At 54.6% G+C, this 40,437-nt stretch carries 34 protein-coding genes, 1 pseudogene and 1 riboswitch; of the genes and pseudogenes, 6 read left to right on the top strand and 29 right to left on the bottom strand.

The window, feature by feature from the left end:
• Positions 1-173 precede the first annotated feature (173 nt).
• The 22 genes from ACK8P7_RS09725 to ACK8P7_RS09620 all read right to left on the bottom strand — a co-directional run bounded on the left by ACK8P7_RS09725 (position 174) and on the right by ACK8P7_RS09620 (position 25,347).
• Complete coding sequence (locus ACK8P7_RS09725; protein ID WP_410044013.1) at positions 174-782, bottom strand: YhcH/YjgK/YiaL family protein; 609 nt, start codon at positions 780-782, stop codon at positions 174-176.
• 73 nt (positions 783-855) lie between these two features.
• Positions 856-1,527, bottom strand: coding sequence for a cyclase family protein (locus tag ACK8P7_RS09720; protein WP_410044016.1), 672 nt, complete (start codon positions 1,525-1,527; stop codon positions 856-858).
• Positions 1,528-1,866: 339 nt separating this feature from the next.
• Positions 1,867-2,784, bottom strand: a complete 918-nt coding sequence (locus ACK8P7_RS09715; protein WP_410044012.1) for a ketopantoate reductase family protein — start codon at positions 2,782-2,784, stop codon at positions 1,867-1,869.
• Positions 2,785-2,905: 121 nt separating this feature from the next.
• Positions 2,906-3,367 carry a threonine/serine exporter family protein gene (locus ACK8P7_RS09710; protein ID WP_410044011.1) on the bottom strand — a complete coding sequence of 154 codons (462 nt, stop codon included), beginning with the start codon at positions 3,365-3,367 and terminating at the stop codon, positions 2,906-2,908.
• Between the two features lie 2 nt (positions 3,368-3,369).
• Positions 3,370-4,149, bottom strand: a complete 780-nt coding sequence (locus ACK8P7_RS09705) for a threonine/serine exporter family protein (RefSeq protein ID WP_410044010.1) — start codon at positions 4,147-4,149, stop codon at positions 3,370-3,372.
• A 112-nt stretch (positions 4,150-4,261) separates the two neighbouring features.
• Positions 4,262-5,218, bottom strand: a complete 957-nt coding sequence (locus tag ACK8P7_RS09700) for a DNA-directed RNA polymerase subunit alpha (RefSeq protein ID WP_410044009.1) — start codon at positions 5,216-5,218, stop codon at positions 4,262-4,264.
• Positions 5,219-5,402: 184 nt separating this feature from the next.
• Positions 5,403-6,254 (bottom strand): replication initiation protein, encoded by an 852-nt coding sequence (locus ACK8P7_RS09695; protein WP_410044008.1) that lies wholly within the window; start codon positions 6,252-6,254, stop codon positions 5,403-5,405.
• 985 nt (positions 6,255-7,239) lie between these two features.
• Positions 7,240-8,739, bottom strand: coding sequence for a hypothetical protein (locus ACK8P7_RS09690; protein ID WP_410044007.1), 1,500 nt, complete (start codon positions 8,737-8,739; stop codon positions 7,240-7,242).
• 39 nt (positions 8,740-8,778) lie between these two features.
• The gene (locus ACK8P7_RS09685) at positions 8,779-9,171 is read right to left on the bottom strand and encodes a hypothetical protein (RefSeq protein ID WP_410044006.1); all 393 of its coding nucleotides are present in this window, start codon (positions 9,169-9,171) and stop codon (positions 8,779-8,781) included.
• 264 nt (positions 9,172-9,435) lie between these two features.
• Positions 9,436-10,578 (bottom strand): RNA polymerase sigma factor RpoD/SigA, encoded by a 1,143-nt coding sequence (locus tag ACK8P7_RS09680; protein WP_410044005.1) that lies wholly within the window; start codon positions 10,576-10,578, stop codon positions 9,436-9,438.
• 388 nt (positions 10,579-10,966) lie between these two features.
• The gene (locus ACK8P7_RS09675) at positions 10,967-11,644 is read right to left on the bottom strand and encodes an MBL fold metallo-hydrolase (protein ID WP_410044004.1); all 678 of its coding nucleotides are present in this window, start codon (positions 11,642-11,644) and stop codon (positions 10,967-10,969) included.
• Positions 11,645-11,793: 149 nt separating this feature from the next.
• Positions 11,794-12,321 (bottom strand): hypothetical protein, encoded by a 528-nt coding sequence (locus tag ACK8P7_RS09670; RefSeq protein ID WP_410044003.1) that lies wholly within the window; start codon positions 12,319-12,321, stop codon positions 11,794-11,796.
• Between the two features lie 165 nt (positions 12,322-12,486).
• Positions 12,487-13,050 carry a hypothetical protein gene (locus ACK8P7_RS09665; RefSeq protein ID WP_410044002.1) on the bottom strand — a complete coding sequence of 188 codons (564 nt, stop codon included), beginning with the start codon at positions 13,048-13,050 and terminating at the stop codon, positions 12,487-12,489.
• A gap of 157 nt (positions 13,051-13,207) precedes the next feature.
• Positions 13,208-15,367: an ATP-dependent helicase gene (locus tag ACK8P7_RS09660; RefSeq protein ID WP_410044001.1), complete on the bottom strand. Its 2,160-nt coding sequence runs from the start codon at positions 15,365-15,367 to the stop codon at positions 13,208-13,210.
• 392 nt (positions 15,368-15,759) lie between these two features.
• Positions 15,760-17,796, bottom strand: a complete 2,037-nt coding sequence (locus tag ACK8P7_RS09655; RefSeq protein ID WP_410044000.1) for a HelD family protein — start codon at positions 17,794-17,796, stop codon at positions 15,760-15,762.
• Positions 17,797-17,917: 121 nt separating this feature from the next.
• Complete coding sequence (locus tag ACK8P7_RS09650; RefSeq protein ID WP_410043999.1) at positions 17,918-19,387, bottom strand: C69 family dipeptidase; 1,470 nt, start codon at positions 19,385-19,387, stop codon at positions 17,918-17,920.
• A 117-nt stretch (positions 19,388-19,504) separates the two neighbouring features.
• Positions 19,505-20,584 carry a GTP-binding protein gene (locus ACK8P7_RS09645; protein ID WP_410043998.1) on the bottom strand — a complete coding sequence of 360 codons (1,080 nt, stop codon included), beginning with the start codon at positions 20,582-20,584 and terminating at the stop codon, positions 19,505-19,507.
• A 26-nt stretch (positions 20,585-20,610) separates the two neighbouring features.
• Positions 20,611-21,534: a sigma-70 family RNA polymerase sigma factor gene (locus tag ACK8P7_RS09640; RefSeq protein WP_410043997.1), complete on the bottom strand. Its 924-nt coding sequence runs from the start codon at positions 21,532-21,534 to the stop codon at positions 20,611-20,613.
• Positions 21,535-21,549: 15 nt separating this feature from the next.
• On the bottom strand, positions 21,550-22,098 hold the full coding sequence (locus tag ACK8P7_RS09635; RefSeq protein WP_410043996.1) for a histidine phosphatase family protein: 549 nt from the start codon (positions 22,096-22,098) through the stop codon (positions 21,550-21,552).
• A 135-nt stretch (positions 22,099-22,233) separates the two neighbouring features.
• Entirely contained in the window at positions 22,234-23,685 is a 1,452-nt protein-coding gene (locus ACK8P7_RS09630) for an SseB family protein (RefSeq protein WP_410043995.1), read from the bottom strand.
• Between the two features lie 240 nt (positions 23,686-23,925).
• Positions 23,926-24,747 (bottom strand): HAD-IIB family hydrolase, encoded by an 822-nt coding sequence (locus tag ACK8P7_RS09625; protein ID WP_410043994.1) that lies wholly within the window; start codon positions 24,745-24,747, stop codon positions 23,926-23,928.
• A gap of 9 nt (positions 24,748-24,756) precedes the next feature.
• Positions 24,757-25,347, bottom strand: coding sequence for an ECF transporter S component (locus ACK8P7_RS09620; RefSeq protein ID WP_410043993.1), 591 nt, complete (start codon positions 25,345-25,347; stop codon positions 24,757-24,759).
• A gap of 209 nt (positions 25,348-25,556) precedes the next feature.
• Positions 25,557-25,680, bottom strand: a riboswitch (FMN riboswitch).
• A gap of 315 nt (positions 25,681-25,995) precedes the next feature.
• On the opposite strand from ACK8P7_RS09620, the gene ACK8P7_RS09615 reads away from it, so the two are divergent.
• The gene (locus tag ACK8P7_RS09615; RefSeq protein ID WP_410043992.1) at positions 25,996-27,981 is read left to right on the top strand and encodes a flavocytochrome c; all 1,986 of its coding nucleotides are present in this window, start codon (positions 25,996-25,998) and stop codon (positions 27,979-27,981) included.
• A 1,459-nt stretch (positions 27,982-29,440) separates the two neighbouring features.
• On the opposite strand, the gene ACK8P7_RS09610 is transcribed toward ACK8P7_RS09615, so the two are convergent.
• Genes ACK8P7_RS09610 through ACK8P7_RS09595 form a run of 4 tightly spaced genes read right to left on the bottom strand, consistent with a single transcriptional unit; the run spans position 29,441 to position 32,384 of the window.
• On the bottom strand, positions 29,441-29,716 hold the full coding sequence (locus ACK8P7_RS09610; protein WP_410043991.1) for an acylphosphatase: 276 nt from the start codon (positions 29,714-29,716) through the stop codon (positions 29,441-29,443).
• 10 nt (positions 29,717-29,726) lie between these two features.
• Complete coding sequence (gene iadA, locus ACK8P7_RS09605; RefSeq protein ID WP_410043990.1) at positions 29,727-30,884, bottom strand: beta-aspartyl-peptidase; 1,158 nt, start codon at positions 30,882-30,884, stop codon at positions 29,727-29,729.
• Complete coding sequence (locus tag ACK8P7_RS09600) at positions 30,881-31,006, bottom strand: hypothetical protein (RefSeq protein ID WP_410043989.1); 126 nt, start codon at positions 31,004-31,006, stop codon at positions 30,881-30,883. The genes iadA and ACK8P7_RS09600 overlap by 4 nt, the downstream gene beginning before the upstream one ends.
• A gap of 10 nt (positions 31,007-31,016) precedes the next feature.
• On the bottom strand, positions 31,017-32,384 hold the full coding sequence (locus ACK8P7_RS09595; protein ID WP_410043988.1) for an MATE family efflux transporter: 1,368 nt from the start codon (positions 32,382-32,384) through the stop codon (positions 31,017-31,019).
• Positions 32,385-32,717: 333 nt separating this feature from the next.
• Between ACK8P7_RS09595 and ACK8P7_RS09590 the strand changes: the two genes are divergently transcribed.
• From ACK8P7_RS09590 to ACK8P7_RS09570, 5 genes are all read left to right on the top strand, one after another.
• A complete protein-coding gene (locus ACK8P7_RS09590; RefSeq protein WP_410043987.1) occupies positions 32,718-34,550 on the top strand; it encodes an NAD(P)-binding protein in 1,833 nt (610 codons plus the stop codon).
• Entirely contained in the window at positions 34,544-36,280 is a 1,737-nt protein-coding gene (locus ACK8P7_RS09585) for a [FeFe] hydrogenase, group A (protein WP_410043986.1), read from the top strand. The genes ACK8P7_RS09590 and ACK8P7_RS09585 overlap by 7 nt, the downstream gene beginning before the upstream one ends.
• A gap of 289 nt (positions 36,281-36,569) precedes the next feature.
• Positions 36,570-37,322 carry a copper homeostasis protein CutC gene (locus tag ACK8P7_RS09580; RefSeq protein ID WP_410043985.1) on the top strand — a complete coding sequence of 251 codons (753 nt, stop codon included), beginning with the start codon at positions 36,570-36,572 and terminating at the stop codon, positions 37,320-37,322.
• Positions 37,323-37,399: 77 nt separating this feature from the next.
• Positions 37,400-37,741, top strand: a complete 342-nt coding sequence (locus ACK8P7_RS09575; protein WP_410043984.1) for an arsenate reductase family protein — start codon at positions 37,400-37,402, stop codon at positions 37,739-37,741.
• A 91-nt stretch (positions 37,742-37,832) separates the two neighbouring features.
• A complete protein-coding gene (locus tag ACK8P7_RS09570) occupies positions 37,833-38,204 on the top strand; it encodes a RidA family protein (protein WP_410043983.1) in 372 nt (123 codons plus the stop codon).
• A gap of 205 nt (positions 38,205-38,409) precedes the next feature.
• Here the strand turns inward: ACK8P7_RS09570 and ACK8P7_RS09565 are convergent, their stop codons facing one another.
• The 3 genes and pseudogenes from ACK8P7_RS09565 to bilS form a co-directional block, all read right to left on the bottom strand.
• Positions 38,410-38,826 (bottom strand): Hsp20/alpha crystallin family protein, encoded by a 417-nt coding sequence (locus tag ACK8P7_RS09565; RefSeq protein WP_410044015.1) that lies wholly within the window; start codon positions 38,824-38,826, stop codon positions 38,410-38,412.
• Between the two features lie 264 nt (positions 38,827-39,090).
• A complete protein-coding gene (locus ACK8P7_RS09560; protein ID WP_410044014.1) occupies positions 39,091-39,531 on the bottom strand; it encodes an Hsp20/alpha crystallin family protein in 441 nt (146 codons plus the stop codon).
• Positions 39,532-39,865: 334 nt separating this feature from the next.
• Positions 39,866-40,368: pseudogene (bilS, locus tag ACK8P7_RS09555) on the bottom strand (flavodoxin family protein BilS).
• Between the last annotated feature and the right edge of the window lie 69 nt (positions 40,369-40,437).

Raw genomic sequence — 40,437 nt, 5'->3', positions numbered from 1 at the left:
TTATTTGTAAAAAAAGACCTACGCTTTCGCGTGAGTCTAAATGTTAAGTTGACGACATTGGGGTCTGACCCCATAAACTGCGGTTTAGATTCTGTTTAGAAAAATTTAATGGGGTCAGACCCCCTTACGAAATTCTTAAGGTGATGACCGGATGCCCGCGACCCCCCCTCCGCTCAGAGGCAGGTGTCGAAAGCCACCTTGATGACGATCTTCCGGATATGCGCCGGTGCGTCGACCTGGATGGCTGGTACGTGCACATCCCATGGGAAGAACATCGCGTAGCTGCCCGGCTGCATCTCGATGATGCCTTCACGGGCATGCGCGTTGTTCTTATAGAAGCAGATGTCACGCGGGGTATCGAGCAGATTCTCGTCGGTCTCACTATCGCCGAGGTCCGGATACCAGCCGATGCGCTCCGGACCGCCGGCTGCGAGGAACTGTACATCGACATACTTGCGATGGCACTCCGGACGCAGCTGCTCGCGTGGAGCGGTGTCCTGGTCGATGACCTGGAGGATCATCTTATCACCGTCAAGCTCGAACTTTCCCGGCTCGTGCGCCGCGAGGTCGTTCTCCTTCAGGAACTGCACGGCACGCTGTAACGCCGCCGGCAGAAAACGCAGATTTTCGTTTTCATGAATAATTCGGATATCATGATGTTCTCCTTTTGTTAATATTACATAACCGTTCGTGTAGCGGGTCCCCGGCTTATAGTTCACCGGTCTCGGAGTACTGTGCCTCCGTTGACGCTCCTCCGGGTCCCCCATTCTGAATAAACCCATTTCACAAAAAGGCCTCCCGGAAGGGGAAGCCTTTTCGATTATCTTAGATTGTGATGCCTCATCGCACCCGCGATCAACGAGTGAAGCCCGGCATACCCTCGATCGCGTACACACGTGTCGGGCAGGAGTCGAGGCCGATGATGTTCATCGGAGCATAGCTGATGAAGAACGTATCCGTCTTCAGAAGCTCCAGGTTGCACAGAACCTCGAGGAAGGTAACGTTCTGCGCCATCAGAATATCATGGAACGGCTTTACGTTGCGAACATCGCCCTCGATCGCTACACCATCACCGAAGCCCACGCACTGTACCTTGTGATCTGCGAGCCACTGCGCCATGTCTGCACCTACCTGAAGACGATGGTCGGTCGGGCCGCCGGTCAGCTTCGTGAATGGCGGGATCTTGTGCGGGCTGTCGAGGATGACGGTGTCGCCCTCCTGGACCCAGCCACCGAGTGCCTTCTCGAGATCCTCAGCGGTGATCTGGTGATCCTCCGGAAGATCCAGTGTGCAGTAGATACCACGACCCATGAACTGATCGAGTGGAAGCTCTGCAACGCTCGGCCAGCTGCTGTCATGATGGTACGGACACTCACAGTGCGTACCGAGGTGGCTTCCGATATCTACATTCGTATGGAAATCAGGTACGACACCACCGGTGTTGAAACGCCATAAGTTGCAACGACGGCTCTCGGTGCTCGGATCGATGCACTTGCTCAGGTCGACGATATGAAGACCACCCTTCATGTACTCCTTTGGTGGAAGCTGATCTGCAGCGACGGTCTTCGGCTTTCCAGCCTCCCAGTCATAGGTTACGAACTCTTCGGACATAAAATATTCTCCTTACATAAATTTGTCGTTCTGCGCTGGCCGCCCTTCATCGAAACGCAGATCCCGCGCTGAACAGAAACTTGATTTATCTCACGATGCACCCGAGGTGCATGATGATTCATATGATTTTATCTGCCGGTGTACACCTGCACTTCCGTGCCGCCCTCGATCCCTTCACGAGGGCAATGCTGCCATGAAAGTGCCGCCCTCCGTACATCTTCACGAGGACAATGCCTCCATCCGGCACCCGCCCGCTTATGCTCTCGGACGGTTCTCCATCGCATGGATGAGGCCCACCAGGAAGCGGTGGCTCGGGGTCGGTACGCCGGCCTTGACACCCGCGCGGACGATGCTACCGCTGATGGTATCCACCTCGCTGCGGCGGCCATCCCGAAGATCGGCATAGATGCTGGTGAGACCATTCGGGCTCTTATCGCATACCGCCTTGACCTCCGCGACCTTCTCATCATAATCGAAGTCCATGCCGAGCGCCGCTGCGACATCCACCGCCTCGCGGATCAGCTGACAGCAGAGCTTCCATGCATGCTCATCTGCGGAAATGAAGCCCAGCGGAACCTGCAGGGCACCCGTCAGCGCACTGGCAGAGACATTAGTAAACATCTTGTTCCAGATCATCTTCTGCACGCCGTCGGATACATCCGCATCGAGACCGCACGCCGTGAACGCATCTGCGAACTTCTGAAGCCGCTTGACATCACCGGTCACACAGCCCATGTGGGTCATACCGCTGCCACCATGCTTCGTCACACCGAAGCCGGCGACGCTTGCGTTATGCTGTGTCGTACCGATGATGATGTGCTCCTGCGGTACGAACTTCCCGAGCATATCCTCGTGGCCGCTTCCGTTCTGCAGGGTCATAAGATAGGTCTCCGGACCGATGATGCTACGGTTGTTATTCAGCGCGCTCTCGCTGAACATCGCCTTCACGAACACGACGATCAGATCGACCGGCGCCATCCCCTCGGTGGACAGCACCGCATGTGGATGATACACCTGAGACGTACCATCCGGCTCCTGCACCTCGAGGCCATCTGCATTGATCTTCTCTACGACCTGTGCGTTGACGTCGATAACCGTCACCTCGTTGTGCCGGCTCAGGTACGCACTGTACAGACCGCCCATGGCGCCTGCACCTAAAACTGCAATTTTCATATATCCTCTACTCCTTTCGGGTTTTCAAAATACTGTGGATACTACTGCTGACACAGCGTGATAGTCTCCTTTATTATAAGCGAAAATGCATCCAAACTCCACCGCAGATTATGAAGACAGCTCAGCGGTTTCTGCTCACTTTATAGGCCTTCCGAAGATTTGTCAGAAAGCCTGCCACGTAGGCAGCGATGATGATGCCGAGGGCGATCGCGCCCGCCTCGGCCAGCACGAGCTTCAGTGTCGCACCGAACTGTGCCGTATCCCCCTCGATCAGACTGTACATCGCATAGTAAAGACCGCCGCCCGGGAATTCCGGAATCAACATCGGTCCCAGCATCACAACCACTGGAGTCTTGATGATCCGCGCAAGGATCTCACTCCACGCCGCGATCGTCAGCCCAGAGGCCAGCATGCCGAAGGTTTTTCCGTAACCGGCGTACTGACAGACGATATAAGCTGCCCAGCCGATCGCGCTGCCGATCACGATAGAGATCAGCGCTTTTCGATTTCGTACACCAAATAAAATGGCGAAGGCGAGCGAGCTGATCGCCCCCATCAGCGTCTGTATGATATCTGCCTGCATCCCTAACCTCCTGCCAGAAGCACGATGGCAAATCCGAGGGCCACCGATACGGCCTTCAGAATCGCTTCACTCAGATTCAGCACACCACTGACGGTGTCTCCATTGATCATGTCACGAAGAGAGTTCGTCAGCTGCATCCCTGGAATCACCAGCATGATGTTTCCGATCATGATTTTATCCGGGTGCACACCGATCCCGAGACGAACGAGAAGCAGCACCGCGATCGCCGTGACCGCACTGCAGATGGAGGTCTGGATCAGGCTGTTCATCTGAAGATGTGCACTCATACAGATCATCCCATACAGTACCATACCGGAAAGAGCGGATGCGATGCCATCTGGAAAAGTTCCGCCGAGAAAAATCGAAAGCGAGAACGAAATGACCATATACATCAGAAGATCGAGCCACCACGGGCTGGTCTTTTCTTCCCGGACACGCCTGAGTTCGTCGCGGAACTCCTCCAGGGATATCTCACCATGGCAGAAGTGGCGGGACAGTGCATTGACCTCCTCGACCTTTCCGAGACCCGTGACACGGGCTTTTATACGACGACTTTCGGTCATCGTCGTCCCATCCGGAAGAAACGCTGTAGCGGCGATATACGAGGTGATCGTAAACACATCCACGCGCTCAAATCCACATGCCCGTCCGATGCGCTGGACGGTATCCTCCACGCGGCTGACCTCTGCGCCGTGGGTCAAGAGAAGCTCGCCCGCATTCAGCGCACTGCTGAGACAGCTGCTGAGCTCCGCTTTCTGCGCAGTTACCTGCTCTTCCATCATGCTTTCCTCCTTTCGTTTTTCTATAACAAAAATGGCTGCTTCCCGGAGGAAGCAACCATACAGTATGCTATTACTCTATATCGGTCTCACTTTTCAGGTCAACATCAGACGATTACTCTGCCTCTCTCGTCGCAAGAGAAAGTCCCAGAGAATCCATCTTTGCGAGGATCTCATCGATCGACTTGCGGCCCATGTTACGAACCTTGCTGAGGTCCTCCATAGTCTTCGCACGGAGATCACCGACGGTGTTGATGCCGGCTCTCTTTAAGCAGTTGTACGAACGAACGCTGAGCTCGAGCTCGTCGATGCTCATGTTATCGATATCACCTGCATCGGTCTCCGTCTCACTGCCACCCTCGGTATCGATGCTGGTCGACTGTGCAGTATCCATGTTTGCAAACAGCTGAAGGTGAGACTCGAAGATACGTGCGGAAAGGGATACGGCATCCTCCGGTGACATCGCACCGTTGGTCGCTACATCGAGGGTCAGCTTATCCTCCTGACCGCCTTCCAGCGGATCGATGGTCAAGTTGACCTTCGTCACCGGGCAGAAAATAGAGTCTACAGCGATCACACCGATCGGCAGATCACTGCGATCACGTGTATTGGCACCGTCATAGCCACGGCCCTTTACGATCTTGATCTCCATGTAGAGTCTGGTTTCCTTACCGGAAAGGGTAGCGATCACCTGATCCGGGTTGATGATCTCGACCTCGGAGCTTACCTTGATATCCGAACCACGTACGATCCCCTCACCGGCATAATCGATGTATGCCATGACTGGATCATCGCTGGTTGCGGTGTTTCTGATCGCAAGCTTTTTTAAATTAAGGATGATATCGCCGACATCCTCCTTCACACCAGGGATGGATGAGAACTCATGATAAACGCCGTCGATTTTCACCTCGCTGACTGCAGCACCCGGCATGGATGAAAGAAGAATACGTCTTAAAGAGTTACCGATGACGGTACCCTCACCCTTCGCAAGTGGTGAACATACGAAACGGCCAAACTTCTTATCATCTGAGAGCTGCTCGACTTCGAGAACCGGTTTGATATCTACTGCCATTACCCTACCTCTTTATATAAATCTATGAACGAATTGACAACAGCAGATCCTAGAAGCACCCATGCACATATCAAAGCACATAGTGATGCTATTTTTAGAATCAAGCTATTCTATTATAGCGTTAATTTTTTTCTTGTCCAGCTTTTTCACAGAATTTGTTAAAAAAGCGTGGTTCCGAGTGGAATCACGCTATATCTACCAGTGTGCCGGTGCTGTCGAAGTTCAGACTCAGCTGGCCGCGGAACTGCTGATTCCGCTTTTCGATCTTTCCGACCGTCTTGTTATAGGTCGCGAAGCGATCGAGTGTATCCTTGTTTTCGATGTATAAACGTATATATGTTATACGTTTGCCCTGCAGGCGGCCCTTGACGAGCTCACCCTTATCGGTGATGCAGTCGTAAGAGACGGTGATGTCGGTGTATTCATTGATCTCCTTAATCGCCGGGGCGAGCACACGTTGCTTGAAGTTTCCGAAAGCAGTATAGACATCCGCCATCAGATTCTCCCGGAGGGCATCGACCGAGATGTCAACCCAGCCCTTATAGGCATAAGACTTCGCAAGCTCATACAGGCGCGGGGAGTACTTACTGGTCATCGCGAGGATGTTATACAGCTCATATTCCGTGAAGTTGTTCTGGATTCCGAGAAGGTAGGTCTTGATACGGCTGTCGAGGATCAGGCTGATCGTGCCCTTGCGTTCGTTATACTCCGGTTCGTTAAACCAGCGGAGCTTGATAACACGGTTATCGAGGTTTACCCAGAAGGCCTTCTCATCGATGGAATCGATCATGTTTCGGAAATCACGGTATACGTTCTTCGGATCGATGCCACAGAGACGTGCGAAATCCAGGGCACGAATCTCATATTTTTTAAACTCTTCTTCGCCCGGCTTGATCATCGTGATCACGTAGTTCACAAGCTTCTGTTCGTTGGCGGTGAGATTATACTTCGCCTTCTGGATCAGTGCGTTATCCTTTACGACCAGATAGCTACGCTGATCGTCCATCTTCTCTTTCTGTGTTTTAAAAGCTGCCATACGTCTCCGTCTCCGCGCACGAGCCCCATGATAAGTACCGGCGTTATATGCCTGCGTGTGAAATTCAGCACACAATAGCATAACTACACGATTCTTACCCTTTAGGTCGGTGCAATGATATGTCAATATAGTAAAACGCTGCGGGGTAAAAATCAATGACCGTAATTTTGTTATAATTCAGACCTCGATTTGTCGTCCATAATGACCGTAATTATGTTATATCTCCTGCGGGTGGCGTTTCTGAACCTGCGATTCCCACCCACGCGCGCGCCTTGCTATTTGATTTTCGTTTAATTTTTTATTTTGCTTATTTAATATTTAATATATTTATATATATACAAGGGGTGAAAGCACAGAATTGCGTCGTTTTTTATCCACAAAGATAACATTTTGATGGTAAGGCATAACGAATTTACGGTGAGCTGTAACAGAAAGACGGCAGCTTCTAACAGATTTACGGTATGCGCCGAAGCGCCTGCGAGGGGGTTTTTCCAGCCGGATCCGGGGGCTGTGTTATCCCTTTTTCGCGCTGAAAGCCGGACTGAAAAGCGAAATTTCTACTGCAGGTCCGCCGTGGTCTGTTTCTTTTCAGACATTTTCCGGTAAAAAATCAGCAGTTTCACGATTTTCACGCGATTCTTTTGGCGTTTTTACCGTATAACAAAATTACGGTACCTGCTTCGCTTATAACGCGATGACGGTCGAAAGATAACAGATTTACGGTCGATACGCACGGTCCAGTTGTAGGCACTTTTCTACCGTAATTATGTTATAAGCGATGAAAAGATAACAAAAAGACGGTATGAATACAATCCATACCGTCTTTTTGTTATCTTTTATGACCGTAAATTTGTTATCTTTTCAGATCTGGCTGGTTCTGTCTCTGCATTCTCCGATATGCATCAGAACGTTCATCAGTACTTCAATGCTTCGAGTTGTGCTACGATGTCGTCTCTGTATTCTCCGATATGCATCAGCGTTTTCATCAGTACTTCAGTGCTTCGAGCTGTGCCCGGATGTCGTCGCATGGCTCGGAGGCGAGGAGCTCCTGCAGTGCGGCGCGCATCGCGTCTCCCGGCTCATAGCCGTCCTTACACCAGCTTTCGAGGACGTTCAGAGCCATCTGTCGGTTGGCATTGACCGGGCAGCGGAGAGCGCTGATGACGAGGTCCTCGCCCTCTCCTGTGCTGTCAGCGAGGTTCTGTACGAGGTAGCTCAGCTGATGGTACGGGCGGTAGGCTTCGCCGATGCCCAGCTGGTCACGCGGACCGGAGGCCATCATCGCGAGTGGCAGGTGGCGGCGGTAGATGTCGAGCAGCTTTCGGAGTGTATCACTGTCCTTCGGGAGGACATCGACGAGATCGGCGTAAGCATTGAACTCCGTGTCCATCGCGTGCAGCATCTCATCGGTGCACTGGATGCCCATGCGGCAGGCGGTACGGAATCCCTGTCCCTTTGCGAGGAGCTCCTGGACGAAGCTGCGGATGTCGTCGGTATGTAGGATCTCCTCGGCACGCTCGTGGAGCTTACCGCTGCCCTGGAAGATGTTCTGATCGAGGTAATCGCGCACGCTCAGCACGGTGTTCAGCGTCTGCTCGCTCATGCGGCAGCGTCTCGCCTGGTGAAGATAGCCATCGAGGAGCTGTGTGCGGTCCGGCATGGCGGTGATGCCCTGCATGCTCGATTCATCGAGGAGACCGTCCAGGATGGCGCTGGCGAGCACGAAATCGTCGTCGTTAAAGGCCGGGTTCGTGAGGACGGTTGCGAGGTGGATCTTATCGGCCACGGTGCGCGCGGAGTAGGCGGCACCGATCGTGTTGTGCACGCCCTCATGGAAGAGCCAGTCCTTCACGCGGCCGCTCTTCGCCTCCAGATGCTCGACGGCGTGGATGCGGCCCCAGCCGTGCACCTGCTGTCCGAAGCGGAGGATCTCCTCTTCGGCGTCCTGCCAGGTCTCCGCGACATGAATCGCGAAGAGCGTGAATTCGTCGGAGAGCGCCAGTGTGCGGACCGCGTCCTTCACCGCGTCGTTGTCGTCGGTGTCGAGCATCGAGAACAGCACGAGGGCGAGCTTCACACACTCACAGCTTTCCGTCGTCACGAGGAGATTTGCGGCCAATGCAAACAGCCCGTCTGCATTGACCGCGTCCGTATGGTCGCTTGTCCACTGAAGAAGCGGGGCTTCGAGCGGAAGCATACGGTGGCCCGTGGACGGCGCGAAATACGCCTCGATGGCCGCCTGAATGCTCTCGGTGTCGCCCATGGAGGTCGAGCTTATGAGATCCGCGAGCGGCGTACAGTCGGCCTCCTCGGACGGGCCGTGGAACAGCGCGATGCCGTCCAGCGCACCATCGACGAGCTGCATGTCGGAGAGTGCGCTGTGGGAGCTGCTCGCCTCCGCCGGTGTGCGGCCCGGCAGCTTGAAATCCGCCGGCAGCGTGCCGGACGGCGTCAGATGATCACAGATATATTCGTAAATAGACATGATTTCCTTCCTTTAGCAATAGGAGACGATGCTCATGGATTAGTACCCAAAGTGTTCGCGCTGCGTGTCGGCGTCGAAGACCTTATGGTAGGCTTCGCTGCCCTGGTAGAGGATGCGGACGAGCGTCCACTCGACGGCCTTGATGGTGACGCGGTCGCCGACCTTCTTCTTACAGAACGGGTGGCTCGCGAGGTTCACACGGGTCGTGATCTCCTGCTTTCCGTCTGAGATGATGACGTAGTCGCCCGGCTGCGCACCTGTGCGGCCCTGGAGCTTCGTCTGGTAATAAGGCTTCGTGCTCGCTGCGCCACTGCTCTTTCGCGGGCTGCTGAAGCCGTTTGCGGAAGCGGTTCTGCCGTTCTTTCCCTGTCCGCGCTTCGCTGCTGCGCCTGACTTTTTCGGCTGACCGGAGCGTTTTCTGAAATCGTTCATATCGTACCTTTCTTTCTCTATATGCTGGTTCATGTTTTATGAGCCAATGTTTCCATCGCATACGCATATCGCCGCAGCGAATGCTATGCGTTCCCGTGATGGGTCCGCTGTTTCCATCGCATATCGCAGATCCGCAGGCCATCCGGCGGGTGCACGAGTGTATGCATTGGATACCGTAAATCTGTTATCTGTTTCGGGCGTTTGATCGCCTGGTGTGAAAAAACCGGCCTTTCTGCCATTATAACAGAAAGTCCGGTTCGTGAATCAGTTATTCTCCAGGAAGCCTTCCAGCTCGCGCTTGTACTTCGGATTCTGCAGCTTACGAAGTGCCTTGTTCTCGATCTGACGGATACGCTCACGTGTGACATGGTACATGGTACCGATCTCCTCGAGGGTACGCTCACGTCCATCGACGAGACCGTAACGCATCTCCAGGACCTCACGCTCACGCTCTGAAAGGTTACAGAGGATCTTCTCGACCTGTTCCTTCATCATCACGTTCGTCACGTTCTGCTCCGGGGAGATGATCTTCTCGTCGGCGATGAAGGAGCCGAGATCAGAATCCTCATCCTCACCGACCTTACTGTCGAGGGAAGCAGGACCGGCATCGTAGTTGACGACCTCCTGTACACGCTCCTCCGGGATGTTCAGGTACTCGGCGATGTCGGCCGTGGTCGGCTCGTGACCGAGGGTCAGCGCCAGCTGACGGGAGGTCTTCTTGATCTTATTGATGAGCTCAACCATATGTACCGGCACACGGATGGTTCTCGACTGATCGGCGAGCGCACGCGCGATCGCCTGACGGATCCACCAGGTCGCATAGGTGGAAAGCTTGAAGCCACGCTCCGGCTCGAACTTCTCGACACCACGCATGAGACCCATGTTGCCCTCCTGGATGAGATCCAGGAAGCTCATGCCACGTCCGGTGAAGCGCTTCGCGATGGAAACAACCAGACGGAGGTTGCACTCGATGAGGCGCTGACGCGCATACAGGTCGCCGTTCTTGCAGCGATTCGCGAGGTCGAGCTCCTCCTCCGGTGTCAGCAGCGGGTAGCTTCCGATTTCCTTCAGATAGATACGAACCGGATCATCAGCGGATACATTCTCGAGGTTTGCGAGTGCTTCCATATCGAGGGTTCGTGCTTCGCGGTCCTCATCGGAAAGCTCCTCTTCCTCGAGGTCCTCATCGCTCACATCTTCGTCCTCGTCGACGGCCACCTGCGTCAGCTCATCGGAAAGCTCCAGCTCGTTCTCCATGTCTGCTTCGTTTTCGAGCTCGTCGCTGTATGCATCCTCCAGCAGCTGTTCCGTCTCCTGCTTAATCACCGTACTGGAGCCATCGCGTCCATTGATTTTGATGATGAGATTCTTGTTACCTTTTGTGTTCTGTGTATTAATTTTAGCCATTGAATAACCTGAAACGATAAAGACGACCTGAGTCGTGTGAATTATATTGCTACAGATCATCTGCAGCGCAGATGAACATGCTGATATTTTTAGACAGCCTTGCTATTTTATGAGGAAAGAGAAATCTTTACAAGACAGTTTGGAAGAAAGAACATAAAAATTATTTTATATATATGATAATATTTTTTATGTCCAAATTTTCGTAGAAAATTTGGACATAAAAAATCCCGGGAAGCAACCGGGATTAATTATAAAGGATTTAGTTTTAAAAAAGGATTGTGCCTGATGTCTTTCTCAAGCATCTTTATCATAACGGAATCTGTTCCGAAGTGCTTGAAGAAAAGCGAAATGTCTCATTATGAAATTCTTAAGATGATTCTTAACTTTTTTACGCGTAGCGCTCCATACGGATCTCGACATGCACCATCGGTGCGGATTTTCCGACGGCCTGACGGAAGACCTCCTCGTCCTCCGGCTCTCCGGCGACGGAGCCGTAGTGTGTCGGGATGACCAGCTGCGGGCGCAGGATGACGGCCAGTGTCGCCGCTTCATGTGCGTTCATGGTATAGGTACCGCCGATCGGAAGCAGCGCGACATCGCAGCGTACCGCCTCGGCTTCCGGCGTGATGTCGGTATCGCCGGCGATATAGATGCGACGTGTACCATCATCGAGCAGATAGCCGATCCACTGCTGTGCCGCCGGGTGGAAGCGCTTCTCCGGATTATAGGCCGGGATAGCGGTGATCTTTATGCCACGGAAATCCAGGCTCTCGTTCCATGCGAGAAAATGCTCCTGCGCATCGTCGATACCGGAATCCCCGGTCTCCCCGCGCATCGAGGCCGGGTAGATCGCTTCACTGCCACTCTTCCGTACCTTCGCGATGTCCTCGACCGAATAGTGGTCATAGTGCGCATGCGTTACGAGGATGAGATCGGCATCGGCTGTGGTTTCCACGAGGTGAAACGGGTCACAGTAGATCACGACATCCTCATGATGCTCGTCCTTCAGCACGAGCCGGATCGCGGCATGGGTTAACACACGAATGTCTTCACGTAACTGCTTCATACATACTCCTTCCCGGATGGTAATAGCACCATCCATCCTGGAACGCCCCTTTATATTCTGTTTTTCTATCCCCTTTGTCTGCTTCTGTGAAGCGCCATAAACAGAAGCAGACTCGATACGTGCCCGGCACGCATTGATTTACTTCTATTTTATGCGTTTTCGCGCAGTGTCGCAAGTAAAAGCAGGCTCGAAACGTGCACCGCGCGGATGCCGGCGAGCTGCAGCTTATCGAGGACGCCTGCGCTGTCATCGATGAACAGATGCGGTGTCTCGAGTCCCTGATGGTTCTTTTCCAGCGCTTCCCGCACAGCCTCCGCCTTCACATCGCTCCGTGTAAACAGGATATGGTCCTCCGGGAACAGGCCAGGATAGCAGCGCTTGAGAAACGCGAGCTTCTGCTGGTCCTGCGCCTCGGTGCCGGACTGACTCACCACATAGTTCAGCGTCGGCGTCGTATACTGCTCGATGTACTCTTTTATAAAGACCGGCGCAGCTGCGTACTGATAGAGGTCATGGGTTTCCATGAAGGCATCGAACGCCTCGTCGCGTACCGCGTTGATACCATCTGCTCCATAGGCATACACCGACAGCACCCCGTCGATATCGAAAAAACGAACCAGATCCCGCTGCTTCAGAAGCGCGGTGTCAAGGCCCAGCTGATAATCTGGATTAAACATGCGTACTCTCTCCATTCTGATAAGAGCAAGCCCGGAATCAGCGATTTTCCGGGCTTGCAAAACATACCGTTATTTTGTTATATGTCCGCAGCGACCCATCTGGATCCGCCGCATCCTCGCACCCAGGGCGCGGATAAACGAGCTGCTCGACGAACGCCGGACAGATCAGTCCTTCGGCTCTCGTGCAGCGTCGATCTCCTCCTCCGTCATATGGTCGAGCATCGCATAATCCATATTAAAGGTCAGAAAATCGTCGTAGTCATACATATCCTCGAAGCTGGCGAGCCGGACATCCGGGTCCATCTCATCCTTCTCCTCGTCGGTGAGGTACTCGTTTTTCAGTACATTTATAACATATTGACGGGCTTCCTGCGGCATCGGACGCGCCGGGCTCAGTCCCTTATCCTCGCAGTTATGGATGTAGCTGTGGATCGCCGCGTGGAGCGCATACTCCTCGTAGATGTTCGGGATGAACGGATCCTTCGACTTCACACCCTTCAGCAGATTCAGAAACGCCGTTGCGCCATCCTCTCGATCATAGTGATCCGGGAAGTAGAAGTGGATGTTCTCCTGGTATTCCTCATCGTCCGGCCGCACCTTGAGATAGCTTTGGCCCGCCGCCCACTCGATATCGTTGATCAGAAGGGACATCACCCGATCGTTGATGAAGTCACGGATGTAGGCATCCGCCTGCGGATCCCTCGTAAATGCTGTATTGATCTGGAGCATGGATTTTCCTCCTGTAGATAGAATTACTCTAGTATAGCATATCTTGATTTCGAAGCACAGCTTAGGAAGGGGACCGGAGGGGCGGCAAACGGAGTATTGTGCTTCGTTTGCCGCCTCTCCGGATCCCCTGCCTTGACTTATAACAAATTTACGGCACTCACTCTTCCACCTTCTCCATCTTCACGCGGAGACTCAGCCGGCGCTCCGTCGGGAGGTCGTCGAAGCGGATCGTGTAGGCCGACTGGTCGAGGTCCACCTCCTGGATCGTACCGAGTCCGAAGGCGCGGTGTCGTATGCGGTCACCAATGTGAAAGACCGCGGCATCGTCACTGCGCCGGAAGTGGCTGTCGACCAGCTGGATATAGCTCTCCGCCTCCTTCAGAAGCCCTGCCTTCGGTGCCTCGGTGAAGTGCAGGAGGTCCCGGTCGATGTCCAGGATGAAGCGCGACGGATAGCGCGGCGAACCATCGAAATTCCGGCCGGCAGCTTCGGAGAGATAGAGTCCCTTTTCGGCACGTGTGATCGCGACGAACGCGAGGCGCCGCTCCTCTTCCATGCCTTCGAGGGTGTTCACCTTCTTCGACGGGAAGATACCCTCACTCATGCTGCAGAGAAAGACGTATGGAAACTCCAGGCCCTTCGCGGTATGAACCGTCATGAGCTTCACGCGGTCGTGGCTGTCCGCGATATCCATATTGCTGAGCATCGCGACGCTCTTCAGGTACGCTTCGAGATCCGTCTCCTCGCCGGCGCTCGTCTCGAAGGAGAACACCGCCTGCTTGAGCTCCGCGAGATTATCGAGACGGTCCTGCGCGCCCTCCGTGCGCAGCAGCTTCTCGTAGCCGGACTCATGCAGGATGCTCGTCAGCACCTCGGAGATCGTCCGCTCTGCATAGATCGTCGCATATTTCTCGATGAGTGCGACGAATTCCCGCGCCTTCGTGCCCCGGAAGATCTCATGCTCCAGGTTCTTCACGAGGGCGTCATACAGTGTGCCTCCGTGGTGCTCCGTGTACTCCTCGAGGAACTTCATACGGCGCACACCGAGATTCCGCTTCGGGACATTCGCGATGCGTCGGAAGCTGAGATCATCCTTATAGACGATCATGCGCAGATAGCACAGTGCGTCCTTGATCTCCATGCGCCCGAAAAACTGCACACCGGAGTAGATCGTGTACGGAATCTTCGATCGAAGAAGCACCTCCTCGATCGTCCGCGTGACATAGTGCGCCCGGTACATGACCGTCATTTCGTTATAAGCGACGCCCATCTGATGCAGGGTTTCGATGTTTTTCACCATCCACTCGGCTTCCTTCGTGCTGTCCTCTGCGAGATGACAGACGACCGGTACGCCATCGGGAAGCATCGGGAGCAGCTCCTTCTCGATCCGCTTCCTGTTCTTCCGGATCAGAGCATTGGCCACCCGGAGGATCTGCGGCGTCGAACGGTAATTCTCCATCATCATGATCGTCTGCGTGCTCGGATGATGCTGATCAAAGTCCAGCAGGTACTTCACGTTCGCACCGCGCCAGGTGTAGATGGTCTGGTCCGGATCGCCCACGATGAAGAGGTTATGGTGGTAGGCGCACAGCACCTCCATGAGCCGGTACTGCAGCGGATCGATGTCCTGGAACTCGTCGATCTGGATGTACATGAGCCGCTTCTGCCACTTCTCCGCGATGTCCGGATGCTCCTGGAAGATATAGAGACTCAGGATGATGAGATCGTTGTAGTCGACCGCAAAGGTTTTCCGCTCCTGGTAGAGATAACCGTAAAAGAGGATGTCATTCACCTCGGTCGCCTGGAGATACTTCTCATGCAGCTCATCGATCGGGAGCGCGATCATGTCGAGGAAGTAGCCCGGCTCCGTGAGACACTTCCGCATCTCAAACATATCCCGTGCGCTCGCGAAGGTCTTATCCCGGAGCGTGAGCCCCCGCTCCTCATAGATGATCTTCAGCATCTCATCGATGTCGCTGTTATCGAGCACCATGAAGCTCTTCGGATAGCCGATCGCATGGCTGTCCTCCTGCAGGATGTTCACACAGAAACCATGGAAGGTGCTGATATAGCCCGTATCATTATCGCCCGTCAGCTGATGGATCCGCTGCCGCATCTCGTTGGCCGCCTTGTTCGTGAAGGTCACACAGAGGATGTTTCCCGGCAGCACCCCGAGCTCCGTCACGAGATACGCGAAACGATGCGTCAGCGCCCGCGTCTTCCCGGATCCCGCCCCCGCGATCACACGCACGAAGCCCTCCGTCGACGTCACCGCCTCCAGCTGCGCTTTATTTAGTCCTTCCAGAATCTCTTCCATTTCTCGCTCCGTTTTCGCATAATAGTTCAGTTAATAAAAATATAATAGCACAGACGTTTGCTGAATACAATATATGATTCGACGTGTATATGCCGGAGGGGGAATTATCGAAAACAGTTCAGGCAGGATCCGAAGGACCGGCAGCTGAAGCCATACGAAGAGATCGTGAATAAATCCAAATCGGGCCCTTAGAACCAGTTGGAGTAATTTTTCCTTAGCACTCTCTGCAACACTGAGTTTTCATAAAGAAAACTCAGTCGTTTGCAGAGAGCCTACTGGTTCTTAGGGCCCGATTTGTGATTTTTCCGATCTCGTAGTACTGTGCTTCAGCTGCCGGCCCTTCGAGTCCGTCATTGAATTATACTGTGATTTCGATGTCTCCCCTCCGGTGATTATACATGAACCAGCGGCGACAGCTCCCCATCCGCCAGGATGATCAGCTTCTCCGTCGCACGCGACTCCGCGGTATACAGCCGGTGCCGGTACAGCGCCCGGTCCGGATAATCCCGCACCGACACATCCGGCAGGATGACGGTATCGAATTCGAGCCCCTTCGCGAGCTTCAGCTCCATCATCACCACACCACTCTTCGGCAGTGCCTCATAGGAGCAGATGATGTGCGGCGTGTCGTCCCCGAGTGTCCGACGCATCATATTGATGCCGGTCCAGTCGCAGCATACGATCGCCGTGAGCCCCTCCGTGCGGTCGTTCTCCCGGATCACACGACGCAGCTCCTCCACGTAAGTCTCGTGGTCTTCGCAGGCCAGCACCGTCGGCTCCACACCCTCCCGCTGTACGGAATTCGTCTGGATCCGGATTTCCTGCGGCAGCAGGCTCGTGAAGAGCTTCGTGATCTCCGGGGAGGAACGATAGCTCGTCATCAGCGAGAGCTCCGTCACCTCCTTACCCTGCTCCGTAAACATCCGGCGGATATCCGCGAAGCTCGCCGTACCACTGTGGATCGACTGGAACTCATCGCCGAGGAACATGAAGTGCGCGTTACGGAAGTAGCGTGCGAGCAACATGAGCTGCGCCTCCGTATAATCCTGCACCTCATCGACGATCACGTAACGAGTGTTGCGATCCGAGGTGCCGGTCAGCGTCATCTTGAGGTAGCTGAACTCCGCCGGTGTCAGATCATCCTTTCCGAGAATCGACTGACCGATGGCCTCCATATCGAGCCAGTCGAGGTTTCGGATCTTCTCATAGACACCACCCATCTGGCTCTCATCCGGCTCCTCGTCATAGAGATCGTCGAGGCCCTGATCGTGCTTCTTCTTTTCCTGCTTCTGTGCGTTGCTGCGTGCGAGCTCCTCGAGCTCCTCCACCGCAGTCTGGATCAGCCAGGTCGTGGATGAGGTTCCCTTATGGCGGCGAAGCACACCGAGAATCTGCTGCTTATCGAGCACACGTGCACGCTTCAGATTGATATTGTGGAGATGCTTCGCCTCGATAGAGAAGCCCACCAGGCCCTCATCGATCTGGTGCAGCGCATCCGCTTCCGTGATATCCGCCTCGCCGAGGCTCTTCACCCCGAGATCATCGAGGAAGTCGGACCAGGTCATGGTCACCGGATTCGCCTCGCCCATCTCCGGCAGCACGTGGTCTATGTACTGCTGGAAGACCGGATTCAGTGTGATGAGCGCCACCTGGTTCGGCCGCAGGGTATGCCGGCGACGGTAGAACAGATACGCGATGCGCTGCAGCAGCACGGAGGTCTTACCAGAGCCTGCGATGCCCTGCACGAGCAGCACCGGCACGTCCGGATAGCGGATGATGAGGTTCTGCTCCTTCTGAATCGTCTCCGTGATGGACTGCATCTTATCGCTTCGCTTCTTCGTGAGCGAGTGGATCAGCAGCGGATCCTCCAGCGCGATCTTCGTGTCGAAGTAGGCCTTCAGCACATCGCGCTCCAGATCGAACTGCCGGCGAAGCTTCAGGTCCACCGGGATCTTACGTCCATCGACCATATAGGAGGTCTCGCCCAGCGCCTGGTTGTAGTACACCTCCGCGATCGGGCTTCGCCAGTCGATGATCTCCGGCTCATGATGCTCGTTTGACACCGAGGAAGAGCCGATATAGAAGCTCTCCTCTTCCGTCTCCTCCGGGAACTGCACGGTGATGCGCGCGAAGTACGGACGCGGCAGCAGGCGGTTCACGCGCTGCAGCCCCATCGATACCGTCCGGCTCGAGATATTGAGCTCCTCGACGGCACGGCTCATGGTCTCAAACTCGATCAGCGTCTCCTGTGACTCCTCGATGCCGACGAAGTCGTACTGGAGGTCATCCGCGACCGTGTTCTTCTCCTCCTGTGCCTGTCGCTGGAGATCGACGAGCTCGGCCTCCATCTGCTCCTTCATCCGCGCGAGCTTTCCGTACTGCTCCGTCAGATGCGCCTGTTCTTCTCTGAAAATTCTATCTTCGTTCATTCCTTACCTATTACTTAAATCCATGTTTTTCAGGCCAATGCTTCCTGCGTTACATCGTCACATCACCTGAGATACCACTGCCGGAGAAATCGCTCTCTCCGGCAGTCTGTATCGTATACGTTTATGCATCCGAGCGCGCGAACGCGTTCTTCATATGCATGCTGGCCTCATACAGTACCTTGTCCAGCACGTCGTCCGTCTCTCTCCGAAGCATCTCGGCGATGGCCTCATTGGCCTCCTCGAGCGTTGTGTCCTTCGTGTCCATGAAGCGCTGGTCATACTGCCGGATCAGGCGGTGACCTGCGATGGCTACCTTATTCTGGTAGCGCTCGATGTGGGAGGAGGTGTAGCTGTAGGCAGCGTCCGACAGGGCCGCGATCATCCGGCTCGCCCAGTAGAAGCTGTCGGTGGACACCTGTGCGGTGGTGCTGTTCATATACGCCGGGGTTTTGTCAACATTGGCATAAAATGGTACAAACGCGTTAAATGCGTTGGAGCCGTAGCAGATCCACTCGAGCGCCTGAAGCTCGGCCGGTACGTATGGGCGGAGCTGGAGACAGGCCATGAAGCTCGTACGGTTGATGCCGATGGTCCGGTAGGTGCCGCAGAGTGACTTGTCCCCGTGCTTCCGATACGGATCATACGGGGTGCCCTGATAGTGGTTTGAAAGCGCCCACTTCACCTCTTCCACCGTGATCTTATGCTCCGGCACGAGGGACCATGGGAGGTCGTCGCTCACCGGGGTGAAGTCTGCGTCCGGGCCATCCCAGCGGTACGTGCGCGGGTTGAAGTAACGGAACAGCGCCCAGGCACGTGGGGTGTTGTAGGTGTGGTCAGAATCGTCGTGGCTGCCGAAGGCGAGTCGTGGATTGAAGGCGTCGCCCTGATTCAGATTCAGATGATTCTTCTCCACGAACGCACGGAGATCCGCGGAGCACATGAACTCCTTCTGCGCACCGAGGGCATCCTCGAAATCGAAGTGATCGATGCCGAGCTGGTTCGGCATGATGACATACTGGTCATCCGGTACGCGACGTGCCATCCAGTGGTGTCCGCCGATGGTCTCGAGCCACCAGATCTCATTCACATCCTGGAAGCCGATGCCGTTCATCTCATAGGTGCCGTACTGCGCGAGCAGGCTGCCGAGACGCTCGACGCCCTCGCGAGCAGAGTGGATATACGGAAGGACCAGGAGGACGATATCCTCCTCGCCGATCCCGCCGGCCTTCTCCGGTGTATGCTCATCGCCCGGCTCGAAGGTGACGAGCGGATCAGCACCGAGTACACGTGCATTCGAGGTGATGGTCTCAGTGGCGGTCATCGCGACGTTCTCACTGTTCACGCCGGCAGCCGCCCAGATGCCCTCCCCCTTCACGGCGTTCGGCATCGCGGTATAGCGGAGCGGATTCTCCGGCAGCGGAATCTCCACATGGCTCAGCACCGAGCGGTATACCCGCGGCTGCTGGGACGGCTCCATCACAACCCACTTCTTCGCTGTGAACTTTCCCGCACCGGAATCATCGTTCCGGGCGATCATCGTCGAGCCATCATAGCTCGCGTTTTTACCTACTAAAATCGTCGTACAAGCCATCGTACGTTCCTCCCTCACATATATTAAGATGCCTGTGTTGCACTGCATCAAAAAAAGTACTAACTATTTTAACATAGTTCGTACTTTCCTCAAATAGTCAGTTTTCAGCTTTCGGTATCAGACGGTGACGGCACCCGGGAAGTAGCCGGCGACGATGTCCTTTCGGAGGCCTTCTCCGATGACGATGATGACGTCCTCGGTCGGCACAGAAAGTGGGCGGAAATGCCGCTCGTCCTTCGTGACATTCAGCTCGAGGCCGCTGGAGAAGCCCTTGATGCGGAGGACGTGGCCGGCAGCGGGATCCGCGAGGAGCTTCAGCACACGCGCCTGCAGGTCCTCCGGCGTGGTTTCATAATGCATATAGAAGAGCGACTGGTACGCATCCTCTTCGGCGACGGCCTTCTTCAGGAAGCTGACATGCCGGTAACCGGCGGCCTCCAGCATCTGAAAATCGCTATCCTCGAGCTGATCCCATGGCTTCGCGAGCACATCGTCCGGATACGCGAAGCGGCGCGTACACTGCAGCTCTTCCATCGCCTGATTCAGGATCGCGAGTGTCTGTGCGACGGCATCGTTCTTCGCATCCGTCGGGGGCTGGTCAATGTCGACGACCGCAGCGGTCATCGCGCCCTGTCGGCGGTCATTTCTGCGACCAGTGTCGATACCCGCAGTGCGGTTCGCCTCTGGCCGCACTTTGTCGTGTTTCGGTGTCGACAATGTGACGGGCAGCTTACTGAGGATGATTTTTCCAGCACCTGCGGCCTCCGAGGCGAGCAGATAGCGGGACGCAGGTGAGAGGCCCGGATCGAGCCGGGCGTCGACGATGGTGAGCACCGAGCCCACCTCGTACCAGCGGTCGAGCGGCTCCTCATAGAGCGAGTCGAAGAACTCATCGATATCATAGATCCCGCTCGGTTCCACGAGGACGCGGGTATAGCCGAGCATCGCCATGCTGATAAGCTTCGTGCGGAAACGTCGCTGATGCGCTTCGGCCCCATCGCCGCCCACCACCATCTCGAGCTCGCAGTTTGGCCCGAGGAGGTCCTGCAGCAGGACGCGGTCGATATTGATTGCCCCGTAGTCATTCTCGAGGATGCAGACACGCTCGCCCTTCGCGACGAGCCAGCGCGCGTACTTTTCGATAAAGGTCGTTTTACCGGAACCTAAGAAACCGGTGATGAGATCGATCGTAATCATAGAAGCCCTCCTGATGAAATATCGGATTACTCGCCGCTCATCGCGTTTCGGATCGTTTTGATCGCGTGCTGCTCCCGCTGCCGGATCGCCTCCGGGCTCACATGGTAGAGCTCGGCGATCTCCCGCAGGGTGTGGCGCTTCCCGTTAAAGAGACCGTAGCGGAGCACGAGGGTGTTTCGGTCCTCCTCGCTGAGCTGATCCAGTGAATCATAAAGCTCCTGAATCTGCTGCTCATCGAGCACCTGGTCCTCGACATTGTCCGGCGATACGGCGATATCGCCGAGCTCCGTCGCTTCGCCATCATCGTTTCCGACCTTCGTGTTCAGTGAGGTCTGGCGCAGTACCTCCTGATCGAGCTGCAGACAGCGCTCCACCTCCTCGCGGCTCAGCCCGGAATCGCGCACGATGGCGTCGATCATGGCATCCCCCTCGAGGTGCTCGAGATCGTAGCGCTTCTTGATGGCCTGCACCTTCATGATCCGCTCGAACTGATGATTCGAGACCCGGATGTTGAAGCCGGTGTTGTAGATCTCCTTCAGGATGCTGTCGCGGATCCAGTAGGTCGCGTAGGTCGAGAACTTCGCGCCCTTCGCCGGGTCGTAGCTGCGTGCGGCCGTCATCAGGCCAATGCTTCCGGAATTTACGAGATCATCGAGCCCGAGGGTGTGGTTGAAGAGCTTTTCGTACTTCTGTGCGGCGTGAATCACGAGTCCGCGGTTGCGCTCGAAGAGTTCCGTCTCCTCTGCCTGGGCGGACTGACCTGCCGCGGCCTTCGCCTGAATCTCGGATACGAGGCGTAGATTCTGCTGCTCCTGTTCGTCCATGGGCGGAGAGCCTGCCGGCTGTTCGGTCATATCGTTTACCTGTACGTCAGAAACAGGCAGCGACTTCGGTGCTTCTGCTGTACCGGCGGCTGTATTCTTTTTATTTTCTTCAGATAATTCAGTCAATGGCGTCCTTTCTTTCTATGGCATGATGAAGATCTGCTCTTCTGCATTGCCCTGAGTGAAGGTTTCGAAGCCTTCGTTTGACATCGGCTGGAAATAGCTCGTGATCATACGGCAGATCCCGTTATGTGTCACGAGGAGGATGGTTTCGCCATCGTGCTCGCGACGCAGCTTCTCGAGATACGGGTAGATGCGGGCAGCGATGTCGAGGAAGGATTCCCCCTCCGGATAGCGAGCGAAGTAGCGATGCTTTTCGACCCGGTACGCCTCAGAATCCCGCAGCAGTCCCTCACAGGTACCGAAGTTCATCTCGATGAGCTCGGCAGCCTCCACCGGTGCCGGTGTACCCGTGCCCTTCTGTGCGGCGACGATCTGTGCCGCCGTCTCCTTCGCCCGGCTGAGCGGTGAGCAGTAGACATGATCGAAGTGCACGTCGGCAAGCTTCGTACCGAGTGCCTGTGCCTGCGCGATGCCGCGTTCGTTCAGCGGGATGTCGGTCCGGCCCAGTACCCTGTTTTCCTGATTCCACAGCGTTTCGCCATGGCGTACGAGATAGAGTTTCAGCATCCTGCCCTCCTCTTCTGCAGCACATCGTCAGATCGACCCGTGTCTGCGATCACATATCTTTTAGAATCAAAGATCGGAGCCGGCTTCGCTTCCGGGGCATGCTGCCCCTCGCCCGGCTCCGATTGTTCACTTATCTTAGGCCTTTGCGCCCGTGCCCTGTGCCGGTGTCTGTCCCGGGTTCGGGTTCTTCTGGTGCTCGATCACCATCGCCTGTCCCTGCGGGTTGATGATGAAGCCGTCATAATTTCCCATGAAGCGGGAAATCGTCTGGAAGTCTGCACGTGTCGGACGGAAGCCGCTGTTGGCAAACTTCTTCGAAAACTCGAAAATGTCGGTGTAGACCGGCATGAAATTCTTTCCATTCAGTGTCACCATCGGAAGCTGCACGCGATGGTTCTTCTTCGCAGCTTCTGCGGACTCCGTAGCGGCATCGGTCGTCTTCGCCATACCATCATGGGTCGGGGTCGCCGGCTGCTCTGCCGCAGCGCCATCTGCGTTCGGGTCGCCTGCATTGGCCGCATCCTCGTCGAGGTTACGGAAGGGCAGGAGGTAGGTGCCCTTCGGCACGAGCTTCATGACGGAGTTGAACTTCGCCTGCAGCAGCTCCTTCCGCTTCCCGTACTGTACCGGCCAGCGGAGCTCGCCGACGTAATCGGTGAGGGCGAAGGAAATCGCCGGGTTGTATGGCGGAATCTTCTCCGGATCCTCGTTGATGTAGAACGGCGCGGAGATCTCCGAACGGCGCAGGAAGCCCTTGTACCAGCCGTTGTCGATGACGATGTTCTCGGCTCCGAGGAAGAAAAGATAATCGAAAATCTTCATCTGGATCTTACCGTCGTGCTGCGCCGGCTCTGCGGTCATACCCGGCACCTCGATGATTTTCACGGAGCGGAGCTGCTCTGCATAGAGCTTCGCGGCGATCTCTGCATGCTCTTTGTCGAGGTACATGAGGACGAAGCTGCCGTCGAGCAGCGGATAGCCGGTGCGTGCGTCATAGAGCACATAGATCTTCTCCTGCGCGCGGACCATGTCGAGGAAGTGATTACGGATCACCTGACGATTCTGATCGTAGTTGTCAAGCGGATGCTGCTTGTGGGCGATGAGAAGGGCCGCCTCGAGGAAAAGCGTCTCCTGGAGATTCAGCTCCTTCAGCATATCCGGCTTCAGTGTCGGCTCATACACGAGCGCGCCCACCTCGTCCTTCCGCTCCGGCGTCAGCGGATCCGAAAGAATCGTCGGCTGCGGCTGCGCAGTGGTCGCTGCGGAAGCTGCGGTCGTTCCGGCATTTTCGGTGTTGGCAGCCTCGGCAGTATGCTCAGCATTTCCTGCATTTACGGTGCTCGCCGTTGCCGCCGCATTTTCACTGCCCGCGGCTGTGTTCGCACCTGATCCAGCTGAACTCGCCGCCGGCGTCTCGCCCGGCTTCTTCACGAACATGTTGATCGGCGTGATCACCGGCCAGTGCATCTCCGGATGCTCCTCCCGCTGACGCGCCACCGCCTCGTCATGCTGCTCCTGCTTCTGCTCCTCTATCTTCTGCTCGGCCTCGGCCTTCCGCTTACTTCCAAAAAAATCAAATAATGCCATGTCTCTTCTCCTAACCACGATGGTCCGAATGCATGATGTCATCGTTTACAGATATCATAAAATATCGCACAATTATAAATTATACCAAAAAAAGAACAGGCATGCACCTGTTTCATGGGGATACTTCAGTTTTAGTTCGACCACAGTGGATAACAGTTCAGGCAGGGGACCCGGTTTAGATTTCACCGGTCTCGGAGTACTGTGCCTCCGTTGCCGCCCCTCCGGGCCCCGCCTAAACTGTTACAGCAGCCCGAGCTGCTCCATCGCATAGAAGATCCCATCCTCCTCGACCCGCTTCGTGATGAACGGATGATAGGTCTCGAGCACCTGATCATGCTGTCCCATCGCGACCGGGTGGCCGACTGCCCGGAACATCTCCTCGTCGTTCGAGCTGTCGCCGAAGCCATACGCATCCGCCCGCGTCAGATGGAGATAATCGAGGATACGATCGACCGCCGCGCCCTTTCCGTGCCCGATCGGTACATTCTCATAGAAGCCATGTCCACGGTCGATGATGATAAACTCATCTCCGAACGCCTCCCGGAAGCCCTCCATATCCGAAGGGTGTCCGGATTCGGCACCGTCATCCGTCTCGATGCAGAACTTCGAGATCTCGTACGCGCCGTCGTACGGCGTCGGATCGATGCCGCCTTCCATTCCAATGAAGCCCGCGAGGTTCTCATAGAGCGCCTGATATCTCGGATGGTCCCGGAGCAGCTTCTCTGACGGCTGACAGTGCCAGCCATGCTGCCCCTCGAGGTGTACGAGGACACCATAGCGGTCGGATGCGTCCTTGATGCGCTGCTTCATCTCCACCGAAAGCTTCTTATAATAAATGGACGCTCCTTCATAGATCAGCTCCGTGCCACAGCCACAGAGGAAACCGTCGACCTCGACCATCTCCATGATACGCTTCAGCATTCCGACGGTACGTCCTGAATTGATAAATACTTTATTGCCTTTTTCACGTGTGCGACGGAGCGCTTCCAGTGTGCTCGCCGGGATCTCGTGCTTTACTTCATCGATCAGTGTGCCATCCACATCAAAAAACAGTGCTTTCATATATACCTATTATTTCCTTCCGTGAAGAATCGGACTGATATAAGGATATACAACAAATGTGATCACTACGTCAAGAAGTCCTTTCACGATCGTAAACGGAAGGTTGAAGCAGAGGAGGCACTGAAGGATGCTCTTCATCGATGGGATGAGTGCCTGGTAGGCTGCGAGGATGACCTCCTCCGGCATGAAGTTGTAGTAAACCGGATACACAACGAAGTAGTTGGACGGAACAGATACGAGGCCCATCACGACAGCACCGGCGAGGGAACCGAGGATGGCACCCTGCTTCGTCTTCTTATGCTGGTAGATGCCACCGGCCACCGCGGTCATCACGGCACCGAGGATGAAGTTGGAGATCTCACCGACACCGAAGCTCTGGGAAGCCATCGAGTGCAGGAGGTTCTTGATGAGCTCGATCAGGATACCAGCGACCGGACCATACGCGAAGGCACCGATCAGGGCCGGCAGATCCGAGAAGTCAAACTTGATAAAGGTCGGCATGAACATCGGGACCGGGATCTCGATGAGCTGAAGCACGAAGGCAATCGCGGACAGGATACCGACCGCGGCGATGTAACGGGTGTTTTTTACGTCTTTCATGATGTTTCTCCTCCACATTTCGTGTACTGTGTTTCTTCCGGCACGCCGGGACTGCGTCAGGCAGGCCAAAGTCCCATGCAGAAAGCCACGCGTGATTCTTCAAGTGAGTAAGGAGGCGACGTAAAATCGCTGTGCCCGCCGGGATCAGCCCGCTGCCAGCATAAAAAAGTCCCTGAGCATACACTCAGGGACAGAGATATCGTCATCACTACACTCTTCTTCCATCCAGACTATACTGTTGGTACCGGAGTTTCACCGATTCAGCCTGCCCGGGTGAGCAGGGTCGCGGACTTTACCGCCAGTGAGGAATCACACCTCGCCCTGAAGAACTATTTTTGATTACGTCTACATTCTAGCGAATCCCTCCGTGATGCGCAAGCCCTTTTTCTGGGGGCCAATGTCTACATCCTGCGCCGCCCGCCTGCTGCTGACACAGGCGCTTATTTAAAAAGCACAACTTTTTTTACTTACTAAAGCTAATTTCGTAAGTAAATAGATTTACGAAAAATTCACTCTATGCTATAGTAGTCCACGCCAATGATAAAAAAATATCAAAAGGAGCCGGATGCGCGCATCTATGCCGCTCCACTACGTATAGGCTCCGGTGTCAAGTGGAAGCATTGGCAGAAACAGAGAGAGGAAAAAGACATGAAAAAAATGAATCTGGTGCTTGGATTCGCAGCAGCTGCCAGCCTTCTGGTGACAGCGTGTGGTTCCAGCAAGACCGAGACGACGGCAGCTGCGACAGAGGCAACGACCACCGCTGCTGCGACAGAGGCAGCAGGCGAGATTCCTGCAGACGCTGTGACCGCGACCGGTACAGCGAAGGGAAACAACGGTGACGTAACGGTAGAGGTTACCATGACGAAGGATAAGCTCTACAAGATCGAGGTTACCGAGCAGCAGGAGACCGAGGGTATCGGTGATAAGGCCATCGCGGAGATCCCGGGCAAGATGATCGAGAACAACAGCGTAAAGGTAGACGCCGTTTCCGGTGCGACCAATACATCCAACGCCATCATCGAGGCTGTAAAGGCAGCGATCAAGAGCGCGGGCTTCGATCCGGCTGATTTCGAGAACGAGATCGCCACTGCTGCGAAGGCAGAGGATCAGACACTCGACGCAGATGTCGTTATCGTCGGTGCCGGCGGTGCCGGTATGACGGCAGCGATCGAGGCAGCAGACGCTGGTAAGACCGTTGTGCTCGTAGAGTCCCAGGCGATGGTCGGCGGTAACTCCGTACGTGCAACCGGTGGTCTCAATGCTGCAAAGACCAAGTGGCAGGATGAGAACGAGTTCGGTGAGGATGCCGGTGTAGAGGCGAAGCTTGCAACTGCGAAGGAGAAGTACGCAGATAACGCGGACATCACCGCACTTGCAGAGACCGTCGAGAAGCAGTACGCAGATTATCAGGCAAACCCGACCGGTTACTTCGATTCTGTAGAGCTCTTCGAGCTGGACACCATGATCGGTGGCAAGGGCCTGAACAACTTCGATCTCGTAAAGACCCTCTGCAGTGAGTCTGCAGATGCGATCGACTGGCTCGACACCATCGGCGCAGAGATGCACAACGTTGGTTCTTTCGGTGGTGCTTCCGTAAAGCGTATCCACCGTCCGGTAGATGAGAACGGCAAGACCCTCGCTGTCGGTGCTTACCTCATCCCGATCCTCGAGAAGAACATCGAAGATCGTGAGAACATCACTCTTCTTCTCGACACAACGGCTGACAAGATCCTCATGGATGGCGATCAGGCAGTTGGTATCCACGCAACCGGTAAGACCGGCAACAGCGTAACTGTAAATGCTGCTTCTGTTGTTCTTACATCTGGTGGTTTCGGTGCAAACCTTGCGATGGTTGAGCAGTACAAGCCGGAGCTCAAGGGCTTTATGACCACCAACGCACCTGGAATCCAGGGTCAGGGTATCGAGATGGCAACCGAGGTCGGTGCTGCTACCGTCGATATGGATCAGATCCAGATTCACCCGACCGTTCAGTATGACACCGCTGCACTCATCACCGAGGGTCTCCGTGGTGACGGTGCGATCCTCGTAAACGCCGAGGGTCAGCGTTTCATCGATGAGGTTGGTACACGTGATGTCGTATCTGCTGCAGAGATCGCACAGACCGACTCCTACTCATGGCTCGTTGTAGACCAGAAGATGGTAGACGCTTCTGCCGTTATCCAGGGCTACATCAAGAAGGGCTACACCGTTACCGGTGAGGATTACAAGGCACTCGCAGAGGCGATGGGCGTAGACGCTGCTGCTTTCGAGGAGACCATGACGAAGTGGAATGGCTATGTCGCTGACAAGAAGGATCCGGACTTCAACCGTACCTCCTTCGCAAACCCGCTTGATACTGCTCCATACTACGCAATCAAGGTTACCGCTGGTGTTCACCACACCATGGGTGGTGTAAAGATCAACACCTCCACCGAGGTTCTGAATGAGCAGGATGCTGTGATCCCAGGTCTCTATGCTGCCGGTGAGGTTACCGGAGGCGTACACGGTGCAAACCGTCTCGGCGGAAACGCAGTTGCAGACTTCACCGTATTCGGCCGTATCGCAGGTCAGAACGCTGCTGCCCATGCTGGCACCGCTGAGACTCCAGCCGAGACCAAGGCTGCTGCATAAGGCAGAAAACAGAACGCATAAGCCGCTCGGCTTTGCAGATATCGCTATAGGCGAAAAGAAAAAACTGTCGCGCGAGCAGATGGAAACATCTGCTTGCACGGCAGTTTTTCTTTTTAAAAAGGCACTCTCCACTCGGAGGGTGCCTTTTAAAATACAAAAAAGAAGCAACGCAAAACCCCAGTACCAAGTCATCTTCACTAGTACTGGGGCCTCACTGATCATTCGGGCTTCTGTATCCCATCGGGCTACCCTCCCTTTAATTTTTAATGCAGATCTCGAATCATTGAAGCATCGCCTATGACTTTCTACCATCTGCACTACACTGAGTTAAGAATCGAATTGATGAAGCATCGCCATCGCATCTCTTCTTTTGTTGTCTTTATTCTACGAAATAAAAAACACTTTGTCAATAATAATCTGAAAAGAAATTATTTTTATTCTGACTGCTAAGGAAACTGTTCAACGGGGTGAATTCTCAACCTGCTGATTTTTAAAGGATGTCCATAGCGGACGCCTCTTTTTGTTTGCCTGCCCACCCCAGGCATATATCTTTTATCTACTTACATATTGGCCCACCCCATGCAGGCAAACCAAAAAATCGGCGCCTGTGTTAATCCAAGCGGGTGATGCTGTATCAAAACCGCGAAAAACGGGTATGATGCTAACGGTAAGCGGGGCTCTGTGTTCAAATGGTCATGTTCCTATCCAATATGGTTTTATTTTGAAAATACTGGATATGTTTTTTGCCTGGAATAATCGAAGATGGCTGGAAAATATCCACTCTTAGGAGATTTTGAAAATACTGGATATAAAAGGCCTTATTTCATAAGATGAATCCGGGCTCGAGTATCCAGTATTTTAGAAATAAAGGTTTATTGGATATCGGCTTATGGAAATTCTTCTCTGAAGCCTGAAATACATATCCACTATTTAAAAAATTCAGGGATATTGGATAGGGCGCTTATATGCGTATGTATGATTTTACAGAAAACTATCCAATATGTGCCCGATTATGAAATCGTGGATATTTTAGCATCGTACGCAAAAATGATAAATGGTGTTAATATTATCCACTATTTCATAATCCACCAGTTATTGGATAGCATCATCGATTTTCATCTATTTCACCCGATCTGCCAGTGAAAATTTCCGGGCCGCGCGCAATAATCACCTGAAAATCGATCCGTATTCCCGCGCGGCAGCATCAGATGCAGAAAAACAAACGCACATCCAGCAATTCAAATGGACAAGCATCCTAAAGCAGGCATGATGATGACTTTTGAAGCTTATCATGCCTGCGCTTGTAAATACTTTTTGCAGCATCGGACATGTAGCAGTTTGAGGCCTCCTCATGAGCTGGGGCGGGACCGAAACGTATAAACATCCGTTGAACTCTATGGGGTGGGCGAATGAGGAGCAGCCTCAAACTTCCCAAGTGAGCCGAGGAGTGTTTGAACTGTTACCGGATATGAAATCCGCTCTCTTCTACGCATGGAATCTCGCTCATCTCGAGATCTGTTATGTCGATCCAGCGCTGCTGCCGGATGCGGGCCAGCAGTTCCTGAATCGCGCTTTCAGAGCCCTGCACTTCCATCTCTACGCGGCCGTCCCACATATTCTCTACCCAGCCGGTGAGTCCCAGTGACTGCGCGATGTAGTAGGAGCGAAAACGGAAACCGACGCCCTGGACATCTCCGGAAAAATAGATGTGTTTTCTCACGATGGATTCACTCATATACGACCTCTTATTCCTCGAATCGTCCCTTCATGCGCAGTTCCTTCTGCCACAGCGCGAGCTGTCCTCTCGCGAAGAGACTGTCGATCTCGAGATCTGCATCCAGCACGAGGAGATCTGCGTCTGCGCCTGCGGCGATGCAGCCCTTTCGGCCCTCCTGCGCGAGCAGGGTCGCCGGTGTAGTCGTCAGGAGCTTCAGCGCCTGCTCGAGCGGCATGCCCATGCGCACCAGTGCCCGGATGGTTTTATGCAGGTACTTCGGCGACGCATAGGTCAGTCCTACGCACTCGCCCGCGTCGTTAAAGCGCGGCTGGCTTCCGTAGGCGTCACTTGACAGGCTGACATGATCCGGATTCACACCCTCGCGATGCAGTAAATCAAAGAGCTTCATGGCATCCTCTTCCACTGCCACATCATCCGAGCCGGCAGTGCAGTCGATGTAGCCGCCCCGCTTCACGAGCTTCACGCCGGCGTCGATCAGCTCCGGTGAGCGCAGCATATGTGTCGGGAGCAGATTCTTCGCCGGTACATCCGAGTGATCCAGTACGTAGAAAATCGGATCCAGCGTCGCCTTTCCGCTGCCCATATGCATCGTGACGAGCCCCGGTGTGCCGCTTAACAGGCCGGCGCGACGTGCGGCCGTCGCGAGGGCGATCAGATCCTCTCCGCCAGGATTCGAGCTTCGGTGATCGGATACCGCGACCTTCACACCGATCATCGGAGGGATCAGTACGATGTCCCGCTCGACACTGCCGGTGAGTGTCGTCGGCGGGTAGCCATAGGACGAGGTCAATGTATACACCGTCATGCCTTCCTCGCTCAGTGCACGGGCCTTCGCCACCAGGTTCTCGAGGCTTCGCGTGATGCCGTCCGTGCCCAGCAGTCCGACGACGGTGGTGATGCCGTTCCGGAAAAAGGTGCTGAGGGAAGACTCCGGTACGCGGGATGCCGGTCCCTGCTCTCCGCCGCCACCGGTGATATGGACATGCAGATCGATGTAGGCTGGCACGAGGGTCTTCCCCTCGAGATCATAGACCTCGACATCCGGAAGGTCATCATAGCCTGTGATTTCTTCCGCGATCCGAAGGATCTTCTCTCCCTCGATCAGCACATCTCTTTTACCGAGAGGAGTTGGTGCGTAAACGCTGGCATTTTTTAATAATTTCATAGGGTCATCCTTTCTATGGCTACGTAAAACATGATTTTCGTGATGTATTCCGACTCGTCGCCGGCGGTGATGGAACCGGTATCGGCGACCGTGACTGCGTATTTCAGCTGTAAAAGAGTCATGACTTACCGCTTATTTCGTCCTGCCTTTCTTTAGGATGCCATCAAACTTCAGCATGAAGCAGCTGGTGGTGACGATGGCGGCGATGAGATCACTCACCGGCTCTGCGAGGAATACGGAGAAGACCTGATTCGACAGGAAATGCGGCAGGATCAGGATGAGCGGGATCAGCAGGACGATCTTTCGGAGGCAGGCGAGCAGCAGGCTGATCTTCGCCTGGCCGAGGGCCATGAAGCTCTGCTGGCATCCGATCTGCGCACCGAAGGCGAAGATACCGGCCATATAGATGCGGAGTGCCCAGGATGTATAGCTGCGAAGCTCCATATTGCTGGTGAAGATGCCGGCGAAGAACTGTGGCTTCAGCATGACGATCGCCCAAAACAGGGTTGCATACGTGAAGCATGCGGTGAACTGTGCGGTGAATGCTTTCTTCACGCGGTCTGCATTGCCCGCACCGAAGTTGTAGCTGATGATCGGCTGCCCGCCTTGGCAGATGCCCTGCATCGGCAGTGTCGCCAGCTGGCTGACGCTGGTGATGATCGTCATCGCGCCGACCGCAACATCCCCGCCGTAGCGCGCGAGGCTGGAGGTGAAGCTGATCGAGAGCAGGCTCTCGGTCGACAGCATCACGAATGTGGAGATGCCGAGACTCAGGCACGGCAGGATGATCTTCGGGTCGAGCTTCATATTCGCCCTGCGAAGGTGCAGAAGGGTCTGCTTTCCGGTCAGGAAGCGGAGGATCCAGACCGCGCCGACCGACTGACTGAGCACCGTGGCGAGCGCTGCGCCCTGCACACCCATCCCCAGTACGAAGATGAAAATCGGATCCAGGATGATGTTGATGACGGCGCCGATGACGGTCGTCAGCATACTGATTTTTGCGAAGCCCTGGGTCGTGATGAAGGGGTTCATGCCGAGCACGGTCATCACGAAGACGGTACCGAGGATGTAAATGCGCGCGTAAGCCAGTGCATATGGTAGCGTGACCGCACTGGCACCGAAGAGGCGAAGCAGGGTCGGCGCGAGCGCATAAAACACGATGGTCAGCACGAGGGCGAAGCGCATCAGGATGGCGAAGCAGTTGCCGACGATTTTCTCTGCCGTTTCATGGTCCTTCGCACCCATCGAAATCGCGGCGCGCGGTGCACCACCGGCACCCGCCAGCATGGCGAAGGCGTTGATCAGCATGAGGATCGGTGTGAAGAGGCCGACGCCGGTCAGTGCATGGGCACCGACGTCTGCCATGTGACCGATGTAGATACGGTCGACGATGTTATAGAGGAGGTTGACGATCTGGGCGACGACCGCCGGAATCGCGAGCTGGGCAAGCAGCTTCGGGATGCTGCCGCTGCCCATGTCCTGTGTTTTGGTCTGCATCATATAAATCTGAAATCCTTTCTGGCGCGTAAGATGCTCGGGAAGCGCAGTTGTGGCTATGCAGCGCTTCCGCGTTGTAAAGATATCTCCATTTTTATTATCTCCATTTTTATTATACGTGAGCATATCTCTCCTATTATAGCCAAAGATGAAAAATATACCACGTTGTTTTTGCGTAAAACTGCATTCGATATAGCTTGCGATTCGTGATTCGCATGTCAATATTCTATAAAACGTGAACCGAAAATCTCAAAAACATGCACGAATATGCTATAATCTACACAATTGTATCCTTGGGCGAAGGATGGAGTATCAATTTTTGAAAGGACATAGAATATGAGTAGATTGACCATTTTTACGAAGAATGAAGCCGAGAAAACGGTGGAGTCTCTCTACAAGGATCTCGAGCGTCGCGTTCAGGCGGCCCAGCCGGGACTCTGCCCTGTAGATCTCGCGTCTTCATTTCTGCACCTCTGCCATGCCCAGTCCTGCGGTAAGTGTACACCATGCCGTGTCGGCCTCGGCCAGCTGGAAGCACTGATCGGACAGGTGCTGGATGGTACGGCGGACATGTTTACACTGAAGGTGCTGGAGGACACGGCAGAGAGTATCTATATGTCGGCGGACTGCGCGATCGGTTCCGAGGCGGCACGTATGGTGCTCGAGGGACTGCGCGGCTTCCGCGATGACTATGTGGAGCATATCAAGCATGGCCGCTGCAAGAGCATGCACAGCCAGCCGGTGCCATGTGTATGGCAGTGCCCGGCACATGTGGACATCCCAGGCTACATTGCCCTCATCCATGAGAAGCGTTATGAGGATGCGGTGCAGCTGATCCGTAAGGATAACCCGATGCCGGCGACCTGCGGCCTCATCTGTGAGCATCCGTGTGAGGTTCGCTGCCGTCGTACGCTCGTAGACGATCCGATCAACATCCGTGGACTGAAGCGCTTCGCGGTCGAGCATGAGGATACCATCCCTGCGCCGAAGCGAATGCCGGCGACCGGCAAGCGGGTGGCTGTCATTGGCGGTGGTCCGAGCGGTCTCAGCTGTGCCTACTATCTCAGCATCATGGGCCATGAGGTTACCGTGTTTGAGCAGCGGAAGCAGCTCGGCGGTATGCTGCGCTATGGTATTCCGGCCTATCGTTTCCCGCGTGAGATCCTGGATCGCGAGATCGAGGGTCTGAAGCTCGCAGGGTTCGAAACGAAGACGGATATCTCGATCGGCCGCGACATTTCCGTGGCAGAGCTTCGCAGTCAGTATGACGCGATGTATGTAGCCATCGGTGCACATACCGACCGGAAGATCGGTATCGAGGGCGAGGATGCCGAGGGCGTCATCTCCGCGGTGGAGATGCTCCGTGCGATCGGTGATGACCACTACCCTGATTTCACCGGCATGGATATCGTCGTCGTCGGTGGTGGTAATGTCGCGATGGACGTCGCACGTTCTGCGATCCGCTGCCATGCAAAGTCGGTCAAGGTCGCGTACCGTCGTCGGAAGCAGGATATGACAGCCCTCGCAGAGGAGGTCGAGGGTGCGATCGCTGACGGCGTGGAGATCGTCGAGCTGAACGCACCGGTGCGCATCGAGAAGGATGCTGAGAATCGCTGCACCGGCCTCATCGTGAAGCCGCAGATCCCGGGTGCGGTCAAGGGTGGCCGTCCATCTCCGAAGAACAGCACGAAGGACGAGGTGCTGCTTCCGGCCGATCGTGTACTCGTGGCCATCGGTCAGGGTATCGAGTCCGGCAAGTTCGGCGAGTTCGGTATCCCGGTTCAGCAGGGCCGTATCTCCGCCTTCGATACCTCAGATATCGCGGACAATGAAGGCATCTTCGCAGGTGGTGACTGCGTGACTGGTCCGGCGACCGTCATCCGTGCGATCGCAGCCGGAAAGGTAGCGGCCGCCAATATCGACGAATACCTCGGATTCAACCATGAGATCACGACGGATGTCGTTCTGCCGCCGATTCGTTTCGACGATCATAAGGCACTCGGCCGTGTGAATATGGTAGAGCGTCCGGCGGATGAGCGCAGATGTGATTTTAAGCTGATGGAGTGTCCGATGACGGAGGAGGAAGCACTGCAGGAGTCCTCGAGATGTCTGCACTGTGATCACTTCGGCTATGGCATCTTAAAGGGAGGCAGAGATACGAAATGGTAAATTGTACGATTGATGGCAGAGCTGTCCAGGTCCCGGAGCGGACCACCATACTGAATGCTGCCGCCGCTGCGGGCATTCACATCCCGACACTGTGCTACTTAAAGGATATCAACGAAATTGCGGCATGCAGAGTCTGCGTCGTCGAGGTCGAGGGCTATGAGCGTCTGATGACCGCCTGCAACAACACCGTGACCGAGGGCATGGTCGTCTATACGAACTCCCGGAAGGCACGTCTCGCGCGACGCGCGAATGTGGAGCTGATCCTCAGCCAGCATGACACGAACTGTGCGATCTGTGTGCGCTCCGGAAACTGTGAGCTGCAGAAGGTGGCGAATGATCTAAATATCCTGAGCATCCCGTTTGAGAAGCAGCTGCCGAAGAAACATCGCAGCTCGCTGAACTTCCCGCTGATCCGGAATTACGACAAGTGCATCAAGTGCATGCGCTGCGTACAGATCTGTGATAAGGTGCAGGACAGCCATATCTGGGATGTCATCAATACCGGTTCCCAGAGTACCGTCGATGTGAAGGATGCCTATGATCTCGAGACCAGTAAGTGCGCGCTCTGCGGCCAGTGCATCACCCACTGCCCTACTGCGGCACTGCGTGAGCGGGATGACACCCACGACATCCTCGACGCGCTCGAGAATCCGGATAAGATCGTGGTCGCACAGATCGCACCGTCGATTCGTACGGCCTGGGGCGAGGGCTTCGGTCTCACCCCGGAGCAGGCGACCGTGAAGCGTCTCGCCGCTGCGCTGAAGATCACCGGCTTCGACTATGTATTTGACACCAACTGGTCCGCCGACCTCACCATCATGGAGGAGGCGACGGAGTTCCTCGAGAAGCTGACGCATAAGGAAGAAAACAGGTTCCCGATGTTCACGAGCTGCTGCCCTGGCTGGATCCGCTTCTGCAAGGCACACTACCCGGATTTCGTGGACCAGCTCTCCACCTCGAAGTCACCGCAGCAGATGTTCGGTGCGATCATCAAGAGCTACTTCGCGGAGAAGCTCGGCGTAGATCCGTCCCGGATCTACTGTGTATCCATCATGCCATGTCTTGCGAAGAAGGCCGAGTGTGGTTATGAGACGATGCGGAACGACCAGGGGGATCCGGATGTCGATGTCGTACTGACGACTCGTGAGGTGAACCGTCTCCTCCGTATGGAGAACATCGCGCCGGGTGAGATCGACGAGATCGAGCTGGATAATCCGTTCTCTGCGGGTTCCGGTGCCGCGAATATCTTCGGCTCCACCGGTGGTGTCATGGAGGCTGCGCTTCGTACCGCTTATCACAGTGTGACCGGCGAGAATCCGGATCCGGATGCGTTCCATGATGTCCGTGGTCAGGAAGGCTGGAAGGAAGCGACCTTCGACATCAAGGGTATCCCGGTACGTGTCGCGGTCGTAAACGGCCTCGGCAATGCGGCGAAGCTCCTCAATGCACTTCGGAAGAAGACCGTCGAGTATGATTTCGTCGAAGTCATGGCCTGCCCTGGCGGCTGCGTCGGTGGCGGCGGACAGCCGATCCACGACAGCGTCGAGATGGCGCCGGAGCGTGCGAAGACGCTGTATGCACAGGATGCAGCCGGTGCTCTTCGCTTCAGCCACGAGAATCCAGATGTGATCCGCTGCTATGAGGAGTATCTCGAGAAGCCGCTCAGTGAGCGTGCTGAGCACCTGCTCCACACCGATCACCACGGCTGGAAGATGCCTGGCGAAAGATAAATACGTTTTTTATGAAGAGAAGCCGGCGCGAACGCGCCGGCTTTCATTATGCTCGTATAACTGCGTTGCTTTCGTCATGCCCAGTTCTGCCAGACGTCCGGCTGGTATCCCACGGTAAGAGGGGCCGAGGATCATAATGCTGCATCAAAACAGCCTAAAATGGAAATGATGCTAACGGTAAAAGCGTATCTCATATGCTTCTTCGATACGCTGAAGAGACTTGCAAGACTACTCCTGTGGGAGTATGCTCATTTCAGGACGTTATGGAGAAAATCAATTCGGAGGAGTGATGATGACGGACTATATCCTGGAAGTATGTGTCGACAGTGTAGAATCTGCGCTGTCTGCGAAGGCCGGCGGTGCGACGCGGCTCGAGTTGTGCGCAAGCCTCATCATCGGTGGCACCACGCCGGGCTACACTCTGTTTCGTCAGGTGCAGCAGGAAACCGGGCTTCCGATCCGGGTCCTGATTCGTCCGCGATTCGGTGACTTCCTGTACACGGCATATGAATATCAGCAGATGTGCGCGGATATCCGCTTTTTTGCCAATGCTGGCGCCGATGGTGTCGTCATCGGAAGCCTGCAGGCGGATGGCGGCCTGAACGAAGCGCAGATGCGCGGCATGATCGATGCGACGGACGGTCGCTGTGGCATCACCCTGCACCGGGCCTTCGATGTATGCGCGGATCCGATCGCCTGCTACGAAAAAGCAGCCGACCTCGGTATCGATACGATCCTCAGCTCCGGGCAGGAAGGCGACGCACAGACGGGAATCGCGCTGCTGCGGAAGCTCGTACTGATGTCGGAAGAGAATCCGACGATCCTGGTTGGTGGCGGCGTAAAGGCCGACAACATTGCCGAAATCGCGGGTATGACCGGTGCCCACGCTTTTCATATGTCGGGCAAGAAAATCCTTTCGAGTGGCATGCGCTACCGGAATGAACATGTCCATATGGGCCTCGAGGGTATCAGTGAATTCGAGCTCTACCGGACAGACGAAGCGGAAATCCGGCGCGCAGTGGAGATACTCAGATGTCTATAAATAACTCTACGGTGTCGACCAGGAAAGCGGATTAAAACACAAGTAGAAAAACGAATGCATAGAAGAAAGGGAATTCGATGAATATTCAGATTTTCGGCACGAAAAAAAGTGCCGACACGAGAAAAGCCGAGCGCTATTTTAAAGAGCGCGGGATCAAATTCCAGTCCGTCGATATGAAAGAGAAGGGCCTCAGTAAAGGCGAACTGAATTCGGTCCTTCAGGCGGTCGGTGGCTTAGAAGAGCTTCTCGATGAGAAGACGAAGGACCAGAAAGCGTATCTGCTGATCAAATATCTCGCACCGGAAGATAAGTTCGAAAAGATACTCGAAAATCCGATGGTGCTGAAGCAGCCGATCGTGCGGAATGGCCGCCAGGCTACCGTGGGGTATCAACCAGATATATGGAAGAACTGGGAATAAGGCCAAAGAGAAGCCGCGGAAGTAGGATTCTCTTTGCAGAACGGACCATATTTCGCTATAATGTATACAAATCTTAAGGAGGACTACTATTATGACAACTGTACACACTACCGATGCTCCGGCTGCGATCGGACCATATTCCCAGGCGAAAATCGTAGGTAACTTCGTATTTGCTTCCGGTCAGATTCCGGTGAATCCGGCGACCGGCGCTGTAGAGAGCGAGGATATCGAGGGACAGGCTGCACAGAGCTGCAAGAATGTAGCTGCCATCATGGAAGCTGCAGGCACCAGCATCGAGAAGGTCTTCAAGACCACCTGCTTCCTCGCAGACATGAACGACTTCGCGGCCTTCAATGCGGTTTACGAGCGGTACTTCAGCTCGAAGCCGGCACGCAGCTGTGTCGCCGTCAAGACCCTGCCGAAGGGCGTGCTTTGTGAGATTGAGGCGATCGCAGAGCTGTAATGAAAAAACCGGCTGGATACACCGTGTATCCAGTCGTTTTTTATTAAACAAAAACCGGGCGGGCACCTTACGTGTCCACCCGGCTTAAGTGATTGTGTATATATGAACTGCGATTTCTGCCTCGCAGGGTCTGGGCATTCTATAGATGTTCGTGCAGCCACCCACTGAAGCACCATGCATTCATCGGGCAACTGCTTTTCGGGTATCATCCCTCGATCTCGATATAGCTCTCTTCCGGCAGTGCCTTCTTCGCTTCTGCCTTCGGAAGACTGATCTTCAGCACACCATTTGCAAAGGATGCCTTCACATCGTCCTCCGTAAGTCCATCACCTACATAGAAGGACCGCTGCATCGCACCCTCGTAACGCTCCTGGCGAATCAGTCTGCCGTGCTTCTTCTCGTCCTTGTCGAGACCCTTCTCCGCGGAGATGGTCAGATAGCCATCGGACAGTTGAAGCTTTACTTCATCCTTCTTGAAGCCCGGAAGATCGACCTCCAGCTCATAGCTGTTATCGGTTTCCTTCACATCGGTCTTCATCAGGTTCCGTGCACGCTTACCAAACAGTGGATTGTGCTTACCGAAGAAGTTCTTATTCCAGTCATTACCCCACTCGTTCATCATCTCATTCATCACATCATCACCATCACTAAATACACTAGGCATAAACATATTCATATTCTCCTGTTTATTTACTTCTGGTTCTCCCTGTCCGCTCATCGGACGGATGCGAACCGCTCTGTTTTCCAGCTCTCAGAGAGAACTGTAGAGCAGCTCTGGATGTAGTTCAGAACTTACGGATGGAGGCCAATGTCTCCATCGGGGCACTGCCCGCGAAGGACCACACGACCATCCACCTGCGCCATCGGGGCACTGCCCGCGAGGGAATCAGCCCTCGATAGCGATGTACTTCTCTTCCGGCACTTCCTTCTTCGGCTCCACCTTCGGAACGGTCAGTGCCAGAACACCATTTTCAAACTTCGCAGCGATGTCGCTCTGCTTTACATTCTCACCGACGTAGAAGCTTCTCTGCATCGAGCCGGTGTAACGCTCCTGTCGAACGACCTTGCCGCTCTTATCCTTCTCATCCTTGTTCTCATTATGCGAAGCAGAGATGTTCAGATAACCATCCTTCAGCTGAAGCTTCAGATCTTCTTTCTTGAAGCCCGGAAGATCGATCTTCATCTCGTAGTTGTTCTCATGCTCCTCGATATCCGTCTTCATGAGATTCGCTGTCGACTTGCTGTAGGCAGGCTCATAACCAAGCCAGCTTGTATCATTAAAGAAATCATCCATTAAGTTCTCACCGAAAATACTAGGCATATACATCATAATCACTTACCTCCTGTATAACCGGGCTCCGGGATTCTGTCCCATCGCCGAATGTTTTATGTTTCAGAGTTTCGAAACCACCGGCTCGGAATGCGCTTCCTTTCGGATTGCTTTTCCTTTGCTTTCTGTTCCTTTTCTCCTTACAACTAACATAATACTCGTTTTGTTAGCACTTTCAAGATGTGAGTGCTAATTATTTTGTGAACTTTTTGTGTCGATCTGGAACTCATCATTTTACCATTCGTATCCGGCACTGTTTTACTCTATCCGGCACTTTAACGGCGGCTTTCCGGTCATCCTTATTTGTGTTTACTGATTCCGGGGGAATACCTCATCCTGTAATCTTTCTCCGAAGGTCATTCAGATCTGCCTCGTCCGGATGTGAAAGTGCTCGATCGAAGTTCTCGATCAGCGCATCCAGATTCGGCTTTGCATCCGGCATTTCCTTCATCTTCACATAGCGGTCCCGTACAGACTGCGGCATTTTACCCTGGCACATGTACTCTCCGGCGACGGTGTTACTTCTATCGATGGCGGCATGTACATTGGTAAGAATCTTCTGATAGTACGCTTCGCTCCCACCGAAGCCCGCAGTCCCAAACAGAAAAATTTTTTTATTTCGAAGCTTTCTGAGAAGCTCTAAGCACGCCTTATCCGCCGTTCCCTTATCCGTCAAAAGCCCACATAGACCAATTCTGCGTTCGTTTCTGCAGATTTCGCTTCGCCGAAATAATCACATAACGCTGTCGGCAGTGTCTCATGGATCGTATCCGCAAGTTTTCTTGTATTACCTGTTAAACTACTAAAAATAATAGCATATCTTTCTTCACTCATCGTCCTCTTGTATGATGATTCCAGAAGCTAAATCAACATTTTCCTTTCTTTTTGATTCTGTGGTTCAAT

It is taken from the genome of Oribacterium sp. P9 (assembly GCF_046365365.1).
Taxonomy (GTDB): Bacteria; Bacillota; Clostridia; order Lachnospirales; family Lachnospiraceae; genus Oribacterium.
The sequence above is the reverse complement of the archived record's forward strand: the minus strand, read 5'-3'. Positions and strand labels throughout refer to the sequence as shown.

Excerpts from the sequence above, each read along its gene's own strand:
- ACK8P7_RS09560 (WP_410044014.1), bottom strand. The coding sequence starts at position 39,531 with ATGTATATGCCTAGTATTTTCGGTGAGAACTTAATGGATGATTTCTTT.
- ACK8P7_RS09575 (WP_410043984.1), top strand. The coding sequence starts at position 37,400 with ATGAATATTCAGATTTTCGGCACGAAAAAAAGTGCCGACACGAGAAAA.
- ACK8P7_RS09725 (WP_410044013.1), bottom strand. The coding sequence starts at position 782 with ATGGGTTTATTCAGAATGGGGGACCCGGAGGAGCGTCAACGGAGGCAC.
- ACK8P7_RS09565 (WP_410044015.1), bottom strand. The coding sequence starts at position 38,826 with ATGATGAACGAGTGGGGTAATGACTGGAATAAGAACTTCTTCGGTAAG.
- ACK8P7_RS09645 (WP_410043998.1), bottom strand. The coding sequence starts at position 20,584 with ATGATTACGATCGATCTCATCACCGGTTTCTTAGGTTCCGGTAAAACG.
- ACK8P7_RS09610 (WP_410043991.1), bottom strand. The coding sequence starts at position 29,716 with ATGAGTGAATCCATCGTGAGAAAACACATCTATTTTTCCGGAGATGTC.
- ACK8P7_RS09615 (WP_410043992.1), top strand. The coding sequence starts at position 25,996 with ATGAAAAAAATGAATCTGGTGCTTGGATTCGCAGCAGCTGCCAGCCTT.
- ACK8P7_RS09680 (WP_410044005.1), bottom strand. The coding sequence starts at position 10,578 with ATGGCTAAAATTAATACACAGAACACAAAAGGTAACAAGAATCTCATC.
- ACK8P7_RS09655 (WP_410044000.1), bottom strand. The coding sequence starts at position 17,796 with ATGAACGAAGATAGAATTTTCAGAGAAGAACAGGCGCATCTGACGGAG.
- ACK8P7_RS09590 (WP_410043987.1), top strand. The coding sequence starts at position 32,718 with ATGAGTAGATTGACCATTTTTACGAAGAATGAAGCCGAGAAAACGGTG.
- ACK8P7_RS09650 (WP_410043999.1), bottom strand. The coding sequence starts at position 19,387 with ATGGCTTGTACGACGATTTTAGTAGGTAAAAACGCGAGCTATGATGGC.
- ACK8P7_RS09715 (WP_410044012.1), bottom strand. The coding sequence starts at position 2,784 with ATGAAAATTGCAGTTTTAGGTGCAGGCGCCATGGGCGGTCTGTACAGT.
- ACK8P7_RS09620 (WP_410043993.1), bottom strand. The coding sequence starts at position 25,347 with ATGAAAGACGTAAAAAACACCCGTTACATCGCCGCGGTCGGTATCCTG.
- ACK8P7_RS09570 (WP_410043983.1), top strand. The coding sequence starts at position 37,833 with ATGACAACTGTACACACTACCGATGCTCCGGCTGCGATCGGACCATAT.
- ACK8P7_RS09635 (WP_410043996.1), bottom strand. The coding sequence starts at position 22,098 with ATGCTGAAACTCTATCTCGTACGCCATGGCGAAACGCTGTGGAATCAG.
- ACK8P7_RS09585 (WP_410043986.1), top strand. The coding sequence starts at position 34,544 with ATGGTAAATTGTACGATTGATGGCAGAGCTGTCCAGGTCCCGGAGCGG.
- iadA (WP_410043990.1), bottom strand. The coding sequence starts at position 30,884 with ATGAAATTATTAAAAAATGCCAGCGTTTACGCACCAACTCCTCTCGGT.
- ACK8P7_RS09625 (WP_410043994.1), bottom strand. The coding sequence starts at position 24,747 with ATGAAAGCACTGTTTTTTGATGTGGATGGCACACTGATCGATGAAGTA.
- ACK8P7_RS09705 (WP_410044010.1), bottom strand. The coding sequence starts at position 4,149 with ATGATGGAAGAGCAGGTAACTGCGCAGAAAGCGGAGCTCAGCAGCTGT.
- ACK8P7_RS09665 (WP_410044002.1), bottom strand. The coding sequence starts at position 13,050 with ATGCTCCAGATCAATACAGCATTTACGAGGGATCCGCAGGCGGATGCC.
- ACK8P7_RS09710 (WP_410044011.1), bottom strand. The coding sequence starts at position 3,367 with ATGCAGGCAGATATCATACAGACGCTGATGGGGGCGATCAGCTCGCTC.
- ACK8P7_RS09700 (WP_410044009.1), bottom strand. The coding sequence starts at position 5,218 with ATGGCAGTAGATATCAAACCGGTTCTCGAAGTCGAGCAGCTCTCAGAT.
- ACK8P7_RS09580 (WP_410043985.1), top strand. The coding sequence starts at position 36,570 with ATGATGACGGACTATATCCTGGAAGTATGTGTCGACAGTGTAGAATCT.
- ACK8P7_RS09595 (WP_410043988.1), bottom strand. The coding sequence starts at position 32,384 with ATGATGCAGACCAAAACACAGGACATGGGCAGCGGCAGCATCCCGAAG.
- ACK8P7_RS09720 (WP_410044016.1), bottom strand. The coding sequence starts at position 1,527 with ATGAAGGGTGGTCTTCATATCGTCGACCTGAGCAAGTGCATCGATCCG.
- ACK8P7_RS09670 (WP_410044003.1), bottom strand. The coding sequence starts at position 12,321 with ATGTTTAATCCAGATTATCAGCTGGGCCTTGACACCGCGCTTCTGAAG.
- ACK8P7_RS09630 (WP_410043995.1), bottom strand. The coding sequence starts at position 23,685 with ATGGCATTATTTGATTTTTTTGGAAGTAAGCGGAAGGCCGAGGCCGAG.
- ACK8P7_RS09600 (WP_410043989.1), bottom strand. The coding sequence starts at position 31,006 with ATGACTCTTTTACAGCTGAAATACGCAGTCACGGTCGCCGATACCGGT.
- ACK8P7_RS09695 (WP_410044008.1), bottom strand. The coding sequence starts at position 6,254 with ATGGCAGCTTTTAAAACACAGAAAGAGAAGATGGACGATCAGCGTAGC.
- ACK8P7_RS09690 (WP_410044007.1), bottom strand. The coding sequence starts at position 8,739 with ATGTCTATTTACGAATATATCTGTGATCATCTGACGCCGTCCGGCACG.
- ACK8P7_RS09660 (WP_410044001.1), bottom strand. The coding sequence starts at position 15,367 with ATGGAAGAGATTCTGGAAGGACTAAATAAAGCGCAGCTGGAGGCGGTG.
- ACK8P7_RS09675 (WP_410044004.1), bottom strand. The coding sequence starts at position 11,644 with ATGAAGCAGTTACGTGAAGACATTCGTGTGTTAACCCATGCCGCGATC.
- ACK8P7_RS09685 (WP_410044006.1), bottom strand. The coding sequence starts at position 9,171 with ATGAACGATTTCAGAAAACGCTCCGGTCAGCCGAAAAAGTCAGGCGCA.